The 55,151-nt window shown below is 65.0% G+C and carries 56 protein-coding genes and 2 pseudogenes (1 of these 58 running past the window's edge); 28 read left to right on the top strand and 30 right to left on the bottom strand.

Annotation, left to right across the window (positions count from 1 at the left end; translation table 11 throughout):
- Positions 1–498: 498 nt before the first annotated feature.
- The gene (locus tag RAD10_RS32095; protein ID WP_461620551.1) at positions 499–1,215 is read right to left on the bottom strand and encodes a DUF599 domain-containing protein; all 717 of its coding nucleotides are present in this window, start codon (positions 1,213–1,215) and stop codon (positions 499–501) included.
- 146 nt (positions 1,216–1,361) lie between these two features.
- On the opposite strand from RAD10_RS32095, the gene RAD10_RS32100 reads away from it, so the two are divergent.
- The 4 genes from RAD10_RS32100 to RAD10_RS32115 all read left to right on the top strand — a co-directional run bounded on the left by RAD10_RS32100 (position 1,362) and on the right by RAD10_RS32115 (position 4,160).
- Positions 1,362–2,024, top strand: a complete 663-nt coding sequence (locus RAD10_RS32100; RefSeq protein WP_461620552.1) for a glutathione S-transferase family protein — start codon at positions 1,362–1,364, stop codon at positions 2,022–2,024.
- 305 nt (positions 2,025–2,329) lie between these two features.
- Positions 2,330–2,533 carry a hypothetical protein gene (locus RAD10_RS32105; RefSeq protein ID WP_018321158.1) on the top strand — a complete coding sequence of 68 codons (204 nt, stop codon included), beginning with the start codon at positions 2,330–2,332 and terminating at the stop codon, positions 2,531–2,533.
- A gap of 157 nt (positions 2,534–2,690) precedes the next feature.
- Positions 2,691–3,677 (top strand): hypothetical protein, encoded by a 987-nt coding sequence (locus tag RAD10_RS32110; protein WP_461620553.1) that lies wholly within the window; start codon positions 2,691–2,693, stop codon positions 3,675–3,677.
- Positions 3,678–3,719: 42 nt separating this feature from the next.
- Complete coding sequence (locus RAD10_RS32115) at positions 3,720–4,160, top strand: DUF1489 family protein (protein ID WP_461620554.1); 441 nt, start codon at positions 3,720–3,722, stop codon at positions 4,158–4,160.
- On the opposite strand, the gene panC is transcribed toward RAD10_RS32115, so the two are convergent.
- Positions 4,157–5,008, bottom strand: a complete 852-nt coding sequence (panC, locus tag RAD10_RS32120; RefSeq protein ID WP_461620555.1) for a pantoate--beta-alanine ligase — start codon at positions 5,006–5,008, stop codon at positions 4,157–4,159. The genes RAD10_RS32115 and panC overlap by 4 nt on opposite strands.
- 283 nt (positions 5,009–5,291) lie before the next feature.
- On the opposite strand from panC, the gene RAD10_RS32125 reads away from it, so the two are divergent.
- The 4 genes from RAD10_RS32125 (at position 5,292) to RAD10_RS32140 (ending at position 9,106) form a co-directional block, all read left to right on the top strand.
- A complete protein-coding gene (locus RAD10_RS32125) occupies positions 5,292–6,215 on the top strand; it encodes a division plane positioning ATPase MipZ (protein WP_461620556.1) in 924 nt (307 codons plus the stop codon).
- A gap of 354 nt (positions 6,216–6,569) precedes the next feature.
- Positions 6,570–7,430: an alpha/beta fold hydrolase gene (locus RAD10_RS32130; RefSeq protein ID WP_018321153.1), complete on the top strand. Its 861-nt coding sequence runs from the start codon at positions 6,570–6,572 to the stop codon at positions 7,428–7,430.
- A 133-nt stretch (positions 7,431–7,563) separates the two neighbouring features.
- A complete protein-coding gene (locus RAD10_RS32135) occupies positions 7,564–8,313 on the top strand; it encodes a vWA domain-containing protein (RefSeq protein ID WP_461620557.1) in 750 nt (249 codons plus the stop codon).
- Positions 8,314–8,377: 64 nt separating this feature from the next.
- A complete protein-coding gene (locus tag RAD10_RS32140) occupies positions 8,378–9,106 on the top strand; it encodes a DnaJ domain-containing protein (protein WP_028143977.1) in 729 nt (242 codons plus the stop codon).
- A 218-nt stretch (positions 9,107–9,324) separates the two neighbouring features.
- On the opposite strand, the gene RAD10_RS32145 is transcribed toward RAD10_RS32140, so the two are convergent.
- Positions 9,325–11,154, bottom strand: coding sequence for a serine hydrolase (locus tag RAD10_RS32145; RefSeq protein WP_461620558.1), 1,830 nt, complete (start codon positions 11,152–11,154; stop codon positions 9,325–9,327).
- A 389-nt stretch (positions 11,155–11,543) separates the two neighbouring features.
- On the opposite strand from RAD10_RS32145, the gene RAD10_RS32150 reads away from it, so the two are divergent.
- Positions 11,544–11,882, top strand: a complete 339-nt coding sequence (locus RAD10_RS32150; protein WP_246929305.1) for a phasin family protein — start codon at positions 11,544–11,546, stop codon at positions 11,880–11,882.
- A 74-nt stretch (positions 11,883–11,956) separates the two neighbouring features.
- Here the strand turns inward: RAD10_RS32150 and RAD10_RS32155 are convergent, their stop codons facing one another.
- The gene (locus tag RAD10_RS32155; RefSeq protein WP_461620559.1) at positions 11,957–13,309 is read right to left on the bottom strand and encodes a TadE/TadG family type IV pilus assembly protein; all 1,353 of its coding nucleotides are present in this window, start codon (positions 13,307–13,309) and stop codon (positions 11,957–11,959) included.
- Positions 13,310–13,791: 482 nt separating this feature from the next.
- On the opposite strand from RAD10_RS32155, the gene clpS reads away from it, so the two are divergent.
- Together clpS and clpA are read left to right on the top strand one after the other, a co-directional pair.
- Positions 13,792–14,124: an ATP-dependent Clp protease adapter ClpS gene (gene clpS, locus RAD10_RS32160; protein WP_026202494.1), complete on the top strand. Its 333-nt coding sequence runs from the start codon at positions 13,792–13,794 to the stop codon at positions 14,122–14,124.
- 281 nt (positions 14,125–14,405) lie between these two features.
- Complete coding sequence (gene clpA, locus RAD10_RS32165; RefSeq protein WP_461620560.1) at positions 14,406–16,814, top strand: ATP-dependent Clp protease ATP-binding subunit ClpA; 2,409 nt, start codon at positions 14,406–14,408, stop codon at positions 16,812–16,814.
- Between the two features lie 71 nt (positions 16,815–16,885).
- On the opposite strand, the gene RAD10_RS32170 is transcribed toward clpA, so the two are convergent.
- From RAD10_RS32170 to RAD10_RS32190, 5 genes are all read right to left on the bottom strand, one after another.
- Complete coding sequence (locus tag RAD10_RS32170; RefSeq protein ID WP_461620561.1) at positions 16,886–17,341, bottom strand: PEGA domain-containing protein; 456 nt, start codon at positions 17,339–17,341, stop codon at positions 16,886–16,888.
- A 129-nt stretch (positions 17,342–17,470) separates the two neighbouring features.
- Complete coding sequence (locus RAD10_RS32175) at positions 17,471–18,892, bottom strand: MFS transporter (protein WP_461620562.1); 1,422 nt, start codon at positions 18,890–18,892, stop codon at positions 17,471–17,473.
- A 138-nt stretch (positions 18,893–19,030) separates the two neighbouring features.
- Positions 19,031–20,056, bottom strand: a complete 1,026-nt coding sequence (locus RAD10_RS32180; RefSeq protein ID WP_461620563.1) for an aldo/keto reductase — start codon at positions 20,054–20,056, stop codon at positions 19,031–19,033.
- A gap of 113 nt (positions 20,057–20,169) precedes the next feature.
- Positions 20,170–20,370 (bottom strand): hypothetical protein, encoded by a 201-nt coding sequence (locus RAD10_RS32185; RefSeq protein WP_461620564.1) that lies wholly within the window; start codon positions 20,368–20,370, stop codon positions 20,170–20,172.
- 135 nt (positions 20,371–20,505) lie between these two features.
- Complete coding sequence (locus RAD10_RS32190) at positions 20,506–21,462, bottom strand: AraC-like ligand-binding domain-containing protein (protein WP_461620565.1); 957 nt, start codon at positions 21,460–21,462, stop codon at positions 20,506–20,508.
- 196 nt (positions 21,463–21,658) lie between these two features.
- On the opposite strand from RAD10_RS32190, the gene RAD10_RS32195 reads away from it, so the two are divergent.
- Together RAD10_RS32195 and RAD10_RS32200 are read left to right on the top strand one after the other, a co-directional pair.
- A complete protein-coding gene (locus RAD10_RS32195; RefSeq protein ID WP_461620566.1) occupies positions 21,659–22,675 on the top strand; it encodes a carbon-nitrogen hydrolase family protein in 1,017 nt (338 codons plus the stop codon).
- A gap of 28 nt (positions 22,676–22,703) precedes the next feature.
- Positions 22,704–23,744 (top strand): phenylacetaldoxime dehydratase family protein, encoded by a 1,041-nt coding sequence (locus RAD10_RS32200; RefSeq protein ID WP_461620567.1) that lies wholly within the window; start codon positions 22,704–22,706, stop codon positions 23,742–23,744.
- Here the strand turns inward: RAD10_RS32200 and RAD10_RS32205 are convergent.
- Positions 23,741–24,379, bottom strand: coding sequence for an HAD family hydrolase (locus tag RAD10_RS32205; RefSeq protein ID WP_461620568.1), 639 nt, complete (start codon positions 24,377–24,379; stop codon positions 23,741–23,743). The genes RAD10_RS32200 and RAD10_RS32205 overlap by 4 nt on opposite strands.
- A gap of 76 nt (positions 24,380–24,455) precedes the next feature.
- Between RAD10_RS32205 and RAD10_RS32210 the strand changes: the two are divergent.
- The 4 genes and pseudogenes from RAD10_RS32210 (at position 24,456) to tsaA (ending at position 27,189) form a co-directional block, all read left to right on the top strand.
- A pseudogene (locus tag RAD10_RS32210) lies at positions 24,456–25,422 on the top strand (lytic transglycosylase domain-containing protein).
- 157 nt (positions 25,423–25,579) lie between these two features.
- Positions 25,580–26,320 carry an AzlC family ABC transporter permease gene (locus RAD10_RS32215; RefSeq protein ID WP_461620569.1) on the top strand — a complete coding sequence of 247 codons (741 nt, stop codon included), beginning with the start codon at positions 25,580–25,582 and terminating at the stop codon, positions 26,318–26,320.
- A complete protein-coding gene (locus tag RAD10_RS32220) occupies positions 26,317–26,667 on the top strand; it encodes an AzlD domain-containing protein (RefSeq protein WP_461620570.1) in 351 nt (116 codons plus the stop codon). Before RAD10_RS32215 ends, RAD10_RS32220 begins: the two co-directional genes overlap by 4 nt.
- 30 nt (positions 26,668–26,697) lie before the next feature.
- On the top strand, positions 26,698–27,189 hold the full coding sequence (tsaA, locus tag RAD10_RS32225; RefSeq protein ID WP_091957000.1) for a tRNA (N6-threonylcarbamoyladenosine(37)-N6)-methyltransferase TrmO: 492 nt from the start codon (positions 26,698–26,700) through the stop codon (positions 27,187–27,189).
- Positions 27,190–27,300: 111 nt separating this feature from the next.
- Here tsaA and RAD10_RS32230 read toward each other — a convergent pair whose 3' ends face one another.
- From RAD10_RS32230 to RAD10_RS32245, 4 genes are all read right to left on the bottom strand, one after another.
- Positions 27,301–27,726, bottom strand: a complete 426-nt coding sequence (locus RAD10_RS32230) for an HIT domain-containing protein (RefSeq protein WP_461620571.1) — start codon at positions 27,724–27,726, stop codon at positions 27,301–27,303.
- A 64-nt stretch (positions 27,727–27,790) separates the two neighbouring features.
- Positions 27,791–29,029, bottom strand: a complete 1,239-nt coding sequence (locus tag RAD10_RS32235) for a GNAT family N-acetyltransferase (RefSeq protein WP_461620572.1) — start codon at positions 29,027–29,029, stop codon at positions 27,791–27,793.
- 200 nt (positions 29,030–29,229) lie between these two features.
- Positions 29,230–29,976 carry a glycerophosphodiester phosphodiesterase gene (locus RAD10_RS32240; protein WP_461620573.1) on the bottom strand — a complete coding sequence of 249 codons (747 nt, stop codon included), beginning with the start codon at positions 29,974–29,976 and terminating at the stop codon, positions 29,230–29,232.
- A 5-nt stretch (positions 29,977–29,981) separates the two neighbouring features.
- Complete coding sequence (locus RAD10_RS32245) at positions 29,982–30,449, bottom strand: RidA family protein (protein WP_461620574.1); 468 nt, start codon at positions 30,447–30,449, stop codon at positions 29,982–29,984.
- A gap of 246 nt (positions 30,450–30,695) precedes the next feature.
- On the opposite strand from RAD10_RS32245, the gene RAD10_RS32250 reads away from it, so the two are divergent.
- Both RAD10_RS32250 and RAD10_RS32255 read left to right on the top strand, forming a co-directional pair.
- A complete protein-coding gene (locus tag RAD10_RS32250) occupies positions 30,696–31,556 on the top strand; it encodes a cell envelope integrity EipB family protein (protein ID WP_461620575.1) in 861 nt (286 codons plus the stop codon).
- Between the two features lie 221 nt (positions 31,557–31,777).
- Positions 31,778–32,179: a RidA family protein gene (locus RAD10_RS32255; RefSeq protein WP_179738631.1), complete on the top strand. Its 402-nt coding sequence runs from the start codon at positions 31,778–31,780 to the stop codon at positions 32,177–32,179.
- A 38-nt stretch (positions 32,180–32,217) separates the two neighbouring features.
- Here the strand turns inward: RAD10_RS32255 and RAD10_RS32260 are convergent, their stop codons facing one another.
- Positions 32,218–32,619 (bottom strand): ACT domain-containing protein, encoded by a 402-nt coding sequence (locus RAD10_RS32260; RefSeq protein ID WP_461620576.1) that lies wholly within the window; start codon positions 32,617–32,619, stop codon positions 32,218–32,220.
- 145 nt (positions 32,620–32,764) lie between these two features.
- Here RAD10_RS32260 and RAD10_RS32265 point away from each other — a divergent pair, with 145 nt between their 5' ends.
- Positions 32,765–32,920: a hypothetical protein gene (locus RAD10_RS32265; protein ID WP_201760246.1), complete on the top strand. Its 156-nt coding sequence runs from the start codon at positions 32,765–32,767 to the stop codon at positions 32,918–32,920.
- Between the two features lie 16 nt (positions 32,921–32,936).
- On the opposite strand, the gene RAD10_RS32270 is transcribed toward RAD10_RS32265, so the two are convergent.
- Both RAD10_RS32270 and RAD10_RS32275 read right to left on the bottom strand, forming a co-directional pair.
- Positions 32,937–34,226 carry a DNA polymerase IV gene (locus RAD10_RS32270; RefSeq protein ID WP_461620577.1) on the bottom strand — a complete coding sequence of 430 codons (1,290 nt, stop codon included), beginning with the start codon at positions 34,224–34,226 and terminating at the stop codon, positions 32,937–32,939.
- Positions 34,223–34,534 (bottom strand): DUF3572 domain-containing protein, encoded by a 312-nt coding sequence (locus tag RAD10_RS32275; protein WP_018321125.1) that lies wholly within the window; start codon positions 34,532–34,534, stop codon positions 34,223–34,225. Before RAD10_RS32275 ends, RAD10_RS32270 begins: the two co-directional genes overlap by 4 nt.
- 241 nt (positions 34,535–34,775) lie before the next feature.
- Between RAD10_RS32275 and RAD10_RS32280 the strand changes: the two genes are divergently transcribed.
- Together RAD10_RS32280 and RAD10_RS32285 are read left to right on the top strand one after the other, a co-directional pair.
- Positions 34,776–35,141 (top strand): response regulator, encoded by a 366-nt coding sequence (locus tag RAD10_RS32280; protein WP_008566616.1) that lies wholly within the window; start codon positions 34,776–34,778, stop codon positions 35,139–35,141.
- Positions 35,142–35,155: 14 nt separating this feature from the next.
- Positions 35,156–36,529, top strand: coding sequence for a PleD family two-component system response regulator (locus tag RAD10_RS32285; protein ID WP_028143954.1), 1,374 nt, complete (start codon positions 35,156–35,158; stop codon positions 36,527–36,529).
- Positions 36,530–36,617: 88 nt separating this feature from the next.
- Here the strand turns inward: RAD10_RS32285 and RAD10_RS32290 are convergent, their stop codons facing one another.
- Both RAD10_RS32290 and RAD10_RS32295 read right to left on the bottom strand, forming a co-directional pair.
- Positions 36,618–37,589, bottom strand: a complete 972-nt coding sequence (locus tag RAD10_RS32290) for an AraC family transcriptional regulator (RefSeq protein ID WP_461620578.1) — start codon at positions 37,587–37,589, stop codon at positions 36,618–36,620.
- Positions 37,590–37,827: 238 nt separating this feature from the next.
- The gene (locus RAD10_RS32295) at positions 37,828–38,436 is read right to left on the bottom strand and encodes a TetR/AcrR family transcriptional regulator (RefSeq protein WP_461620579.1); all 609 of its coding nucleotides are present in this window, start codon (positions 38,434–38,436) and stop codon (positions 37,828–37,830) included.
- Between the two features lie 129 nt (positions 38,437–38,565).
- Here RAD10_RS32295 and RAD10_RS32300 point away from each other — a divergent pair, with 129 nt between their 5' ends.
- On the top strand, positions 38,566–39,804 hold the full coding sequence (locus tag RAD10_RS32300) for an MFS transporter (RefSeq protein WP_461620580.1): 1,239 nt from the start codon (positions 38,566–38,568) through the stop codon (positions 39,802–39,804).
- Positions 39,805–40,909: 1,105 nt separating this feature from the next.
- On the opposite strand, the gene rpmG is transcribed toward RAD10_RS32300, so the two are convergent.
- From rpmG to RAD10_RS32320, 4 genes and pseudogenes are all read right to left on the bottom strand, one after another.
- Positions 40,910–41,077, bottom strand: coding sequence for a 50S ribosomal protein L33 (gene rpmG, locus RAD10_RS32305; protein ID WP_007603295.1), 168 nt, complete (start codon positions 41,075–41,077; stop codon positions 40,910–40,912).
- 124 nt (positions 41,078–41,201) lie between these two features.
- Positions 41,202–42,527 carry an LLM class flavin-dependent oxidoreductase gene (locus RAD10_RS32310; protein WP_461620581.1) on the bottom strand — a complete coding sequence of 442 codons (1,326 nt, stop codon included), beginning with the start codon at positions 42,525–42,527 and terminating at the stop codon, positions 41,202–41,204.
- Between the two features lie 205 nt (positions 42,528–42,732).
- Positions 42,733–44,073: an amidohydrolase gene (locus RAD10_RS32315; RefSeq protein ID WP_461620582.1), complete on the bottom strand. Its 1,341-nt coding sequence runs from the start codon at positions 44,071–44,073 to the stop codon at positions 42,733–42,735.
- Positions 44,074–44,090: 17 nt separating this feature from the next.
- Positions 44,091–44,275 (bottom strand): annotated as a pseudogene (locus RAD10_RS32320) (NUDIX hydrolase); the annotation flags it as partial.
- Between the two features lie 67 nt (positions 44,276–44,342).
- Between RAD10_RS32320 and RAD10_RS32325 the strand changes: the two are divergent.
- Complete coding sequence (locus RAD10_RS32325; protein WP_461620583.1) at positions 44,343–44,885, top strand: hypothetical protein; 543 nt, start codon at positions 44,343–44,345, stop codon at positions 44,883–44,885.
- Here the strand turns inward: RAD10_RS32325 and RAD10_RS32330 are convergent, their stop codons facing one another.
- The 4 genes from RAD10_RS32330 to topA are packed head-to-tail and all read right to left on the bottom strand — an operon-like array spanning position 44,886 to position 51,234.
- Positions 44,886–45,638, bottom strand: a complete 753-nt coding sequence (locus RAD10_RS32330) for an NUDIX hydrolase (protein WP_461620584.1) — start codon at positions 45,636–45,638, stop codon at positions 44,886–44,888. It lies immediately after the preceding gene.
- A 30-nt stretch (positions 45,639–45,668) separates the two neighbouring features.
- Positions 45,669–46,109, bottom strand: a complete 441-nt coding sequence (locus tag RAD10_RS32335; RefSeq protein WP_461620585.1) for a DUF983 domain-containing protein — start codon at positions 46,107–46,109, stop codon at positions 45,669–45,671.
- Positions 46,103–48,472, bottom strand: coding sequence for a ribonuclease R (gene rnr / locus RAD10_RS32340; protein ID WP_461620586.1), 2,370 nt, complete (start codon positions 48,470–48,472; stop codon positions 46,103–46,105). The genes RAD10_RS32335 and rnr overlap by 7 nt, the downstream gene beginning before the upstream one ends.
- Before the next feature lie 20 nt (positions 48,473–48,492).
- Entirely contained in the window at positions 48,493–51,234 is a 2,742-nt protein-coding gene (gene topA / locus RAD10_RS32345; protein WP_461620587.1) for a type I DNA topoisomerase, read from the bottom strand.
- A 311-nt stretch (positions 51,235–51,545) separates the two neighbouring features.
- Between topA and RAD10_RS32350 the strand changes: the two genes are divergently transcribed.
- A complete protein-coding gene (locus RAD10_RS32350; protein WP_240536454.1) occupies positions 51,546–51,701 on the top strand; it encodes a hypothetical protein in 156 nt (51 codons plus the stop codon).
- A gap of 96 nt (positions 51,702–51,797) precedes the next feature.
- Here the strand turns inward: RAD10_RS32350 and RAD10_RS32355 are convergent, their stop codons facing one another.
- Positions 51,798–52,271: a winged helix-turn-helix transcriptional regulator gene (locus RAD10_RS32355; protein ID WP_461620588.1), complete on the bottom strand. Its 474-nt coding sequence runs from the start codon at positions 52,269–52,271 to the stop codon at positions 51,798–51,800.
- Positions 52,272–52,393: 122 nt separating this feature from the next.
- Here RAD10_RS32355 and RAD10_RS32360 point away from each other — a divergent pair, with 122 nt between their 5' ends.
- Complete coding sequence (locus RAD10_RS32360) at positions 52,394–53,167, top strand: SDR family oxidoreductase (RefSeq protein ID WP_461620589.1); 774 nt, start codon at positions 52,394–52,396, stop codon at positions 53,165–53,167.
- Between the two features lie 176 nt (positions 53,168–53,343).
- On the top strand, positions 53,344–53,526 hold the full coding sequence (locus RAD10_RS32365; RefSeq protein ID WP_461620590.1) for a hypothetical protein: 183 nt from the start codon (positions 53,344–53,346) through the stop codon (positions 53,524–53,526).
- Positions 53,527–53,598: 72 nt separating this feature from the next.
- Here RAD10_RS32365 and RAD10_RS32370 read toward each other — a convergent pair whose 3' ends face one another.
- Positions 53,599–54,207 carry an FMN-dependent NADH-azoreductase gene (locus RAD10_RS32370; RefSeq protein WP_461620591.1) on the bottom strand — a complete coding sequence of 203 codons (609 nt, stop codon included), beginning with the start codon at positions 54,205–54,207 and terminating at the stop codon, positions 53,599–53,601.
- 83 nt (positions 54,208–54,290) lie between these two features.
- On the opposite strand from RAD10_RS32370, the gene RAD10_RS32375 reads away from it, so the two are divergent.
- Positions 54,291–54,701: a winged helix-turn-helix transcriptional regulator gene (locus tag RAD10_RS32375; RefSeq protein WP_461620592.1), complete on the top strand. Its 411-nt coding sequence runs from the start codon at positions 54,291–54,293 to the stop codon at positions 54,699–54,701.
- On the opposite strand, the gene dprA is transcribed toward RAD10_RS32375, so the two are convergent.
- Positions 54,698–55,151, bottom strand: partial view of a DNA-processing protein DprA gene (dprA, locus tag RAD10_RS32380; RefSeq protein WP_461620593.1) — the final stretch only. 665 nt of this gene lie beyond the right edge of the window; 454 of the gene's 1,119 nt are visible here — the last part of the coding sequence; the start codon falls outside the window, past its right edge; its stop codon occupies positions 54,698–54,700. The two genes, RAD10_RS32375 and dprA, sit on opposite strands and share 4 nt — an antisense overlap.

The following is a 55,151-nucleotide window of genomic DNA, read 5'->3' on the forward strand; positions in this document are numbered from 1 at the left end:
CGGTTCTTCCTGCGTGTGCTTTCGCGCAGCGGACCGCGGGTGCGCGCCAGCACCCGGCCTTCCCTGCGCCCTCTTGGATGAGAGGGTAGCGAGATGAAGCAAAGCTCGGGCGAAATGCGCCGCGAGGCCGAAGAGGCATGTCTGCGAGCGGAGCTGCGTGCCACAAACCAGATCTCGTAGGGTGGGCAAAGCGCAGCGTGCCCACGCCTCGTTGCTTATGGAGGGAGATCGTGGGCACGGCGCTACGCGCCTTTGCCCACCCTACGGCAGCGCCGCTGGGATCTGCACTGGAGCATCGCAATGACTGTGGAGACAGCGTGCGCCACACTCCGCTCTTGTGCCCCGGACGCAGCGCAGCGTCCCCGGCGATGCGAAGCATCGTCCGGTTCGACGGTGCGCTGCAGAGCCGGGCCATCCATCCGCATCGCGCCGTGTTGCCCTGGGTCCCGGCTCTACGCCGCAACGCTTGCGCGTTGCAGCTTGTCCGGGACAAGTGCCTCAATGACCGCGCTTCATCCTCTCCTCGCCATCACCCACCTCGGGTGCCATCGCCGCCCATGCGCTCGATGCGAATTGCCGCCGCCATGTCACGACCACCACGGCGGCCGTGGTCACGAACAGCAGCCAGGGGCTGACGAACCAGCCGAGATAGCCGAGCGCGAAGAAGAAGGCGCGCTGGCCGCGGTTGAAATGGCGGCCGGCGGATTCGAACAGACGCGTGGTGCGGATGACATGGGCTTCCGCCTCCGGCGTGTCGCGCCGCTCGGCCGGCGGCATGCCGCCGAACAGGATCGCGACATAGTTGAACAGGCGATAGGACCAGGCGAATTTGAAGAAGGCGTAGACGCAGATCAGCACGAGGCCGACGCATTTCAGCTCCCACATCGCCGGCGACGTGCTGAGGTCGATCGGCAGCTTGCTCAGAATGGTGATCGCATCGTTGGTGGCGTGCAGCAGCGCCAGCGCGCCGCCGAGCGCGATCAGGCTCGTGGAGGCGAAGAAAGCGGTTCCGTTCTGCAGCGAGGCCATGATCTGCATGTCGACCATGCGCGTCTCACGGTCGAGCAGCCGGCGCACCCAGACCTCCCGATAGCGGTTCATGCGCGCCGACAGGCTGTCGCGGCCGTAGGCCGAATGCTCCAGCGTCAGGGCATAGACCAGCCATTCGATGATGAAGAAGCCGACCGCGGTGATGTCGACCCAATGCCTGCTCATGTCTGTCTCTTGTCCGTCTCTTGTCGGTCTCTTGGCGAGGACCGCAACGATTGCCACGCATGGCGGGACGCAGCAACGATTGATTGGCGGCAGGGGATGGCGTTAAAAGCGGCTCGCTTCAAAGCGTCTCGGGAAGGACTGATGACATGGCTGCGCTGAAACTCGCGATCGGCAACAAGAACTACTCGTCATGGTCGATGCGGCCATGGCTCGCGCTTCGCGCCAACGACATCCCGTTCGTGGAGACGCTGATCCCGCTCTACACCGACAATCCCGCGGACAAGGAGCAGATCCTGTCCTTCAGCCGTGCCGGCAAGGTACCTGTGCTGGTCGACGGCGATGTCACCGTGTGGGATTCGCTCGCCATCATCGAATACATCGCCGAGCGCTATCCGGAAGTGAAGCTGTGGCCCGACGACGTCGCCGCGCGCGCGCATGCCCGATCGGTGTGCGCCGAGATGCATTCCGGCTTCGTGCCCCTGCGCAACGAATGCGGCATGAACCTGCACCGGCCGATCCGGCCCGTGGCGCTGACGGCCGACGCCAAGGCCAACGTCACGCGCATCGAGGAGATCTGGCGCGAGTGCCGGACGCGCTATGGTGCCAAGGGTCCGTTCCTGTTCGGCCGCTTCGGTGCGGCCGATGCGATGTACGCGCCGGTGGTGCATCGCCTGCGCACCTACGCGATCGACGTCGCGCCGGACACCAAGGCCTACATGGAGACGATGATGGCGCTGCCGGCGTTCCAGGAATGGACCCGCGACGGACTGGCCGAAACCCTGGTCATCGAGAAGTTCGAGGACGCCTGACCGGTCGGTCCGAACGAGGCCGCTGGCTGTGTGCCGGCCGGCGGCGCTCACGTTCCGGACATTGACCGGGGCCATATGCCAATCGGGCTGCGACCGGCCCTGCGACATGCCGCCTGAACATGCGGCCCCGGCGGTATCATCGGCCCGCCGGTTCCATCCCTATCATTCTGAAAAGACTGTAAGATTTACCCATTCGCCATGCTGGCATGGCGCTGGCCAAAATGGCTGGCCGCGTGCTATACAGCGCTGGGTTTCTGGCCGGCCGTCGCAGTGGGACCATGGGCGAGGCAGGCGTTGTTTGAGTGATGGAGAGGGTGTTGAAGCACAAATTCCCGATTGGAACGCGCGTATTGTTCACGGCCAGCAACGTCGCGCGCCCTGCTGCCAGCGGCTCGTACGAGGTCATCCGCCTGCTGCCAACCGACGGCGACGACTGCCAGTACCGGATCAAAAGCTCGACCGAAGCCTTCGAACGCGTCGCCAAGGAAAGCCAGCTCGCGCTCTCCTGAAGACCGACGCTCCCCGCGCATTCGCGCCTCTGCGGAATTGTGTCCTGTCGCCGTCAAAAGGCCCGCTTCACCTTCCCAAGGTGGGCCTGGGGGCAGTTGCCGACTCACGGTGCTCGCTTGACCATTCGCTCTCTGCTCGCGTGAGGGGACGTCGCGCATGAACTGGGCATGGGCCACTTCGCTCGACCAAATCTGGCGCTCGCCGGCCTTTCCGATGTGGATGACGCTGGCGGCTGCCGGATTCTTCGGATTGATCCTGCTGATCACGCTGCTGCGCGCCGACAGGTCGGTCGCCAACGGCGCGCTGACCGTCATCACGCTGCTGTCCATTGCGATCGCCGGAGCTGCCACCGTGCGCGTCTATGGACCGGCGGGGCAGGACGCTCCAACCGAAGCGCGCGCGCAAGGTGCCGTCATCGCGAGCCTGCCGGCGCTGTCCTGTCTCGACGATCTCGCCGGCGATGCGGTCGCCATCGGCTGCGAGAAGGCGCTGTTCGGCTCGCCGGATGCCGCGGCTGCCGCCGTCTCCTACACCGCGGCCCGAATCGACCGGCTGACCGCGCTCGGTGATGCCGCGACCGCCGAGAAGAGCCTGACGACGGACCTGAAAGTGCTGCGCAAGGCGCTGGAGCATGATCGCTACGGCCTCGTGGCGCAGGTGCTGGTCGTGCGTGACGGCTGCACGCAGTTCGACTGCGCCGCGTTCCGCTCACTGACCGACCAGCAGCGGGTTGCCGCCAACATGGACGCCCATCTCTACGACATGCTGGTCGCGCGCTATGCGCCAACCTGGAACGCGCCTGCAACGGCGTCGGCGATGCCGGCCACGGCTGCGCTTGCCGGGCTGCCGCCCGCGATGCCGACGGGCAAGCCGACCAGCGCTGAGTTCCCGAGCGCCTCGTCGACGCCGCCGGTCAGCATTATGAATCCGGAGCCCACGGCAACGACGCGTCAGGCGGCGCCCGCGGCCGCGAACGCAGCGGCACCGCGCGCGCCCGCCGCGACGTCGGCACAGGCCGCCGCACCACCGGCCGCGAAGAAGCCGCCGGCCCCGAAGGCGGCTCGTGCTCCCGCGGCAGCACCGGTTCCGCTGGCTCCGCCGCCAGCCTCAGCGGCCGCGCCCGCGGCTGCGGATAACGAGTAGATCGGCATTCCAAATGCGGTGCTGCCCGGCTAATGCTTGGGCATGCCGCTACATCTGATCAAGCTCGCCGTCGGTTGCGACTCCGTCAAGGAATTGAAGGAGTGGATCGCCGAACGGATGCAGACCGCCAAGAAGAAGGGTCTGCCGCAACATCACATCCACATCACCCGCATGGTCCCCAAGCGCGATGCCGAGATCCTCTCGGGCGGGTCGCTCTATTGGGTGATCAAGGGCGAGATCGCCGCGCGGGAAAAGATCATCGGCATCGAGCCGTTCCGCGACAAGGACGGTATCGGGCGCTGCCGGATCGTGATGCAGCCGAAAGTGGTCTCGGTGTCGCCGCGGCCGATGCGCCCGTTCCAGGGCTGGCGCTATCTCGCCGACGAATCCGTGCCGCCCGATCTCGGCAAGTCCGCCGCCGGCTCGATCGCGGCGATGCCGGAGCCGATGCGGCGCGAATTGCGCGATCTCGGGCTGCTCTAAACCGCGATATTGTCGATCAGCCGGGTGTTGCCGAGCTTGGCGGCGACCAGGATCCGCAACGGGCCGTCCTTGCGCGAGGTGAGGGGCGCCAGCGTCTCGGCATGGCGCGCCTCGTAATAGTCGAGCGCAAAGCCGGCCGCCTCGATCGTCGCGGCGCCACGCTTCATGGCCGACGCGATGGCTTCGCCGGCACGGATGCGGCCGGCGCTCTCCTTCATGGCACGGTAGAGGATGGGGGCGGTCTGCCGCTCCTCGGGCGACAGATAGACGTTGCGCGAGGACATCGCGAGCCCGTCGCGCTCGCGCACGGTGCGGGAGCCGACGACCTTCACGCCGAGGTCGAGGTCGCGCGCCATCTGCGTCACCACCCGCAACTGCTGAAAATCCTTTTCGCCGAAGATCGCGAAGTCCGGCCGGCACTGCGTGAACAGCTTGCCGACGACGGTGGCGACGCCGCCGAAGAAATGCGGGCGGAAGCGGTCCTCGAGGCCGGCGATCGCCGGTCCCTCCGGCACGATGCGGGTGGCAAAGCCGTCCGGATACATGGCCTCGACGCCGGGATGCCAGACGATATCGACATCCTCGGCCGCGAGCTTTGCGATGTCGGCCTTCCAGGTGCGCGGATAGGCGCCGAAATCCTCGGTGGGGGCGAACTGGGTCGGGTTGACGAAGATCGAGACCATGACGCGGCTGGCGCGCCGCTTGGCGAGGCGGACGAGAGACACATGGCCGTCATGGAGGGCCCCCATGGTCGGGACCAGCGCGATCGTGGCCTTTCGCTTGCGGAGATTGTCGACGGCGCGGCGCAAGGTTGGGACCGTGCGGGCGATCAAGGGGCTTGCTGACATCAGGACTCGACGGTGTTGGGAATCGGCGCGGCATGACCTGGCGCCAGGGGCGACTAACCTTAACAAGCGGCGATCGTGGACGCCATGCATCCGGATGCGGCACAGCATCCCGCGCAAGGTCGCGCAGGATGTCGCGACATTGTGGGCTGGACTACAGACGAAAGACGGCGCCGCGATTCATGAGAAGTAGGGCGCGCTGCGATTTGCATTACCTGTCACGCATTTCACTTGACCGCAGACGCGGTCAACTCGAAGATATTCATCAGGGGTGTTGAGGATCGCCATGCTTGTGCAGGCTAGCCAAGGCCAATCCGGCTCGGCGCATGTAGTCGTGCTCGGCAACGAGAAGGGCGGTTCCGGCAAGTCGACCACCGCCTTGCACATCGCGGTTGCGCTCCTGAAGGCCGGCCAGCGCGTCGCCACCATCGACCTCGACTGTCGTCAGCAGAGCTTCACCCGCTACATCGGCAACCGCGCTGCCTGGGCACGCCGTACCAAGCTCGACCTCGAACTGCCGGTGCATCGCTGCATCAAGCTCGGCGAAACCATGCAGATCGCGGAGAACGAGAGTTCCGAGTTCCAGCAGTTCATGGAGGCGGTCTCGGCGGTCGAGAGCAGCTTCGACTTCATCGTCATCGATACGCCGGGCACCGACAGTTATCTGATGCGGCTGGCGCACTCGATGGCCGACACCCTGGTCACGCCGATCAACGACAGCTTCCTCGATTTCGACGTGCTCGGCACCGTCGATCCCGCCAACTACGCGGTGACGGGCGAGAGCCATTACGCCGAGATGGTGCGCGACGTCAGGCGCAAGCGCCGCCAGCTCGACGGCTCGACCACCGACTGGATCGTGGTGCGCAATCGCCTGTCGATGCTCGGTTCGCGCAACAAGCAGCTCGTCGCCGAGGGGTTGAAGGATCTGTCGCTGCGGCTCGGCTTCCGCTACGTCGACGGCTTCGCCGAACGCGTCGTCTATCGCGAATTTTTCCCGCGCGGCCTGACGGCCCTCGACGAGATCGACGAGGCCACGCTCGGCATGCGGCCCAATCTCGGCCATCTGACCGCACGGGAGGAGGTGACGAGCCTGCTCCGCCAGCTCAAGCTGCCGCTGGACGAGCGCGGCCGCCGCCGCGCCGCCAACCGTGCCGAATGGTTCAACCAGGTCGACAAGCCGCTCGATGTCCACGACATCCTCGGCGCCTGAGGCGGCGGTATATCACTACTTCCGATCGATCTGATTGATCTGAGGGGGCCGGTTTCCGCGGGAACTGTGGCCGCGTTCCGCCGTTTTCACCTTACGTTGACCGTGAAATTGAACCCAATTGAGGCCGGTTGCGTCGGATGGTGAAGTGCACCCTGACGTAGCTTGGCGAGGACGGGATGCCCATAAAACGTGTGCGGCGCACAATGAAAGGGCTGCCGGTTCACAATATTTGGCCTTCCTGTCACGCGCCTGTGACATATATTAGCGAATAGGCGACAAGGGGCCGAAGAGCCCCGGAAGAACACGATTTTCAACAGGGATTCAGGCCGCAAGAGCCTGAGGCTGAGGACGAAAATGAAGCGTGGAATTGCCGTTCTGGTTTCGGTCAGTGCTCTCTGCGGCATCGCCTATTTCACGGCGAGCAAGTGGGCGATCAAGCACGAGACCATTACCTTCTACGACGCCTCGCGCGACAATCGCCCGGTGCCCGTCGACATCGCGGTGCGTCGCGACAAGGAAATGCAGGCCAATGCCGGCATGATCACGCTGCCGGTCGCAGTGATCAATCACGGCAACACCGTCAAGAACACCGAGTACGGCTTCCTCGCCAACATCTTCGCTGCGCGCGGCTACATGGTCCTGAGCCCGCAGCATGACTTGCCGACCGATCCTCCGATGGTGACCAAGCCCGGCGAGCTCTATGTCGGCCGCCTGCCGCAGATCCTGCGCGGTGTCGCCAACATCCATCTCGCCGTGCAGGAAATGAGGAAGCTTCAGCCCAACGCCGACTACGACAAGGTCACCATGGTCGGCCATTCCATGGGCGGCGACATCACGATGTATTTCGCCAAACAGTATCCGGATGAGGTCAAGAAGGTCGTCACGCTCGACAATTTGCGCGTGCCCTTCGTCACCGCCGGCAAGTTCAAGATCCTGTCGTTCCGCTCCACCGATCCGCAGTTCAAGGCCGATGCGGGCGTGATCCCGACGGACGAGGAATGCGAGAAGGCCGGCATCCAGGTCGTGAAGACCGAATTCCAGCACAACGACATGCGCGACACCGGTCCGGATGTCGCCAAGAACTCGATCCAGGGCATGCTCGACAAATTCCTGAGCGCCACCGACAGCGAGATCGCGCCGGTCGACACGCAATCCTCGCCGCCCAATATCCTCGAGCCCGGTCCGGTCGCCTTGATGGGACCTGCCAAGAGCTGACGTCTTCCCCCTGACGGCGCCCACATCGTCAGTCACGATCTGCAAAGCCCCGCCAGCCTCTGCCGGCGGGGGCTTTGCACATTGACCGGACTGCTTGCGCTAACCACATTAGCCGCCCACGCAGGGTCAAGGCATGTCGGGCGAACCCATCAAACCGCGCAGCGGCGATGCCGTCTCGGCGCAAGCAGGCCGCGGGGTGCCGCAGGCCGGAACGTCGACTGCGGAAGACATCGCCGCCTTCGTCGCCAAGGCGCAGGCGATGTCACCGCATGCGCCGGGCGCGAAGGGGCGGCTGATCTTCGCGCTGGATGCGACGATGAGCCGGCAGCCGACCTGGGACATGGCTTGCGCGCTGCAGGCCGACATGTTTCGCGAGACCGCCGCGCTCGGCAGTCTCGACATCCGGCTGGTCTATTATCGCGGCTTCAACGAGTGCCGCGCCACGGGGTGGATCTCCGACAGCAACAGGCTTGCGGCGTTGATGAGCAAGATCGATTGCCGCGGCGGCGACACCCAGATCGGCAAGGTGCTGACCGAGGCGCGGCGCGAAGCGGTCGCATCGGGCGTGCGCGCCGTCGTCTTCGTCGGCGATGCCATGGAGGAGAAGGTCGACGAGCTCTGCGCCAAGGCCGGCGAGCTCGGCATGCTCAAAGTGCCCGTGTTCGTGTTTCAGGAAGGTCATGACGCCGTCGCCGAGCAGGCCTTTCGCGAGATCGCGCGCCTGACGGGTGGCGCCTGGTGCCGGTTCGATCCGGGTGCGGCGGCGCAGTTGCGCGAGCTGCTGCGGGCCGCTGCGGCCTATGCCGCCGGCGGTCGCGAGGCCCTGTTGAAACTGGCGAAGACTGCGAGCGGCGCGGCCCGGCTGATCGGCCAAATGAAGTAGCGCTCAGGCGTCGCGGCGAGGCGTATGCCATGCATTTTGCCGCGAGGGCGACTATATTCCGCTCATGACCCTGATCGCCGGCGCTGTCGCAATTATCACGCTTTATCTGCTGCTCCAGATGTTTCGCGCTGCCAATCCGGCGGTGCTGGCGAGGGCCATCAGATTCGGTGGCGGCGTGGTGGCGCTGGCGGTCGCAGCGTTCACGGGCTTGCGGGGCGAGCTGGTGGTGGCGATCCCGCTCGGGATTTTCGGCGCCGGGCTGCTGGGCTGGACACCGCTGGCAAACGCCGGCTTCGGCAATGTCGGCGGGCTGTTCGGTGGCGGTGGTGCTGCGCCCGCGTCGGGGCAGTCCTCACGCGTGCGTTCGCAATTCCTGGATATGCGGCTCGACCACGGCTCTGGCCAGCTCGGCGGGCAGATCGTCGCCGGGCCTCACGCCGGGCGCGATCTCGGCGAGTTCGATCTCGCTAGCCTGCTGGCCATGGTCCCGACATTCGACGCCGAGAGCGTGGCCTTACTTGAAAGCTATCTGGACCGCCGGTTTCCCGCCTGGCGTCAGAACGCGCAGAGCGATGCGGCAGGGGGGCAGCGCCGCACGGCGGCGAGCGGCAAAATGACGGCGGAGGAGGCCTATCAGATCCTTGGCTTGCAGCCGGGGGCGGGGCGTGACGACATCAGCCGGGCCCACAAGACCCTGATGAAGAAACTCCATCCCGACCAAGGGGGGTCGAACTATCTCGCTGCCCGTGTAAACGAGGCCAAGGATACTCTGCTTCGTACGCATAACGGCTAACTCCGGCACCACGCTACAAACGCCCGTACCGCGTGAGCTCCGCTTGCTCTGTCTGCCGTCGCCCTGACACCCGCCATTGTCGGCGTGATTGATCTCTTGAGTAAAGTTTTAACCGTAAATCCTTGACGAGAAGTTGTCGCGGAACTGGCATCGGGACCCGCCAAAAACAAAAATGCCCGCGCAAGGCGCGGGCATTTTGATCGGAAGGTCGCGAAAGATCAGTTGCGGACGGTGATGCAGGAGATATCGGCGCGCTTCAGGGTACGGCAGACGGCTTCGGCCTGGTCGCGCTCGAGCCCGGCGAAGCGGGCGCGATAGAGCTTGCGATTGTCCTTGGCGACGACCTCGGTGAACGGATCGGCCTTGCTGAGCAGGCCGCGGGCGGAGCTGCGCGCGGCGTCGATGCGCTGCTGAGCCTCGTTCTCGCTCTCGAGCGCGCCGACCTGGACGATCCAGCCGCTGTGGGTGACCACCGGCTTGGTGGTGGCGCTCATCTGGATCGGCATCGGATCGGCGGAGGCTAGCTTCGGAGCGGCTGGGGCGGGCGCTGCAGCCGGCAGCACCCCGAGGATGCCGTTGCCGGTGCCGAAGCCCGCCGGCTGCCGCGGCAGCTCGGTGCGGGTGATCTCGGCCTTCGGCGCTTCCGGCTGGCTGACGATTTCGGGCTTGTTGATGAGATCGGCCCGGGCGACGACGGCGGTGGAGGTTTCCGCGACGTCGGAACGGGACGAAATGGCGTTGGTAACCGGCGGTGCGACCTGAGCAGGGGCGGCGGAGGCGACCTTCACGGCGCCGGCCTTGACCTGAACGGTCTTGACCCGGACCGGCTTCATCGGCTCGGACGAGCCGGGGATGATGGAGAGCGGCTGGCTCGAGATCACGCCATTGGTAAGCGGCGCCGGCTCGATCTTGGATTCCGTCGGCCGAACTTCAGGCTTGGCTTCGGATCTGGGCTGGGCCGGCGGCACCGCGGCAGTCGCAGCCGCGAGCGTCGACAGGCGTGCGGCCAGACGCGACGGAGCGGCTTCGGGAGCAGGGGCAGAAGCGGCCTGAACCTGCGGAACGGCGCGGGCCGGGGTAGGCGAGGCGTCGGCGACCTCGGTGCTGGCGTCAGCGCCGTTGCGCTCCGTGACCGCGGCGACGGTGTGGGTGGTCGCACCCTTGTCGAGATTCTCCGCGAGCAGGTTGCGCATGATGGCATCGCGCGAGCCGCCGCTGCGGCCGCCGAGCACGACACCGATCAGATGACGGTTGCCGCGGCGCATCGAGGTCACGAGATTGAAGCCGGAGGCGCGGGTGTAGCCGGTCTTGATGCCGTCCACGCCCTCGACATTGCCGAGCAGGTGATTGTGGTTGCGGATCGACTGTCCGCGCCAGTTGAACGTCGCGGTCGCGAAATAGCGATAGTAGCGCGGGAAGCGCTCCTGGATGGCGCGGCCGAGCGTGGCCTGGTCGCGCGCGGTCGTGACCTGCTCGTCGTTGGGAAGGCCGTTGGCGTTGCGGTACACCGTCTTGGACATGCCGAGCGAGCGCGCCTTGCGCGTCATCATCTGGGCGAAGTCGTCCTCGTCGCCGGCGATCGCTTCGGCGATCACAACGGCTGCGTCGTTGGCGGAGCGGGTGACGAGACCCTTGATCGCGTCCTCGACGCGAATGGTCTGGCCGGCGCGCAAATTCAGCTTGGTCGGATCCTGATCGGCGGCGTGCTGGGACACCGGCATCTCGGTGTCGAGCTTCATCTTGCCGGACTCGAGACGCTCGAACAGCAGATAGAGCGTCATGATCTTGGTGAGCGAGGCGGGGTGGCGGATGCCGTCCGGGGCGTTCGACTGAAGCACCGCGCCGGAATTGCCGTCGACGATGATGGACGCGAATTTCGGGCTGGAGCTCTCGGACACGTCGCGCTGCACCCGGTGGTGCGCGTAATGGCGGCGATGACGCCGCGCCTCGGCGGCATCGGTGGTGAAGATGACCGCGGTGGTGACCGTAAGAAGCCCGAAAACGCCAACCCGCGCCAAGCGCGAGGAAGACAAGTTTTTACGAAGCATGGAACCCCGTCCCCGTTTCTCAACTGATCACCGGCTCGTGAGGCGAAATTGTGCCCAATGGACCCGGGATCATTACCTGCTCAGGCTGTCCCTCCGCTGGTGTTCGCCGCGGGGGACGTTGGGCCTGAACCGCTATTCTGGCTAAGGTGATGGTCTCAAACGGCTTTTGACCGTCTGCGGAAGTTGAACACGTCCAGGGAATCAGGGTAGGGGTCCGCGGTTTCCAAATGCTTAAAGAACCCTTGCGGGAAACCCCGGGAATCTCCGCGAATTGCGTCCAGTTTTGTGCGTCGCACAAAGATTCTTGACTTTTTTGTGCGTTGCACTAATTGTGGGCAGAGTCAGGGAGCCGGGGCTTCCCGACGAGAGCCAGGGAAAAGGATTCCGAAATGTTCAAGGTTGAAGACTTTCAGAACTACGGGAAAGAGCACTTCGAGCAGTACGTCGCCTCCGCGACCTCGGTGCAGCACGGCCTCCAGGCGATCGCCAGCGCCTATGGCGACTATACGAAGAAGTCGTTCGAAGACACCAAGAGCTTCGTCGAGAAGCTTTCCGGCGTGAAGTCGCTGGACAAGGCCATGGAAGCGCAGACCGATTTCGCCCGTTCCGCCTACGAGACCTTCGTTGCGGAATCGCAGAAGATCGCCGGCCTCTACGGCGACCTCGCCAAGCAGGCGTTCAAGCCGGTCGAGACCATCGTGTCGAAGTTCACCCCGGCTGCTCAGTAAATTTTTCAGGACGTCCTGGAATCGAAAAGCCCGGCTGAACCAGCCGGGCTTTTTGTTTGGACACGGTCGATCCGTCAGCGCGCCACGCGCAGCTTCGACAGCGAGGTGCCGATGTCCTTGAACACCGAAGCGGTCTGGTTGGCCGACGTGACGAGATAGAACTTGTCGGAGCTGCTGGCGCAATATTGCAGCACGCTCGAGGTCGGATCGCTGCCGGTGTTCACCTGCACGGTGTAGATCGTGATGTTGTTGGGCTGGGCCTTGGCGTTGTCGCACAGCTTCTTCTGCCTTGCGTCGATCTGCGAGGCGTCGCTGTACCAGCGGTTCTGCGTGTTGAGACCGTCGGAAAGAAGCACGATCGCATCCTTGTAGGTGTAGTTGGTGTCCTTCGCCGGCGCGTCCATGGGATCCCCGCCCGATAGCGTCATCCAACCCCAGGCCAGGCCGATGCCCTGGTTGGTGTTACCGGTGGGCTTCATGGCGTCGATCCGGTCCTTGAGCGAGCTCCAGTCGTAGCTCAGCGGCATGATCGGCTGCAGATAGGATGAGCTACCCGTGTTGCAGTAGGAGTATTGCTCGGCCGGGAAGAGCGTCCCCACATTGCCGCTGGTCGGCGTCGTGTTCTTGGTGTCGAAATCCTGGTCGCGGTCGGTGACGCAACCGGTCCAGGTGTTCTGGTTGGCCGGCGTCCATTTCCAGTTATTGCAGTTCCAGTTGTTGCCGGAGGTGCAGCTCCAGCTGCCGTTCGCGGCTTCCCAATCGCTGAAATCGACCCAGTACTTGTTGTAGTTGCTGGCGCCGACATTGACGTCCTTCGCGAAGGGAACGATCGAGATGTAGACGTCGCCGGTATTCTTGGCGAGCGTGCTGAGCTGATCGACCAGGTTCTTCGCGGCCGTCTGCATCGCCGCCATCTTGCCGTCGCTGGCCATCGACCCGGTGTTGTCGAGCACAAGGGCCACGCGCATGCGCGTCAAGCCCCAGGCGCTGGTGGAGGAGGTGTCGATGCCGAGTGTCGGGAAGCCGGCGATCTTCATGAAGTTGGTCGTGTAGGTGCCGGTTCCGGTGAGCTGGATTGTCGAGCCAAGGCTGGTGCTCGCGTTGTAGGTGGCCCCGACGGTGACCGATGGCAGGGTCGTGGTGTCGGTGAACAGGGCATTGAAATAGGTTTGCGCCTTGCTGCTGATCTGCGACGTCGTGATCGTGCCGGATGACAGGTCCCTGGAGAGCATCAGCGCGGTGGAGTCGAGGGCCGACTGCATGGAGGTGCGGGCCTGGGCGGCGCGGCTATAATCGATCGCGGCACCGACGAAGCTCAGCACCGGGACCAGCGCGATGGCGAAGATCACGGCGATATTGCCTTGCTCGGCCACTACAAAGCGGGCGAATTGCCGACCAAGGCGGCTGACGAGCGGCAGGCGAGACATGACGATCCCCGAAATCGGTGTTTTGCCCGATTTCGCGCCACGCCATTGAACGGCAGGTAAATTGGACCGTAGAAAACCGGAGCCACCGCGTGAAACGGTCGCAGCCGGGTTAACAGCCGGGGTTCCTGGTCAACATGTTCTAAACGCGCGGGGGCGAAATTTTTGTCAAATCGGTCCGGATTGTTTAACCTTGCTCCTGATCGCCCGGACCGGGAATCGGGACTGCCGTGGCCGCATCGGCCGGACCTTTGCCCGCTTGCGGCGGGCCGGGGGCAGGCCCATATTGCTGGCGAACGATCCGGCTTGGACCGGATTGTCGGGAGCGGCGATCCAACAAGGCGGCGCGCCTGCGCCAGGCTCCGAAGGGCGGGGTCGCGCGGCGACCGCCATTCGCTTCCATGGGGAATTTGAACGCCTGAGCCATGCCGCAATTGACTTCCAGACTCGACCTGTCCGCGCCAGCCGCTGCCTACGCTCCTCGCATGAGCAATGACGAGAACCGTTCGGGCAACCCCTCGGGTCCGAACACTTCGGTCATCACCAAGGTCAAGCCCAAGACCAAACGGCCGAACCTCTACCGCGTGCTGATCCTGAACGACGACTACACGCCGATGGAGTTCGTCGTCCACGTGCTGGAGAAGTTCTTCAACAAGGACATCGAGGCCGCGACTAAGATCATGCTGCACGTCCATCATCATGGCATCGGGGAGTGCGGCGTGTTCACTTACGAGATCGCCGAGACCAAGGTGACGCAGGTGATGGATTTCGCCCGCAAGCACCAGCATCCGCTGCAATGCGTGATGGAAAAGAAGTAGTCGCCGGTCCCATCTTTAGAGTGGTTCTGCTCGTGCGGTGTGTGATGGCAGCGCATCCTGCTGCATGATCCGGTGAACTTCGGCGCTGGCGTCAACCCTGCCCAAATGGGTAGTCTGCCCAAATCGGAACGGGTTTTGCATCGAAAATACCGCGGGTGTGTCGCCGCCAGAGTCGCGGAACCGGTCTTTCGCCGCGGTCTTGTATAACTATATGTGACAAAGGTTGTTGTTGCCTGACCGGGCGATCACGACCATGATGGTGGGGGCCATAGAGGACGCGAATGCCGACTTTTTCCCAAAGCCTTGAACAATCCCTGCATCGTGCACTGGCGATCGCAAACGAGCGTCATCACCAATACGCGACGCTCGAGCATCTGTTGCTCTCCCTGATCGACGACTCCGATGCAGCCGCCGTGATGCGCGCGTGTAGTGTCGATCTCGACAAGCTCCGCACGAGCCTGGTTAATTATCTTGAGACCGAGTTCGAGAATCTGGTCACCGATGGCGCCGACGACGCCAAGCCGACCGCCGGCTTCCAACGCGTGATCCAGCGCGCCGTGATTCACGTGCAATCCTCCGGCCGTGAAGAGGTGACCGGTGCCAACGTGCTGATCGCGATCTTCGCCGAGCGCGAGAGCCACGCCGCGTATTTCCTGCAGGAGCAGGACATGACGCGCTATGACGCGGTCAACTACATCAGTCACGGCATTGCCAAGCGGCCTGGCGTCTCCGAGGCGCGGCCGGTGCGTGGCGTCGACGAGGAGACCGAGACCAAGGGCGCCGAGGACGCCAAGAAGAAGGGCGAGGCGCTCGAGACCTATTGCGTCAACCTCAACAAAAAGGCGCGCGACGGCAAGATCGATCCGGTGATCGGACGCAATTCCGAAATCAACCGTGCGATCCAGGTGCTGTGCCGCCGGCAGAAGAACAACCCGTTGTTCGTCGGCGAAGCCGGCGTCGGCAAGACCGCGATCGCGGAGGGCCTCGCCAAGCGCATCGTCGACAGCGAGGTGCCGGAAGTTCTGGCGGCTGCCACGGTGTTCTCGCTCGACATGGGCACACTGCTCGCAGGCACGCGCTATCGCGGCGACTTCGAAGAGCGCCTGAAGCAAGTGCTGAAGGAGCTCGAGGCGCATCCCAACGCCATCCTGTTCATCGACGAGATCCACACCGTGATCGGTGCGGGCGCGACGTCGGGCGGGGCGATGGATGCCTCGAACCTGCTCAAGCCCGCGCTGGCCTCGGGCACCATCCGCTGCATGGGCTCGACTACCTACAAGGAATACCGTCAGCATTTCGAGAAGGACCGCGCGCTGGTGCGGCGCTTCCAGAAGATCGACATCAACGAGCCGACGGTCGAGGACGCCATTGCGATCCTCAAGGGTCTCAAGCCGTACTTCGAGGACTACCACCGGCTGAAGTACACCAACGAGGCGATCGAGGCCGCGGTTCAGCTCTCCTCGCGCTACATCCACGACCGCAAGCTGCCGGACAAGGCGATCGACGTGATCGACGAGTCGGGCGCGGCGCAGATGCTGGTCGCCGAGAACAAGCGCAAGAAGACCATCGGCATCAAGGAGATCGAGACCACGATCGCCTCGATGGCGCGGATCCCGCCGAAGAGCGTGTCGAAGGACGATGCCGAGGTGCTGAAGCATCTCGAGCAGACGCTGAAGCGCACCGTGTTCGGCCAGGACAAGGCGATCGAGTCGCTCGCGGCATCGATCAAGCTGGCGCGCGCCGGCTTGCGCGAGCCGGAGAAGCCGATCGGCTGCTACCTGTTCTCGGGTCCGACCGGCGTCGGCAAGACCGAGGTTGCAAAGCAACTCGCGGCAAGCCTCGGCGTCGAGCTTTTGCGGTTCGACATGTCCGAGTACATGGAGCGGCACACCGTATCGCGCCTGATTGGTGCGCCTCCCGGCTATGTCGGCTTCGACCAGGGCGGCCTGCTCACCGACGGCGTCGACCAGCATCCGCATTGCGTGGTGCTGCTCGACGAAATCGAGAAGGCGCATCCTGATCTCTACAATGTGCTGCTGCAGATCATGGATCACGGCCGGCTCACCGACCACAACGGCAAGCAGGTCAATTTCCGCAACGTGATCCTGATCATGACCACGAATGCGGGTGCTTCCGATCTCGCCAAGCAGGCGTTCGGCTTCACGCGCTCCAAGCGGGAAGGCGACGACCACGAGGCGATCAACCGGCAGTTCGCGCCGGAATTCCGCAACCGTCTCGATGCCGTCGTCTCGTTCGGCCATCTCAGCGTCGAGGTGATCGGCACCGTGGTCGAGAAGTTCGTGCTTCAGCTCGAAGCGCAGCTAGGCGACCGCGACGTCACCATCGAGCTGTCCGAACCGGCCAAGGCCTGGCTGGTCCAGCACGGTTACGACGAGCAGATGGGCGCACGTCCCATGGCCCGCGTGATCCAGGAGCACATCAAGAAGCCGTTGGCTGACGAGGTGTTGTTCGGCAAGCTGAAGGGCGGCGGCCACGTCCGCGTCATCCTGGTCAAGGACGAGGCTGACGAGACCAAGGACAAGATCGGCTTCGAATTCGTCGAGGGGCCGGTCACGCCGAAGCAGGAGAAGCTCCCGGGCACCCGCAAGCGCCCGCCGGGCAAGTCCAAGCCGGGCGGCCCCGGCGGCTCGAAGGGACCGACCTCCAAGGGCCCGCTGGTCAAGGCTTGATCGGCACGCCATGAATTGAAAAGGCCGGCTGAAAAGCCGGCCTTTTTGTTTGTGAGGTTGTGCGTGACCCGTTACGTCCCTGCTTCAGGCGCGGGCGCCGCCGCAGGAGGCCGTGGCTTCTTCGGCGCGGCCGGCCGCGCGCGGACCGACGGCTGCATCGTCACGATGACCGGATTGGGCTTGTGATCGGTGGCCGCCCCCGTTGCGGCATCGACGCCCATGCCGACCACGCCGCCGAGCAGGAGATTGCCGGCGAAGCCCGCGGCCCCTGATGTCTGTACGTCCCGGCTGAGCGGCACGATCTGCGGCTCGTAGCCTTCCTTCTGGAAGGTGATCGAAATGTCGGCATTCCGCTTGACGACCACGGAGCAGGGCGTCGTGCAGGTGGTCGGAACTTCCATTCCGCTGACGACGGCTTCCACGCCTGACGGTGTCGATGAGATGCTGATGTTTTCGGTTGTGCCGCGCGTCACAGACGCGCAGCCGCCCAGCATGACGCTGAGCGCCACAATTCCCACTAAACGCATGAAATGCCCCTTATTCCCCACGGCAATGAAGCGCAACCGGAGCGCGAGGGCAATAGGTCATTGGTCCGGATAGTTAAGCCACGCAGGGGTTGTACACGGGAATGGCCGGTACCTGCACGTGGGGCTCTGTCAGTCGCCCCGCAGGCGCTGATCGTCCTGCACGCGGACATGCTCGGCGCCGCGCGCACCAACCGGAGACAGCCGCAACATGCTCAGCACCGCGCCGCAGAGCGCAAATCCGACGCCCGCGAGCAGCGCCAGCCTGGTCCCCTCAACGGGATACCGTCCGAGCAACAGCGCCACCAGCGCAGCGCCGGTGGTCTGGCCGAGCAGGCGCGCCGTGCCCAGCATGCCGCTGGCGCCGCCGGCGCGCTCGCGCGGGGCGGCTGCGATCATGGTGCGGTTGTTGGGGGTCTGGAACAGACCGAACCCGGCGCCGGCCAGCGCCATGCGCCAGATAACGTCGAGCGCCGTAGGCGCTGCCGGCAGGAAGGCGAGCGCGGCGAGGCCGCAGGCGAACAGCGTGAGGCCGATGCCGCCGAGCAGGCCGGCCGGATAACGTTCGACCAGGCGGCCGGCGAGGGGCGCTGCGAACGCCACGGCGATCGGCCATGGCGTGATCAGGAGGCCCATATGCACCGCCGAATAGCCGAAGCGGCTCTGGAGGTAGAAGGGGATCGCGACGAAGGCCAGCATCTGCCCGCAGAACGAGGCGATCGAGGTCGCGATCGACAGCGCGAACACGGGGATGCGCAACAGGTCGACCGGCAGCAGCGGCGAAGTCATGTGGGTTTCGCGCCAGATCAGCAGTGCGCCTGCGACGATGGCGATGGCGAACTGCACGAGGCAGGTGATGGCGGCCTCGCCATGACCGACGCTGTCGACGGCCGCGATCCCGACGCCGAAGGTGATCGCCGAAAGCCCCGCGCTCTGCCAGTCGAACGAATGGCCGGCGGGCTTTGTGTGCGGCAGGCTGCGCAGGCCCAGCACCAGCGTCACCGCGCCGAGCGGCACGTTGATGGCGAACAGCCACGGCCAGCTTCCGACCGCGAGGATGCCTGCTGCCAGCGTCGGGCCGATGGCGGCCGAGAAGGCGACGACGAGCGCATTGAGCCCGATGCCGCGGCCGAGCTGGCTGCGCGGGTAGGTGAAGCGTACCAGCGCTGCGTTGACGCTCATGATGCCGGCCGCGCCAAAGCCCTGGATGATGCGCGCGACCGTCAGCAGCGGCAGCGTATGCGCCAGCGCGCAGAAGGCGGACGCCAGCGTGAACAGCACCAGCCCGACCAGATAGACGCGGCGATAGCCGACGATCTCCCCGAGCGAAGCCAGCGGCAGCAGCGAGATCGTGATCGCAAGCTGGTAGCCGTTGACGATCCAGATCGAGAAGGCTGGACTTGCGTCGAGGTCGGCCGCGATCGTCGGCAGCGCGACATTGGCGATGGCGCTGTCGACCACCGCCATGATGATGCCCAGCGCAATGGTCAGCACCGCCTGGTTGCGCTGCGGCTGCGGCAGGCCGTCGGCATGCTCGATGGGGGCGGACGACATGATGGAGGCGCGCTTGATTCGAGCCGTGTTTCATCTCCCGAACAGGAAATTGCCGGATTGACGGCAACCCGTCAGGCCAGCCGCAGTTCCCGCAACGGAAGCACTCGTGGCGGCTCGGCAAACACAAAGATTCTCGCGCTAGACCGCCGGCGGATTGCGGTCGGTAAAGGTCGTGCGCTGGTGCCAGTAGGGATAGGGCAGCGTCACCTTGCTCGCCGCGTCGAGCTTGGCGATCTGGTCCTTGGTCAGCGACCAGCTGACGGCGCCGAGATTTTCGCGCAGCTGCGTCTCGTTGCGCGCGCCGATGATCAGCGTCGCCACGGTCGGGCGCTGCAGCAGCCAGTTCAGCGCGATCTGCGACACGCTCTTGCCGGTTTCCTTCGCGACCTCGTCGATGGCATCGACGACACGATAGACATGCTCGTCCGGCACCGGCGGTCCGAACTCGGCGGTCTTGGGCAGGCGGCTCACCTCGGGCTTCGGCTGACCTCGGCGAAGCTTGCCGGTGAGGCGTCCCCATCCGAGCGGCGACCAGACCACGGCACCTAGCCCCTGGTCGAGGCCGAGCGGCATCAACTCCCATTCGTAATCGCGCCCAATCAGCGAATAATAGGTCTGGTTGGCCACGTAGCGCGGAAAACCGTGCTTGTCGGCGACGGCGAGCGACTTCATCAGGTGCCAGCCGGAAAAATTCGAAACGCCGACATAGCGGATCTTGCCGGCGCGCACGAGCGTATCGAGGGTCGCGAGCACCTCCTCGGGCGGGGTGAAGGCGTCGAAGCCGTGGAGCTGGAACAGGTCGATGTAGTCGGTGCCGAGCCGGCTCAGTGAACCGTCGATGGCTGCGAGCAGATGCTGCCGTGACGAGCCGATGTCGTTGGGGCCGTCGCCGAAGCGAAACGTGGCCTTGGTCGAGACCAGCACCTTGTCGCGGCGGCCCTTGATGGCCTCGCCGAGAACGCGTTCGGACTCGCCGAGCGAATAGACGTCCGCGGTGTCGAACATCGACACGCCGGCCTCGAGGCAGATATCCAGCAGGCGCCGCGCCTCGGTCGCGTCGGTCGTGCCCCACGCGGCAAGGCGGCCGACGCCGCCGAAGGTGCCGGTGCCAAGGCTCAAAGCGGGCACCATGAGGCCTGACCGGCCCAAGCGTCGGTATTCCATCGATATGCTCCTCGGCTGGCCGCTGATTGATCATTGCCGCCTTGGCACTGAGGTTAGCGCAAGCGGGTGCCGTGTCCTATCACGCGCTCACATACCGGCCTTGCTTGGACGCCCTAATCGTGCCGAAGCATGTCGTCGAACGCGGCATCAACGATGCGCGGGCCGACAATCTTCGCCGAAAATTTCGCCTCGTCCTTTGCCACAGATGGGGGAGCGCAGCCGAGCTCACGATTGCGCGTCTGCTGCGGCAGGAGAGCCAAACCCCATCCCACCACGACCAGCACTGCGAGACGGATCGCGATGACGCTCAGCAACAGCTCCGTTCCGCTTATCGTGGCCTGAGTCCTCATGCGCGCCAGCCTGATGCAGGCGGCAGGGCAAGACAATCTGGAATTCACGAGCATTGCCTTCGCCGCAAGCGAAGGCTCCGGCCAATGGCTGTCCCGATCTCAGTGCCGCAGCTGGCTCTGCCTGAAATCGCGCGGCGACATCCCAAAATGCTCGCGGAAGACCCGGCCGAAATGCGAGAGGTCGTTAAAACCCCAGGCGAAGGCGATCTCGCTGATGTGGCGATGGACGAGCATGGGCGAGACGAGGTCGCGCCGGCACTGCGCAAGGCGTTCGGCGAGGACGTAACGTTGGAACGAGGTCTCCTCGTCGGCGAGAAGGTCGTTCACGTAGCGCGGCGAAATGCCGAGCGCAGCCGCGGTCTCCGACAATGAAAGGTCGGGGTCGGCGAGGTGGGCGCGGACATGCGCCTTGAGCCGGTAGATCAGCGCGGAGCGGTGGGTCGAGGATGGCAGCGACGTCTTGCCGAGCCGCTCGCTCAGCGCCATCGCGAGCAGATCGACGGCCTGTTCGGACAGAACGGCGGCGTTGCCAGGGGCGAGCCGGTCGGCACTCTGGCAGAGCCGGAAGATGAAATCATAGGCGAGCCGCTCGAGCGGTGCCTCAGGGCCGAACGACATCGCGGTCAGCGTCTCCGTGCCGCCGAGCCGGCGCTGCAACATCTCGCGCGGCACCTTGAAGATGGTCTGCGTGAAAGCGTCGTTGAACTTCAGCTCATAGGGGCGCGTGGTGTCGTAGAGCGCGAACTCGCCGGGATGAACCACGGTCTCGCGGCCGTCCTGCACCACGCCGCCGTCGCCGCGATGGCCGAGCGCCACCAGGACGAAATCCTGATCCGAGCGCGCGATGCGGGAGGGCGTGCGGAACACATGCTGGCGGTCGGAACAGACCTCGGAGCACACCGCCTTGCCGAGCGCGGCTTGCGTCACCGAGCCGCGAAAGGCGCTGCCGAGATCGGACTTGCAGTCGAGCCCGACGAAGACGTCGCAGACGATGTCCTGCCAGAGGGCGAGCCGCCGGTAGCCCGGGCTGCCGTCCGTCGTGAACTGGATTGGCATCGGCGGGCCTCCCTTTCACATCCAGCGAAATCGCATGTTGGCGCAGATCCAGCCCGATCCGAGGCAAATCCCGTACCGGTCCGAAATCCCGGCCGGTCGAGTTTTTGTTCCGCCGCGGTCGAGCGGCCGGTTGCCCGCTTTGGCCCAATAGACTGCATCGGAGATGGCTTCCGATCAACCGGCAATGGAGGCGGCAATGGGCATCGAACATCCGAAATACAAGGTGGCGGTGGTGCAGGCGGCGCCGGCCTGGCTCGATCTCGACGCCTCCATCGACAAGTCGATCGCGCTGATCAGGGAGGCCGCGGAAAAGGGCGCCAGGCTGATCGCCTTTCCCGAGGCCTTCATCCCCGGTTACCCCTGGCACATCTGGATGGACTCGCCGGCCTGGGCAATCGGCCGCGGCTTCGTGCAGCGCTATTTCGACAACTCGCTGTCCTATGACAGCCCGCAGGCCGAGTGCTTGCGCGATGCCGTACGCAAGGCCAGGCTCACCGCCGTGATCGGCCTGTCCGAACGCGACGGCGGCAGCCTCTATCTGGCGCAATGGCTGATCGGGCCCGATGGCGAAACCATCGCCAAGCGCCGCAAGCTGCGGCCGACCCATGCCGAGCGTACCGTCTACGGCGAGGGCGACGGCAGCGATCTCGCCGTGCATGCGAGGGCCGACATCGGCCGTCTCGGCGCGCTGTGCTGCTGGGAGCATCTCCAGCCGCTGTCGAAATACGCGATGTACGCCCAGAACGAGCAGGTGCATGTCGCGGCCTGGCCGAGCTTCTCGCTCTATGATCCCTTCGCGCCGGCGCTCGGCGCCGAGGTCAACAACGCCGCCTCGCGCGTCTACGCGGTGGAGGGCTCCTGCTTCGTGCTCGCGCCTTGCGCGACGGTCTCGCAAGCGATGATCGACGAGCTCTGCGACCGGCCGGACAAGCATGCGCTGCTGCATGCCGGCGGCGGCTTTGCCGCGATCTACGGTCCCGACGGCAGCCAGATCGGCGACAAGCTGGCGCCGGATCAGGAGGGGTTATTGATCGCCGAGATCGACCTCGGCGCCATCGGTGTTGCCAAGAACGCGGCAGATCCGGCCGGGCATTATTCGCGGCCCGACGTGACGCGGCTGCTGCTGAACAAGAAGCGGTACCAACGCGTCGAGCAATTTGCGTTGCCGGTGGATGCCGTCGAGCCCACGGACATTGCCGCGGCGGCGAGCTGATCACCGAGATCGAGAGGAGGGTGCGATCATGGAATCTGCAATTCCTCAGCATCTCGAGACTCAGCGCACGCGCCACAAGCGCGTGCCTGATGATTACCAGCCGCCTTACCCGTCGTTCGTTGCGCGCTACAAGCCGACCGTGAGCCGCGTCGTGATGGCCTATTTCGGTGTGCAGTATCGTGGCAAGGCGCCGGCTGCCGCAACGGAGGCGCTCCTTGAGATCGCGGAGCGCTTTTCGGCCGAAAGCGGGCCTTTGCATTGGGATCGCGCGCGCTATGTCGACCAGACCGGCTATGAGACCATCGTCTCGGTCGCCTATTGGGACACCATTGCGCGCTTTGACGCCTGGCTCGAACCGGCACGCGCGGCATGGACCGGGAGGCAGCGCGACGGCGTCGGCACCTTCATCGAGGTGCTGCGTCCCATTGTGGCGCGGCACGAGACGCTGTTCTCTTCGCCCGACCGGACCGAAGGTGTCGCGGCCATCGCCGGCGGCATGAGCGGCGAGGTGCAGGAGCACGCTTATTGGGGCGGCATGCGCGACCGTATCCCGCTGTCGCAAACCGATCCGATGACGCCCGGCGGCGCGCCGGAACTGATCCGGGACGGCGGGCGGCTACGCGTGAGGCCGCACGACAATCTCTGCCTGATCCGTTCCGGGCAGGACTGGAGCGATACCGAGGCATCGGAGCGAAAGCTCTATCTCGACGACGTCGAGCCGGTGCTGCGCGAAGGCATGGATTTCCTGCGCGACGAGGGTCTTGCTATCGGCTGCTATGCCAACCGCTACATGCAGGTGCTCCACGCTGATGGCAGCGTGAGCGAAAAGTCCTACGGCCAGAGCTGGTGGAAGAGTCTGGCGGCGCTCGAACGCTGGGCGGAGTCGCATCCGACCCATGTCAGGATTTTTGGTGCGGCGATGAAATATCTGTCGACGCTCGGCCCGTCAGCCAAGCTGCGGCTCTACCACGAGGTCACGGTGGCGGCCGCCGACGAGCAGTTCTTCGAATATCTGAACTGCCATCCCAAGACGGGGATGCTTGCGGCGGTCGAGATGGTTAGCGCCTAGGCCACGCAGTGGCCGAGCAGCTCGGGATGCGCGGCGCAGATGTGATGCGCGCCGGCGTCCCTGAGCTCGGTCTCGCTGCCATAGCCATAGAGCACGCCGATCGCGGTCATGCCGTTGGTGCGGGCGCCGATCACATCGTGGCTGCGGTCGCCGATCATGATGGCGCTGCTCGCGTCGACCTTGGTCTCGTCGAGCGCGTAGCGCAGCAGGTCGCGCTTGTCGACGCGGGTGCCGTCGAGCTCGGAGCCGAACACGCGCTCGAAGTACGGCTTCAGGCCGAAATGATCGACGATGCGGGTGGCGTAGACCGCGGGCTTGCTGGTCGCCACGAACATGCGCGGCGTCGTTGCGGCCACCGCGGCGAGCGTGTCGTGGATGCCCTGATAGAGCGCATTCTCGAACAGGCCGACCTCGGAAAACCGCTCGCGGTAGAGTAGCAGCGCCCGGTCAGCAAGTTCGTCGGTTCCGACGAGCCTCTTCAGGCTGGCATGCAGCGGCGGCCCAATGCACCAGGTCAGCTCGTCCTGGCTCGGGACCGGCTGGTCGAGTTTTTTCAGGGCATACTGGATCGAACCGGTGATCCCGGGCTTTGGATCGGTGAGTGTGCCGTCGAGATCAAAATAGATTGTCCGCATTTTGGCCGAGCTCAGCGTTGATTGTTCCGGCCGTTGCTAGTTGCCTTGGGGCCCGAGTTCAAGGGCTTGGAGCGAAATGCAGCTTGGTGGGGTCCAGAAGCTGATCTGGCAGTTGCTCGTGGCAGCGTTCGTCTGCACGCCGGCGCTGGCCGAGGACGCACCGGTTCCTCCCACGCAGCTCGGCCCCGAAGCCCCCGCAAAGCCGTCGCCATCGCCCGATTCGGCACGCGAGAGCGACACGCGGGAGTCGATCTGCCTGATCATCGAGGCCGCCGCGCGCGATGCCAATCTCCCGCTGGAATTCTTACGCCCGGGTGATCTGGCAGGAAAGCCGCTTCCAGGCCGACGCGGTAGGCCCGACGACACGCAGCGGCGAGCACGCACAGGGGATCGCGCAGTTCATGCCGGGCACCGCGAGCGAGCGCGGGCTGCTCAATCCGTTCAATCCGGTGCAGGCATTGCCGAAGTCGGCAGAGTTCTTGAACGAGCTACGCAACCAGTTCGGCAATCTCGGCCTTGCGGCCGCCGCCTACAACGCAGGTCCGCGGCGCGTGCAGGAATGGCTCGCCGGCACCGGCGGCATGCCGGAGCAGACCCGCAACTATGTCTTGGCCATCACCGGCACGAGCGTCGATGCCTGGGCCAAGGCAGGAGCGACCGGCAAGGGCCCGCCGAGCGCGCCGCCGACGAGCTGTCGCGACCTGATGGCGCTGCTCAAGCGCGCGCCGAATGCTTTCGTCGCCGAGCTCGAGCAGCATGTCGAGCTTGCGGCCGCAAAGGTCTGGGGCGTGCAGCTCGCCGCCGGCTTCGATCGCAACAGGGCACTGGCGATGTATTCCCGCGCCGTCACGCGGCTCGGTGCCGCGATCGGCGAGCGTGATCCGAGCCTGCTGAGTTCAGTGATGCGCAGCCGCGGCACGCGCGCCTTCTACCAGGTGCGCATCGGCGCCGACACGCGCAGCGAGGCGGATGATCTCTGTAACCGGATCAGGAAGGCCGGCGGCGCGTGCTTCGTGCTGAAGAACCGAGGTGTGAGCGGATAGCGCCTCTCGTCATTCCGGGGCGCGCCTTTTGGGCGCGAGCCCGGAATGACAACGGTGGGTGTGTCGCGCATGCCAGCCCCGCCACGTGTTTCCTTGACGCGAGCCGCCGTCTCACCCGTTATGCGGGCACGATTCCGCAACCCGGCCAAAAAACTCCGTGGCGCTTCCTCCGCTCGATTCACCGCAATGGAATAGTCCCTGGCGTGCCTTCGGCTGGGGGCTGCGCTCGATCACGCAGACGATCCTCACCATCGTGCTGTTCGTGACCTATCTCGGCATCGGCGCGCTGGCCCATGACACCCATTTCAGCCTGGTCTGGGCGCTCGCCTCGACGCTGTTCGTGTGGGCAGGGCCGGCACAGATCATCCTGATCACCACACTCGGCTCCGGCGCCACCGTCATCCAGTCGGCGATTGCAGTCACCGTCAGCGCCATCAGGCTGTTCCCGATGGTGGTCTCGGTGCTGCCGCTGATGCGCACGCCGACAACGAAACGGCGCGAGCTGGTCTTTGCCGCGCATCTCACCGCGGTGACGCTGTGGGTCGAATGCCACCGCTTCCTGCCGCAGGTGCCGCGTGAGCGGCGCATCGCCTTCGTTCACGGGCTCGGCTGCGGCCTCGTCTCGGTGTGCCTGGTCGCCAACACCGTCGGCTATTTCCTCGCCGCTAATCTAACGCAGACTCTTGGCGCGGCGATCCTGCTGCTGACGCCGCTGTCCTTCCTGTTCTCGACTGCGCGCAACAGCCGCGAGGTCGCCGATGTCGTCGCGCTGGTGCTGGGCATCTTGCTGTATCCGCTGGCCGCGAAGATGAACTCCGGCGTCGATATCCTGGTCAGCGGGGTGGTGGCCGGCACGATCGCCTATGGCGTGCATTGGTGGCGGGAGGTCCGCGCATGAGTTTTGCGCAGGCGATCGGCGACTGGCACGCGCTGGTGGTGCTGTTCGTCGCCGGCGTCGTTCCCAACCAGATCTGGCGCATGCTGGGCCTGTGGTTCGGCGGCGGCATCGACGAAGGCTCCGAGCTGCTGGTCTGGGTGCGGGCGGTCGCAACCGCCATCCTCGCCGGCGTCATCGCCCAGATCGTGGTCGAGCCGCCGGGCGCGCTCGCCAGCGTGCCTGATACCTTGCGCTACGGCGCGGTGGCCGCCGGCCTCGTCGTGTTCCTGCTGACCCGCCGCTCGATCTTTGCGGGCGTGGTGACCGGCGAAGTCTTCATGCTGGCCGGCAAGTGGTGGTTGGGCTAAAACGCTGCCCAACAGCGAGGAATTGGAAATATGGTTCGTAAAAACGAGCTCCGCGAGGGCGAGGTCGCCATCGATTTGCCGCCCGCGCAGGATGCCGGTCTGGTCTTCATTGGCCGCATTCGCACGCCCTGGACTTCGCGGATGGAGACGCCGCGGCAGGGGCGTCAGGACGGCCCGATCTGCCGGCTCGAGATCTTCGAGCCGTTCGTGCCGGCCATCAAGGGCGTCGATTTCTACAGCAATCTCGAAGTGCTTTACTGGCTCGACCAATCGCGCCGCGACATCATCCTGCAAAGCCCGAAGAACAACGAGAAGACCCGCGGCACCTTCTCGCTGCGCTCGCCGGTGCGTCCCAATCCGATCGGCACGTCGATCGTGAAGCTGGTCGGCATCGAGGGCAACGCGATCCTGGTGCGCGGGCTCGACTGTCTCGACAACACGCCGCTGATCGACATCAAGCCCGACCGCTGCGAGTTCACGCCATTGGCGGCGCCCCAGCCGGGGGATTTCGAGACGGAGTAATCTGTCATTCCGGAGCGCGCCGAGGGCGCGAGCCCGGAATTCATCATGCGTCAGAGTCGGTGGTGAAATGGATTCCGGGCTCGCGCCAAGGGGGCGCGCCCCGGAATGACATCAACCCCTCAACGCCGCGATCAGCCTCGCCGCGTGCTCTTCCAATACCTTGGCGTCTTCCTTGCGGCTGGCCGGCGGGAGCATCGCCACGCCGTCATGGCGCGGCATCACGTGCATGTGCAGGTGAAACACCACTTGTCCGCCGGCGGGCTCGTTGAACTGCTGGATGGTGATGCCGTCGGCCTTGAATGCCTTCATTGCGGCTGCGGCGATCTTGTGCGCGCCGCGGGCGACATGGGCATAGTCGTCCGGCTTGATGTCGAGGATGTTGCGGGCGGGGGCCTTCGGGACCACCAGCGTGTGGCCAGGCACGCGCGGCATGATGTCGAGGAACGCGAAGACGTGCTCGTCCTCGTAGACCTTGGAGCAGGGCAGCTCGCCGCGCAGGATCTTCGCGAAGATGTTGTTGGTGTCGTAGGCGGTCATGGCGGCTCCCCGAGAAACTTGCGCTTGGAATTTTGCGCTTACTGTCACCAGCGACGGCAAACCGTCAAGGCGCCTCGTCGGCGCCTTTCCGGAACGGGCCGAGCTCGGCAAGCTCCCGTCCGGCCTCGGCGACATAGGCGCGCTCGCGCTTGAGGTAATCGTCGATGGCGCGGCGCAGGCCGGGATCGGCGATGAAGTGCGCGGAATGGGTGGTGCGCGGCAGGTAGCCGCGCGCGATCTTGTGCTCGCCTTGCGCGCCGGCCTCGACATGGGTGAGGCCGCGTTTGATCGCGAAATCGATCGCCTGATAATAGCAGACTTCGAAATGCAGGAACGGATGATGTTCGACCGCGCCCCAGTTGCGGCCGAACAGCGTGTCCGAGCCGATGAAGTTGATCGCGCCCGCGATCCAGCGATCGTTGCGGCGGACCATCACCAGCAGCACGTCCTCGCTCATGGTCTCGCCGATCAGCGAGAAGAACTCGCGTGTCAGATAGGGCCGGCCCCATTTGCGCGAGCCGGTCTCCATGTAGAATGCGAAGAAGGCGTCCCAGGCGTCCTCGGTGATGTCTTTTCCCGTCAGCCAGTGGATGGTGATTCCGGCGGGCAGCGCATCCCGCCGCTCGCGCTTGATCGACTTGCGGTGGCGCGAGTTCAGCGTCGCCAGGAATTCGTCGAAGCTCGCAAAGCCCTCATTGTGCCAGTGGAACTGCTGGTCGGTACGCTGCAGGAAGCCGTGCTCGGCGAGCAACTTCCACTCGGCCTCCTGTGCGAAGGTGACGTGGACGGAGGAGGCCTTGCTGACGCCGCAGAGCGCTACCAGCCCGCTCGCCAGCGCGTCCATGATGGGCTCGCGATCGACGCCGTCGCGGACCAGCAGCCGCGGGCCTGTGGCAGGGGTGAAGGGAACCGAGACCTGGAGCTTCGGATAGTAGCGCCCGCCAGCGCGCTCATAGGCGTCCGCCCAGCCGCGGTCGAAGACGTATTCGCCTTGGGAGTGCGATTTCAGATAGCAGGGCACGACACCAGCGACGCGGCCGTCGACCTTGGCCACGAGATGCCGCGGTCCCCAGCCGGTGCGGATTGTCGCCGAACGCGATTTCTCAACGGCCGAGAGAAAGGCGTGTGAGACGAATGGGTTAAAGGCAGGTTTTGAGAGGCCGAGGGAATCGCCTGGAAGTCCGGATGAGGTTCCCGTGCCAAGCCCGCTGCATTTGCCGGGGTTGGCACAGGCGTCCCAGTCCTCCGGGGATACCTCGCCAATCGAAGGTACGGCCTCGAGCGTGATTTCGGATGATGCCATCGTTGCCCAAGATCGTGCATTGCAGCAGTGACTTCAAGGGGGCGGGAACACAGCTCTCGTGCCCCGGACGCAGCGCAGCGCCCTTGAGCGACGCGCTGCCGAGCCGCGGCCCAACTCGCTGCGTCACGTGCCGCCTTCTGCGTCCCGGCTCAGCGCAGCAACGCTTGCGCGTTGCAGCGCGTCCGGGACACGGGCGAGGCCTACGGCACGAACCCCTCAAAGATCATCTGGTCGGCATATTGCCCGACCCGCGTCCGCTGCTCCGGGGTGCGGACGGTCCAGCCGAGCAGGGCGCAGCCGAAGAGGTTGCGGGCGATCCAGGGGGCGGGGGCCGGGAGGTCGTCGACCCTGAAGGCGACGAAGTGGGGCTGGGTCTGAAAGCCGTGGCGCAGGTACAGCATGCTGTCGCGCTGCGCCTGGGTCAGCTTCGCCCAATAGTCGTCCTCATAGGTCCGCTGCGCGACGATGCCGCGCGGGCGGGAGGGCAGCAGCTCGCGCAGTGCCAGCACCTGGTCGGGGTCGAAGGACATGCCGACGGCGGGGCCGTCATAGGACGCCAGCACCTCGGCCATCCGCTTCACCAGCTTGCGGTCGCCGCCAAAATGGCTCTTGACCTCGATCACCAGGGGCACGCGGCCGGCGACCAAGGAGCAGAGGTCGGACAGCGACATCATCCGCTCGTCGGTGTCCTTGAATTTGACGGCCTTCAGCTCCGCGGCGGTCTTCGACACGACCTCGCCGGTGGCCTCGGTGAGGCGGCCCAGCGCATGGTCGTGATGCACCATGGCCTCGCCGTCGGCCGAGAGCTGGATGTCGACCTCGATCGAGAAATTGCCCGCGATCGCAGCCTGCACCGCGCCCGGCATGTTCTCGACAATGCCGCGGGAAATGTCGTGCAGGCCGCGATGGGCGAGCGGCCGGGCTGTCAGCCAATCAGGAGCGCGCATTCGCGTCAGGCGACCTCGAACACGCCTTCGACCTCGACCGCCGCGTCTGCCGGCAACGAGGCGACGCCGACGGTGGTGCGGGCATGGCGGCCCTTGTCACCGAAGGCGGCGACCATCAGGTCGGAGGCGCCGTTGAGCACCTTCGGCCCATCCAGGAAATCGGGGGCCGAGTTGATGAAGCCGCCGAGGCGCACCACGCGAACGACCTTGTCGAGGTCGCCGAGCGCCGCCTTGACCTGGGCCAGCAAATTGACCGCGCAGCCGCGGGCCGCCGCCGCGCCGTCCTCGATCGAGACGCCGGCGCCCAGCTTGCCCTTGGCGATCAGCTTGCCGGCGGGGTCGAAGCAGACTTGGCCGGAGACGAACAGCAAATTACCAGTGCGCACGAACGGCACGTAATTGGCCACGGGGGTGGGGGCCTCGTGCAGCTTGATGCCCTGTTCCGCCAGCTTTTGCTCGACCGTGCCCACCATGTTCGACCTCGTTGTCCAGAAATTCCATTCGCCCGGCGCATCCGTGGGAGGCCGGCCGCGCCCTGTTTCGCCCATCGTGCCGCCACATGCAAGCAACCCGCAGGAGGCGCCTTTTGCCGAGGCGAGGCCGCAGGTTCAACGGCAGGGCCGCAACTTTACGTGAAACGGCCTCAGTTGCGACGCAATGGAACGGTCATTAAAATGTCGAATCTGCGCATCCCAAGGACGCGTCCCCAAGGAACAGACATGGTGCACCTTTTCCGGACTTCGCTCGGTGTAATGGCGCTCGCGGCGGCCGGTTTAGGCCTTGGCGATTTAGGCCTTGGCGACGCCGCGCAGGCCGCCAACGGTCCGTTCCTCGCGCACCAGGCGCTTTATGACCTCAGCCTCGTCAAATCGCGCTCCAATTCGGTCAACAGCGCGCGCGGGCGCATCCTCTACAACTTCACCGGAAGCTCGTGCGAGGGCTACACCTCTGAATTCCGCCAGGTGTCCGAGCTCGACAGCGGCGAGGGCAAGGTCACGCTGAGCGACCTCCGTTCCAATTCCTGGGAAGACGCCGCGGGCAAAAGCTATCGCTTCAAGATCGAGACCCGCATGAACGAGGCGGATGCCGGCCGCGTCGACGGTTCGGCCGAGCGCGACGGCGACCACATCAACGTCAAGCTGAAGCTGCCGGCGCCGAAGAGCTTCACGCTCGACGGCAAGATCGTATTCCCGACCGAGCAGATCCAGCGCATCATCGCCGCTGCCAAGGACGGCAAGCCGCTGCTCGAGCTCTCCGTCTATGACGGCTCCGACGACGGCCAGAAGGTCTACAACACGCTGACCGTGATCGGCCAGCCGATCCCCGCCGACCGCGCCGCCGCGCCGGATCCGTCGACCTCCGACGAGCACATGAAATCGCTTAAGCGCTGGCCCGTCACGGTCAGCTATTTCGACCGCGAGGCCCAGCAGAAAGAGGGCGAGCAGACGCCGGTCTATGCGATGGCGTTCGAGCTCTACGAAAACGGCGTCTCGCGCCAGCTCGTGCTCGATTACAACGACTTTGTCATTTCCGGCGCGATGGGCAAGTTCGACGTCAAGGACAGCAAGCCCTGTAATTGAGGGGCAGAACTCTCCGCGCGAGCAGCGCCGTAGGGTGGGCAAAGCGTAGCGTGCCCACCACCTCTCGAGCGAACTGCAAAATGGTGGGCACGGCGCTATGCGCCTTAGCCCACCCTACGAGATCTCCCTTCGTAGCTTTCTCCTCGCAATGACGGGGCTGGCTCTCCGATCCCTCTCCAGCTACGCTCTCTCCCAATCAAAAACCCCAGGGAGGCTAACCCATGCCCAAACTCGATCATCTCCGTCCCAGCGGCCTGCATCACAATCCCGCTTATTCCCACGTCGTCACCGCCACCGGCGCGCGCACCATCTACATTTCGGGACAGGTCTCGACCGATGAGGAGGGGCGGATCGTCGGCGAGGGCGATATCGCCGCGCAGACCACGCAGGTGATGCAAAATCTCGGACACGCGCTGAAAGCAGCCGGCGCGAGCTATTCCAACATCGTGAAGATCACGACCTTCGTCGTGAACTACAAGCCGGAGCTGCGCCCCATCATCGGCAAGGCCCGCTCGGCTTTCTTCGAAGGCATGGAGCCGCCGGCCTCGACCCTGGTCGGCGTCTCCGCGCTCGCCGCGCCGGAATGGCTGATCGAGATCGAGGCGGTGGCGGTCGCGGATTGAGGTTGCGTAGGATGGGTAGAGCGCAAGCGAAACTCATCCTACTTTGCTGCCGACATAGCTTGAAGAACGGCCATCGCCTCGTCGGCCCTGTCGGCGGGCACGAAGAGATGGTCGTGATGGAAGGCGGAGACCGCGTTCACGCTGATGCCGGCTTCGGCGAGACGCGCCGCTATTGCTGCCAAAAAGCCCACCGCATCGAGCGCCGAGTGAACTGTCAGCGTGATCAGGCGCGAGGCATACGCGTAGCGCAATCCCGCCGCCTCGGCTTCTTCTCGCAGAAGCACCAGCGTCGTTCCTTCCTGCTCGCGAAACGTCAGCAGCGGATTGAGTGCCGTGGAAATGGGTTCGTTGAGCGGAACCTCGCAGAACACGAAGGTGCCGTTCAGCATCTCCGGCTTCATGTTGCTCAGCAACGCGTCGAGATCGCGTTCTCCTGTCACGGGCCACCCCCTGAAGCCTTGGCCAACATACCTTTGTATATCTCCTCTAAGCCTTCTCATACGCCGACCTTACGCTGGTACAATTGAGCGACGGCGGGAGATTCTTACAATTTGAGTCCACTCGGGTCACTGCGAGGAAGCTCAAATGAACGTCGTCATTCGAAAGCTCAACGGCTTGTGGCACCTCATCATCGGGTCTTGTCAGATCCGAACCCCGTTCCTGGAGACTCAGGATCGGCAGCTGGTCGTTCAGTATGCCCGCCGCGTCTATCCGGGTGCACGGATCTTCGAACGCGACTGAGTTGAGCAGGACTCGGTCACTCCTGCGCCTTCTCCGGGCCGTCATAGGCGATGCCGCGGATCACGGCGGCGCTGCCGAACTTCTTGCGCAGGCTGTCCACCGCGCGCTCGGCGTGGGCGGCGCGGCGGTCGAGCATGTCGGTGTCGTCGGCGGGCGAGCCCTCGCGCAGCGCGCTGACGCCGGCGCCCATCAGGCGGAAGGCGGTGCCGTCGATCTCCTTGGCCAGCATCTCGCGGCAGATCGAGAAGATCTTTGCGGCGAGCTGGGTCGGGGCCGCGATCGACTGCGAGCGGGTGCGTTGGCGGAAATCTGCGGTTTTCAGCTTCAGCGTGACGGTCGAGCCGCCAAGTTCGCTGCTCTTCAGGCGCGAGGACGTTTTCTCGCACAGCCGCCACAGGATCTTCTCCAGCGTCGCGAAATCGCGGATGTCGGTCTCGAAGGTGGTTTCGCTCGATATCGTCTTGGCGCCCCGGTCAGGCTCCACGCGACGGTCGTCGATGCCGCGCGCGAGCCGCCACAACCGGCGGCCATCGCTCGGAAACTGCCGCATCATCTCGATCTCGTCGGCCTTTTGCAGATCGGCGATGATGCGGAAACCGCGCTGCACCAGTCGCTCTTGCGTGGCAGGTCCGACGCCGAAGATGAAGCCGACGGGTTTCTCGGCCAGCATCACGCGCGCTTCCTCCTGGTCGAGCGCGGCGAAGCCCCGGGGCTTGTCGAGGTCGGAGGCGATCTTGGCCAAAAACTTGTTGCAGGACAGGCCGACCGAGACGGAGATGCCGATGTCGCGCTCGACGTCGCGGGCAAAGCGCGCCAGCACCTTTGCCGGGATCATGCCGTGCACCCGCTCGGTGCCGGAGAGATCGAGGAAGGCCTCGTCGATCGAGAGCGGTTCGACCAGCGGCGTCAGCGCCTGCATGGCCTGGCGCACCTCGCGGCCGACGCGGACATATTTGGCCATGTCCGGCGGGATCACGGTCGCGTGCGGGCAGGCCTCGAGCGCCTTGAACATCGGCATGGCCGAGCGCACGCCGTAGGTGCGGGCGATGTAGCAGGCGGCCGACACCACGCCGCGTTTTCCTCCGCCAATGATGACCGGCTTGTCGGCAATGTCAGGATTGTCGCGCTTCTCGACCGTCGCATAGAAGGCGTCGCAGTCGATATGGGCGATGGTCAGGCCCGCGAGCGCGCGGTGGCGGACGAGGCGAGGGGAACCGCAGGCGGAACAGCGCCGCACGCCCATGTCCAGATCGGCCGAACAATCCCGGCAGAAGCAACGAGGCCCGGCCGGGTCGGGAACGGTCACGGCACGTCGCGCTCCCAGGAGGGGTCGCCGAGCGCGTCGCCGAGGACCTGCCGCGCCGCTGCGACGTTGGTCGGATGCAGTTCCGCGGTCGAGGCAAAGGCCTTCACAGTGGCGTCATCGCGCAGCACGAAATCGAGCACGCTGAGCAGGAAATTGGGGTCCGCGGCGGCATTGCGCAGGGTCTCCGGACCGACCCCTGTCTCGGCCAGAAACAGGCCCAGCCGCTCGGGATCGCTCGCAACGAAAGAGAGCGCCTGAATCGCAACGATTTCAGCGACTTCGCGGGGGTTGTGAACAGGCTTTTTCAAGGGGACGGTTTGCCTTTCCGTTAACTTTCGGTCTCTAATTTGGAATCATCATGCCCGAGTCTCGGCCCTGAGTCTTCCGACCCCAGGCAAGCAACTGGAAACCACATCGTAGAAAGTCGACCCTCGGGTTTAACGAAACTCAAGCGAATCTGAGGCTAGTTTGAATCCAGTTTTCGAAGCGCCGGCGAGCGGCGCCTGAGGCGTTACATGTATGGGTCTGCGGACCAATCAGGAGGGCGGGATGGCTAAGACCGTCCTGATCGTGGAAGACAACGAGCTCAACATGAAGCTCTTCCGCGACCTGTTGGAGGCGCACGGCTACCAGACCTCCGGCACCAGCAACGGCTACGAGGCGCTCGACCTCGTTCGCAAGATGCGGCCCGACCTCGTGCTGATGGATATCCAATTGCCGCAGGTCTCCGGGCTCGAGGTGACGCGCTGGATCAAGGACGATCCGGAGCTGCGCGCCATTCCCGTCGTCGCGGTCACGGCGTTCGCGATGAAGGGCGACGAAGAGCGCATCCGCGAGGGCGGCTGCGAGGCCTATTTGTCCAAGCCGATCTCGGTCGGCAAATTCATTGAGACGGTCCGGCGTTTTATCGGATAGGAAGTGAGTTCACAGTGTCCGCGCGTATCCTGGTCGTCGATGACGTCCCTGCCAACGTCAAGCTGCTCGAGGCCCGCCTCTCTGCCGAATATTTCGACGTGATGACCGCCTCGAACGGCACCGAGGCGCTGGCGATCTGTCAACGCGCCGAATGCGACATCATCCTGCTCGACGTGATGATGCCCGACATCGACGGCTTTGAAGTTTGCCGCCGCCTCAAGACCGATCCGGCCACGCACCACATTCCTGTCGTCATGGTGACGGCGCTCGACAGTCCGTCCGACCGCAACCGGGGGCTGGAAGCGGGCGCCGATGACTTCCTGACCAAACCCGTCTCCGACGTCGTGCTGATCGCGCGGGTGCGCTCGCTGACGCGGCTGAAGATGATGACCGATGAGCTGCGCATGCGCGCCATCACCTCGCTCGAGATCGGCATGCAGGCGCCCGAGCGCAGCGCCGTGGCCGACACCGGCAAGGGCGGCCGCATCCTGCTGGTGGACGACCGTCCGTCCTCCTACGAGCGGCTGGCGACGATCCTCGCCGCCGAGCACACCATCGACGTCGAGCCGAACCCGACGGAGGCGCTGTTCCACGCCGCCGAGGGCAATTACGATTTGCTGATCGTCTCGCTCGACCTCAACAATTTCGACGGCCTCCGCCTGTGCAGCCAGGCGCGCTCGCTGGAGCGCACGCGCCATGTGCCGATCCTTGCGATCGCCGACCCCGAGAACTCGACGCGGCTGCTCCGCGGCCTCGAGATCGGCGTCAACGACTATCTGCTGCGTCCCATCGACAAGATCGAGCTTCTGGCGCGGGCCCGCACCCAGATCCGCCGCCGCCGCTACACCGATCATCTGCGCGACAACGTGCAGAACTCGATCGAGATGGCGATCACGGACGCGCTCACCGGCCTGCACAATCGCCGCTACATGGAGAGCCATCTGGCGACGCTCGCCGAGCAGGCCGCGACCCGCGGCAAGCCGCTGGCGCTGATGATCCTGGACATCGACTTCTTCAAGTCCATCAACGACAATTACGGCCACGACGCCGGCGACGACGTGCTGCGCGAATTCGCCGTGCGCGTGCGCAAGTCGATCCGCGGCATTGATCTGGCCTGCCGCTACGGCGGCGAGGAGTTCGTCATCGTCATGCCGGAGACCGATCTCCACGTCGCCGGCATGGTCGCCGAGCGCCTGCGCCGTTCGATCGCGGGCGAGCCGTTCGCGATCCACAAAGGCGCCAAGCGCATCGAGGTCACGATCTCGATCGGCCTGACCACGCTGGAGCAGAAGGGCGAGGCGGTCGCCGACGTCCTCAAGCGCGCCGACACCGCGCTGTATCGCGCCAAGCACGACGGGCGCAATCGGGTGGTGTCGCAGGCGGCGTGAGGGCCGGCTGCGCAAAATTGCGAAAACAACCCCATGCACAGTAGCCGGCGTGAGCCAAATCAATGGCTTGCGCGACGGCTTCCGCCGATCATGCCGATCCGCGGAACTGGGTCGGCGAGGCGCCGAAGCGGCGACGGAAGGCCTGGTTGAAATACGAGATATCGTTGAAGCCGCAGGCGTAGGCGATCTCGCTCACCTTGAGCCGGCCGTGCTGACGCGAGGTGAGCGCCGCCCTTGCGCTTTGGAGCCGCAACTCCAGCACGCGCTCGGTGAAGCTCTCGCCGGTCTCCTGCAGGAGAACCTGGATGTAGCGGGGCGACAATCCGATCTTTTGCGCAAGGCTGCGCGGCGAGAACGTCGGATTGGTGAAATTCGCTCTGATCTCCGCAAGAATCTCGCGCAGCCGCGCTGAGCGCAAGCCTCGCAGGGTGGCAACCTCGCCGGCATCGCGGCTGGCGCCCAGCGTGAGCGCGAGAAGATCCAGCACGGTGGTGCCGATGTGCCGGTCCAAATCCGGATCGCTGCCGGCGTCGTCTGGATCGAGCACGCTCTCCAGATAGCGCTTGAGATGACGCAGCGCCGGTTGGCCGGGATCGAGTGGCCTTGCCATCAGATCGTCCGCGCGAGGAACGAGCTGCAGCAGACGGTCGCGGGCGATCGTCACCGTCGCCCATTCCCCTGGTGCCTCGACCACCATCTCGGCGGTCGCGCCGTTGGTCCCGAGGAACGCGCCACCGGCTCCGGCCGCCGCATCCCGGCCGAACTGCGACAGTTGCAGCTGTGACGTCCCGCGATTGAGCAACAGGCAAAAATCGTCGTCAGGGCCGCGCGCGATGGCGCTTTTGGACCGGGCAAATCGTTTGAGCGTTCCGTCGAACAACGCAACGCGCACATCGGAAAACTGCGCGAATTGAAATTGAGCGCGAAACACGCAGTCCTCGAAGCGCGAATAGTCGACGCAGCAGGTGAGCGCCTCGAATTGCTCATGCCAATGCCCGAACCGCGCGGCGTCGCCGAGGCCCGCCGGAAGCTGATCCGAGCTGAAAGTGATCCGGTTCATCCTGACATCGCTCGGTTTCGACGGTCTAGGTTGCGGGGCGGCAGGCACGACGAAAATCGCCTTGCCTGTTTAGCGCGGCAACTCCGGTTTGAGGACAAGAAATTCCGGGTCCGGCAGACCAGTGCGCTCCAGCCCAATTTTTGATGCGCTGGAGCGAACTTCTGGCAGCAGAGGCTGCGCCGCAGCGAAACGGCGGCGCCCGCGAACAAGTGATGGCGCCGTGGTCCGGCGCCCGCTGCTATCGCGGCGCGCGTTTGCGTCCCTGCACCGGCTTCCGCGCGCCGCCGCCCACATCCACGCCAGCATTCCGCAGCAGCACCTTCGCCGCCTCCTTCGCCGCACGCGCTATCGCCGGATCGTCCCGCACGAGGTCCTGCGCGATCGAGCCGTCGACCAGCAGCACCAGCTGCGTTGCGAGCGCATCCGCCTCGGTCACACCGAGCTCGTTGAGGCGGTCGCGAAACCAGAGGCGGCGGCTTTCCTTGAAGGCGACCGCGATCTTTTTCACGGCGCGGTCGGCAGGGCCCAGCTCGGCAACCGCGTTCACGAACGGGCAGCCGCGAAAGTCCTTGGCCGCAAACCGGCGCTCCAGCGAATCGAAGGTGCCGAGGATCTGCTCGGCCGGCGGCTTGTCGGAGGGGCGCGCGTGCACGAAGCGGCGCTCGAGGTAGGCCGCGATCAGCGCGTCCTTGGACGGGAAGTGGTTGTAGAGCGTGCGCTTGGAGATGCCGATCTCGGCCGCGATGGTGTCGACGCCGATGGCGCGAATGCCCTGCAGATAGAACAGCTTGTCGGCGGTCTCGAGTATCCGCTCTTTCATCGTCTGTGGGGCGGGCGGGGGAGCCATGCGGGGACGCGCATCCTCTTGGCTTGACAGCTGGCGCCCAACATAGCCTAAGTACACAGGTCTGTGTAACCAAAATCAACCGATATTTCAGACGACGGCATTTGCGCCGTGCCCAAAAGGGAGACGAAAATGCCCCTGCTGCAGGTCCTGCGTCCGACATTGCCCATCCTGATCGGCGCATCGATCATGCTGACGCTGAGCATGGGGCTGCGGCAGAGCCTCGGCATCTTCATGCAGCCGCTGACTCACGACATCCACATTTCGATCTCGGATTTCACGCTGGCGCTGGCGGTGCAGAACCTCGCCTGGGGCTTTCTCCAGCCGCTCGCCGGCGCGATGACGGTGCGCTACGGCTTTCGCCCGATCATGATCGTCGGCGCGCTGATGTACATCGCAGGCCTCATTCTGACGGCGACCGCGAACGGGCTTCCCAGCATCATGATCGGCGCGGGCGTGCTGATCGGCACATCGCTGGCCTGCACCGCGGCCGCGATCGCGATGTCGGTGGCGGCACGCGCTGTTCCTGCGACGGTGCGCTCGACCGTGCTCGGCATCGTCTCCGGCGCGGGTTCGCTCGGCGCGCTGCTGTCGGCGCCGATCGGGCAGATGCTCAATGAGGGGTTTGGCTGGCGCGTCGGGCTTGCCGGCTTCGTCGTCATGTCAGTGCTGATGATTCCGGCCGCGTGGTATGCGGGACGCGTCGACCAGGTCCCGCTGCCTAAGCCGGCCGCCGACGAGATCGACGATGCCACGGCTGCGACCGCGGCGAGGACCGCGTTCGGCAATGCCTCCTTCGTGGTGATGACCTGCGCCTATCTCGTCTGCGGCATGCAGCTGGTCTTCCTCACCACGCATCTGCCGTCATACCTCGCGATCTGCGGCCTCGATCCGATGCTGAGCGCGCAGACGCTCGGCATGATCGGCGGCTTCAACGTGCTCGGCTCGCTGTTCTTCGGCTGGGCCGGCCAGCGCTGGAACAAGCTGGCGCTGCTGGGGGCGATCTACATCCTGCGCTCGCTAGCGCTCGCCTGGTACTTCATGCTGCCGGCAACGCCGTTCTCGACGCTGCTGTTCGGCGCGATCATGGGCTTCTTGTGGATGGGCGTCGGCCCGCTGGTCGCGGGCGCGGTCGCCGAGATGTTCGGCCTGCGCTGGCAGGCGATGATCCAGGGCCTCGCCTTCATGAGCCACCAGATCGGCAGCTTCCTCGGCGCCTATGGCGGTGGGGTGCTCTACGACGCGCTCGGCTCCTACACCATGGCCTGGCGCATCGGCGTCGCGCTGGGTTTAGCCGGCGGCATCGTGCAGGTCGCGTTCGCGCTGCTCCGGCCGTCGCAACCTCCGTCGCCGGTGTTGAAGGCGGCGTAGGCTTCTGGGCTTACACCGTCACCCTGAGGTGCTCGCCTTTCGGCGAGCCTCGAAGGGCGACGGCGCGGCTGCATCTCGACCGTTCATCCTTCGAGGCTTCCCGGCGCGATGCTCTTGCATCGCGCCACTCGCACCTCAGGATGACGGATCGGGATACGTGCTTGCAGCAATCGGCGAGCGGTATGGACTAGCGATGTCCTGGGCGCTTGAGATCGGCGACCTTGAACCTGTTGCCGGCCTGCAGGCTGCTGCAAAACCAGTGGGCTCGGTTTCGAAACTCGCCCAGGAACACCTTCGTCTCGACGCAATTCTCGTAGGATGAATGGGTGATGGTATCTCGGCACGTTGGCGAGAAGGGTCCATAGTTCACATTGCCGCCCGACTCGCTGCATCCGATCCAGGGCTCCTTGCCGTGCCGGAAGCTTGATGCACAGCCACCGTTGCAGCTGCTGGCGACTCTCTCCAGGCTGGCTATCCTCCCCATCACAGAACCCGGTGCATAGGAAGGCGTGCGCGCGGTTGCCGTTCGCGGGGGTGACACAGTCCGACGCGGCGCCGCTGTATTTGCTCCCCGCTCCGACACGTGCGGCCTTGCCACCTGTTTCGGCGCATCGACCGTGACAGGGGGTAGCGTGGCGGCGGGGCCTGTCGGGATTTGCGATGCGGCCGGGGCGCACAGCAGGGCGGTTGACAAGACAGCGATGGTTGAAGGCACGACAAGGCTCGATGACAATCTCATGACCATGTCCTTCCCAAATCCGGACGGAAATTCCGTGCCGGTAAGTGCACGGTAACAGACATTTGAGATTGGGCAACCGAGGGTTGAGGTGATGACCTCTGCCCAAAGATTGGCCGAGTGGTCAAGAGAAAGTGGAGAACGTCAATTCGTTCTCGTGCCACGGACGCAGCGCATCGCTCCCGGCGATGCGAAGCATCGTCCGGTGCAGTGCGCTGCAGAGCCGGGGCCCGCAGCGTCGCGTATCGCGTTCTGCGTCCCGGCTCTGCGCAGCAGCGTTGCACGCTGCAGCGCGTCCGGGACACGCAGTCCAAAATAAAACGGGGCCCGAAAGGGCCCCGCAAAACTCTTCAACGCTTGTCCGCGATCTTACTTGATCTTGGCTTCGCGGAATTCGACGTGCTTGCGCGCGACCGGGTCGTACTTCTTCTTGACCAGCTTGTCGGTCATGGTGCGCGAATTCTTCTTGGCGACGTAGTAGAAGCCGGTGTCGGCCGAGGACACGAGCTTGACCTTGATGGTGACCGCTTTGGCCATGTTCAGAACCTCAGGAATGAAGGGAATCTGGAGCCGGCCAAACGGCCCGCGTTGGCCGGCAACCTAGCCAGAAACCGCCTGATGTCAAGGTTTCAGGCGGCAAAAGCCCCCCAAAACGGCCCGATTACCCCTCGAAGAACCGGTTTTTCGGCCGCGGCAGGCCCAGATTCTCCCTCAAAGTGGGCCCTTCATACTCTTTCCGGAAAATCCCGCGCCGCTGCAGCTCCGGGACGACCTTGTCGACGAAATCGTCGAGGCCGGCGGGCAGGAACGGGAACATGATGTTGAAGCCGTCGGAGCCGCGCCCGACCAGCCATTCCTCCATCTGGTCGGCGATGGTTTTGGCCGTGCCGACGAAGGACAGCCCGCCATAGCCGCCGACGCGCTGGGCGAGCTGGCGCACGGTGAGCTTGTCGCGCCTGGCGAGGTCGACCATGCGCTGCCGGCCGCTCTTGCTGGCGTTGGTCTCGGGGATGTCAGGCAGTTGGCCGTCCGGATCGAAGCCCGAGGCATCGGTGCCGAGGATGACCGAGAGCGAGGCGATGGCGCTGTCGTAATGCACGCGGCTGTCGAGCAGCGTGCGCTTCTCTTTGGCCTCATCGACGCTGTCGCCGACCACCACGAAGGCACCGGGAAGGATCTTCAGATGCTCGGGATCGCGGCCGATCCTCTCCATGCGGCCCTTGATGTCGGCATAGAGCTTTTGTCCGTCGGCGAGGCTGCCGCCGCCGGTGAACACGGCTTCCGCCGTCTCTGCCGCGAGCTGCTTGCCGTCTTCGGAGGCGCCGGCCTGCACGATCACCGGCCAGCCCTGCACGGGGCGGGCGATGTTGAGGGGGCCGCGCACCTTCAGATATTTGCCGTTGTGATCGAGCGTGTGCATTTTCGCGGGATCGAAAAATAGCCCGCTCTCGACATCGCGCACGAAGGCGTCGTCGGCGAACGAGTCCCAGAGGCCCGTGACGACATCGTAGAACTCGCGGGCGCGCTTGTAGCGCTCGGCATGCTCCATGTGGTCGTCGAGCCCGAAATTCAGCGCCGCGTCCGGGTTCGATGTCGTGACGATATTCCAGCCGGCGCGGCCGCCGCTGAGATGGTCGAGCGAGGCGAAGCGCCGCGCGACGTGATAGGGCTCGTCGAAGGTAGTCGAGCCCGTGGCGATCAGGCCGATCCGGTCGGTGACCGCCGAGAGCGCCGACAGCAGCGTGAACGGCTCGAACGAGGTCACGGTGTGGCTGCGCTTGAGCGCATTGACCGGCATGTTCAGCACGGCGAGGTGATCGGCCATGAAGAAGGCGTCGAACCTGCCGGCCTCGAGCTTCTGGATCAGCTGCTTGATGTGCGAGAAGTTGAAATTGGCATCAGGCCAGGCCCCGGGATAGCGCCAGGCGCCGGTGTGGATGCTGATCGGGCGCATGAACGCGCCAAGCTTGAGTTGCCGTTGTGCCATCGCCCGGTGTCCGTTCTTGGTGACGCTCGGGAAGACATAGGCATGCGGCGGAACTCCGCCATTGGGGGAAACGGGAAGATTTTTTCGTTTTTCGATCAAACCTCAGCACGTTCGCGTCATTCCGGGGCGCACCCCATCGCGCGAGCTACGATGCGCAATTGCGCATCTGAGAATCCATCAAGCCGCAGATACCGAGGCGAGAGGGCTACTGCCCCCGGGCGGCCCTTTGATCGAAGGCGCTCAGCACGGCGAGCGTCATCGCGGTGACGCCGGTCTGGATGGTCGGTTTCGGCACCGGGGCGAATTGCGGCGAGTGATTGCCGGGAAGCGGCGGGCCGCTGCCATTGCGCGCGGCGGCGACGCGGTCGGGCTCATAAACGCCGATGTTGAAGAACATCGACGGCACGCCGGCGTTGACATATTCCGAATAGTCTTCGCTGGTCGTGTTCGCCGGGCTGACGTTGAACTTGTCGCCGAAGGCCGCTTTCAGCACCCGCTCGGCCTGGCCGACCACAGCGGCATCGTTTACCACCGCCTTGGTCCCTTCGTCGATGTGGATTTCAGGCGCCGGTGCATCCGCCATCGCCGCCACCGCTTTCGCCGTCCGCTCGATCCCGGCCAGCATCCTCGCGCGCACCTGCGGCTTGAAGCTGCGGATCGTGCCGATCACCCTGGCCTCGTCGGGGATGATGTTGCCGGCGGTGCCGGCGTGGATCGCGCCGATGGTGACAAGGCCGAATTCGGTCGGGTCCTTCTCGCGGCTGATCACGCTCTGGACGTCGACGACGAAGCGCGATGCCATCATCACGGGATCGATCGTCGCCTGCGGGATCGCGCCATGGCCGCCGCGGCCGACGAATCTGATGAACAGACCGTCGACATTCGACGATCCGACCCCGACCCTGTAGGTCACGGAGCCGTAGGCTCCACTGCCGTCGTGCAGGGCAAATCCCGCATCGGGTTTCGGAAAGCGGGTGAACAGGCCATCGGCGATCATCGCCCTCGCGCCCGCGACCTCTTCCTCGGCGGGCTGCGCGATGAACATCAGCGTACCGTGCCACTGGTCCTTGATGCCGACCAGGGTCTTCGCCGTGCCGACCCAGCTCGCCATGTGGATGTCATGGCCGCAGCTATGGGCGACGAATGTCTCGCGGCCCTGCCAGATCTGCTTGTCGCGGCTGGCATAGGGCAGGCCGGTCTTCTCCTCCATGGGCAGCGCATCGAGCTCGGTGCGAACCATGATGGTGGGACCGTCACCGTTCCTGTAGATGGCAACAAGGCCCGTCTTGCCGACGTGCTCGGTGACTTCAAAACCAATCGCACGCATCTCGCCGGCGAGTTTCGCCGCGGTCTTCTCCTCCTGGAAGGCAATCTCGGGATGGGCGTGGATGTCCTTATAGAGCGCGTCGAGCTTCGGGTATTCGCTCTCGAAGGCGGTCTCGATGGTTTGCTTCAATCTGGCGACGTCGAGCTCCGCATGGGCGGGCGGCGAGAGCAGGCTGTACAACGCCACGGAAGCGAGCAGAGGCCTTACGAAGCGCATCATCCGATCCTCCGGTTGTTTTAAGCGCTCTTTCCTTCACCTAGCACATCTCGTCGCATCTTTCCGCCATAGAAATGGAAGAACGGCACCGGCGCATCGCGGCGGAGCGGGCTGTCGCGTTGAGCAGGTTGCGCGTCATCGGATGCAGATCGGCGAGCGCTTTTGAGCCGAGCTCGACCCAGAGCGGCTTGTCCAGCCCCGCATCGAGGCGTCTCTTCGAACCAATCCGCTGCTCGCGCCGACCAAGCCATGACCCCGCGAGGAGACCCTTCATGGCCGGCGCAATGACCGTGGACGGCGGCATCGTCTGCATCGACCGGCCCATGCCATGGGTCGGCCGGCTGTTGTCGCTGCCGCTGCTGGCGGCGAGTGGCTATCTGCTGTGGAACGTTGCGCTCGGACTGCGCCAGGACTTTTTCGGTTTTGGAAGGCTCGCCGACGATCTCGTGCCGGTGCTGGTGTTCACGGGGTTCGGGCTGCTCGTCGGCATCCCCGGCATCATCCTGCTGACGTTCCGCTACTTCGTCGTGCTCAACGAGACGCTGCGCCAGATCGAGATCACCAGGCAGTTCGGCCCGCTGAACATTCGCTCGTCGCGCAATCTCGCCGACTATCACTTCATCAGCGTCATCGACGACTACGACACGGATCTGACGACGTACGACGTCAATCTCTGCGGCAACAAGGGCATCGAGCCGATCACGCTTCAGAGCTTCACGCGTCGTGAGGAGGCGGATCAGCTCGCAAGCGAGATCGGCCGCGTCCTCAAGCTGCCGGCGCGCGATTATGTCGGCACCGAGCCGGACGCGGACTGACTAGCCCAAAATATCCTTCTGCATCTTGCCGCCGTAAAAATGGAAGAACGGCACTGGCGCATCGTGGCGCAGCGGGCCGGTGGCAAGGCGGGTATGGAGCTCGTTGAGCACGTTGCGCGTCATCGGATGCAAATCGGCCAGCGGCTTGGAGCCGAGCTCGACCCAGACCAGCTCGACCAGTTCGGCATCGGCATGGATCACGCCGTCGACGCGGTGGGCGATCGCGGAGGCGTCCGCCGTGAAGAAGCGCGTGTCGAACCGCTTGACGCGGCCGGGCGGTGTGATCGCGCGCGCGATCAGGAACAGGCTGGAGGGATCGGGCAGCAGGCCCGCATCGGCGAACGGCTTCCAGGGGCCGTCGAGCTTTGTCACTTTGCCCTCGGCCGTGCGCCCGAGGCAGAGGCCGGTTTCTTCGCAGGCCTCGCGGATCGCGGCGATGGCGAGCGACTTCGCGCGCGAGGCCGGCGTCTTCGGGCTGCCCTTGGCGAGATTGGCCTCCAACTCGGCCGTGATGGGCGCGGCACAGGGCACGCGATAGTCGGCCTTGTCGACGCGCCCGCCGGGGAAGACGAACTTGCCGGGCATGAACACCACCTTGTCGTGGCGCTTGCCGACCAGCACTTTCGGAATGGCGCCGCTGCGGTCGACCAGGATCAGCGTCGCCGCGTCCCTCGGGCGGAAATAGGGATGGTGATCGGCTTCCTTCTCCTCGTGGACCTTGGCCTTCTCCGCGACTTGCGCAATATCCGTCATGTCCTCACCCAAACGCTTTTTGCTTCTTGCTTACACAGGCGGAATACCATCCGGAGGGTTGTCGTCAAACCCGTGCATGCGCAGAGCCCATTGCAAGCCGACCACAGCTCCCTTGACCGGCTGCAGCAGCGCGAGCGAGGCGACGAAGGTGAAGGGCAGATAGGCCGCGAAGCTGAGCCAGACCGGCGTCGTGTAATTGGTCTCGATCCAGAGGATCGTGGGCACCACGATGTGACCGACGATGACGATGACGAGATAGGCGGGCAGATCGTCGGCGCGGTGCGGCGTGAAATCGAGGCCGCATTCGACGCAATCGTCTGCGGTCTTCAGGAAGGCGCGGAACAGCTTGCCCTCGCCACAGCGCGGGCAGCGGCCGCGAAAGCCGCGCTTCATCGCCGTCCAGAGATCGCGCTTCTCGACGAGACCCGTCTCGCGCGTCCAGATTTTTGGGGCCGTGCTCATCGTCACCATGCTTTGCCCTTTTTACCGCCGCCTTTGCCCTTGTTCTTTCCCTTATTCTTTCCCTGGCCCTTCTTCGGCTTGCCGGATTTTGGCTTCGGCGGCTTGCGTTTTCTATCCGGGCTGCGTCCGGGATGTGCCTTGAAGGAGGGGCGGCGCTGCGGACCGGATGGTCTGCGTTCGCGCGGCGCGGTCTCACTGGAGGACGACAGCAGCTCGAAGCGCAGCGCGCCCGCGATCGGCGCTGCCTCGATCAGGCGGACGTCGACCACGTCCCCCAGCTGATACATGGTGCGGCTGCGCGTGCCAACGAGGGCGTGTCGGCCCTCGTCATAGTTGAAATATTCCGTGCCGAGGGATCGGATCGGGATCAGGCCGTCGGCGCCAGTTTCAGCCAGTTTGACAAAGAGCCCGGCGCGGGTGACGCCGGAGACGCGGCCCTGGAAGCTGGCGCCGATGCGATCAGCCAGGTGATGAGCAATGAGCCGGTCGACGGTCTCGCGCTCCGCCTTCATCGCGCGCCGCTCGGTCACCGATATGTGGGCCGCGACCTCGCTTAAGGTTTCCGGCGTCTCGCTGTCGGGCAGCGCGCCTTCGCCGAGACCGAGCGCGCGGACCAGCGCGCGATGTACCACGAGATCGGCATAGCGGCGGATCGGCGAGGTGAAATGCGCGTAGCGGCGCAAATTCAGGCCGAAGTGCCCGTAGTTCTCGGAAGAGTATTCGGCCTGCGCCTGGGCACGCAGCACGACCTCGCTGACCAGCGGATAGTAATCATGGCCTTCGAGCTGGGCCAGCACGCGGTTGAACGTGGTGGGACGCAGCGCGCCTGATTTGGCGAAGGGAACGTCGAGCGTCTCCAGGAATTCCGCGAGCGCGTGGACCTTCTCCAAGGTCGGCTCGTCATGCACGCGGTAGATCAGCGGGAGCGACTTCTTCTCCAGCATCTCGGCCGCCGCGACGTTGGCGAGGATCATGAACTCTTCGATCAGCTTGTGCGCGTCGAGACGTTCCGGCACCACGACGCGGTCGACCGTGCCGTCGCTCTTCAGGAGGATCTTGCGCTCGGGCAGGTCGAGATTGAGCGGATCGCGCTCGTCGCGCGCGCGCTTGGCGCAGGCATAGGCGGCGTAGAGCGGTTTCAAGATCGGATCGAGCAGGGGACCGGTGGTGTCATCCGGCCGTCCGTCGATCGCGGCTTGCGCCTGCGCGTAGCTCAGCTTGGCGGCCGAGCGCATCAGGATGCGGTGGAAGCTGTGCGAGCGCTTGCGGCCGTCTGGGCCGAGCACCATGCGCACCGCGAGCGCGCCGCGCGGCTCGCCCGGCACCAGCGAGCAGAGATCGTTGGAGATGCGCTCGGGCAGCATCGGCACGACGCGGTCGGGGAAATAGACCGAGTTGCCGCGATCGAGCGCGTCGCGGTCGAGCGCGCTGCCCGGGCGTACGTAGAAGCTGACGTCGGCGATGGCGACGTTGACGATGAAGCCGCCCTTGTTGTTGGGATCGGGATCGGCCTCAGCATGCACCGCGTCGTCATGATCCTTGGCGTCGGGGGGATCGATGGTGAGAAGCGGCACGTCGCGCCAATCCTCGCGGCCCTTCAAATTGGCCGGCTCCGCCGCTTCCGCATCGCGCATCGCGGCGGGAGAGAATTGCAGCGGGATGTCGTGGGCGTATATCGCGATCAGGCTGATCGCCTTCTCCGACTTGACCGAGCCGAGCTTCTCTTTCACGCGGCCGGACGCCAGTCCAAAGCTGCGCGTGCGGACGATGTCGACGCTGACGAGATCGCCGTCCTGCGCGCCGTGTGTGTCGGCCGGGGCGATGTTCAGCTCGCGGTCGGCGGCCTTCTTGTCGACGGGGACGAGCCGTCCGCCGCCTTCGGGAAGCGCGCGGAACACGCCGAGGATGCGGCTCTTGGCCTTGTCGAAGACCTTGATGATATGGCCGCGATAGGCCGGGCCTTCGGTCTCGTCCGTGCGCTCGACGCGCAGCAGCACGCGGTCGCGGACACCGGCGACGGTGCCCGGCTTTGGCCGGCGCGGCATCTGGATGCGGATTTTGGGGGGCTCGCCGCTTTCGACCTCGTCCCATTCGGTGGGGGAGGCGATCAATTCGCCGTCCTGGTCGCGGCCGGTAATATCGGCGACCAGCGTCGGCGGCAGCGCGTCCGGCTCGGACACCTTGTGGCGCTTCTTCTTGATGGTTCCGTCGTCGGCGAGCTCGCGCAATATGCGCTTGAGCTCAACGCGATCGGCGTTCTTCAGGCCGAACTCGCGCGCAATTTCGCGGGTGCCGACGTTTCCTTGATTTGCCTTGATGAAGGCGACGATGGCTTGCCTGTCGGGAAAGCCACGGTCATTCTTGCGTTTCACTTAACCTCTAATTCTTGATCTCAAGTCTTGCCGGCACTCTTCTTGGCCGGGGCCTTGGGGGCGGCGGCCTTGGTCGGCGACGTTTTTGCGGTCGACGACACGGCTGCGCGCGCCTTGCTGGTGGATTCAGTTTTCGATTTGGCCGCCTTCTTCGCGGCCGGTTTCTTCTTCGGCGCGGCGTCATCGCCGTCCGCAGTCTTCTCTGCAGTCTTCTTGGCCTTGGCCGGCTTCGCTGCCTTCTTCGGCTTCTTGCCGCCGCCCTTGGCCGCGCGCTCGTCGATCAGCGCGATCGCCTGTGCAAGCGTGACGGTGTCCTTTTCGAACTCGGCGGGGATCGTCGCATTGACGCCGCCCGCGGTGACATAGGCGCCGTAGCGGCCGCTCTTCACGGTGACCGTGCCGAGCGAGGGATGATCGCCGATCGCCTTGCCGGGATCGGCGCCGAAGCGGCGGCTCGGGCCCTTGGCGACCTTTTCCGCGATCAGCGTCACCGCGCGGTTGAGGCCGATGTCGAACACCTCGTCGCCGGCTTCCAGGCTGGCATAGGTCTTCTCATGCTTGACGAACGGCCCGAAGCGGCCGAGGCCGGCGGTGATCGGCTGACCGGTCTCCGGATGCTTGCCGATCTCGCGCGGCAGCGACAGCAGCTTCAGCGCAAGCTCGAGCTCGACATCGCCGGGCGAGGTGCCCTTCGGAATGCCGGCGCGCTTCGGCTTCTCGCCTTCCGCATAATCCTTCTGCTCGCCGAGCTGGATATAAGGACCAAACCGGCCCGCCTTGACCCAGACATCGAAGCCGGTGTCGGGATCCTGGCCGAGCGAACGGTCGGCGCTGGCCTCGCCATCGGCGGCAAGCTGGCGGGTGTAGCGGCACTCCGGATAGTTCGAGCAGCCGACGAAGGCGCCGAACTTGCCGGCCTTCAGATTGAGCCGGCCGGTGCCGCAGTTCGGGCACTGCCTGACGTCGCCGCCGTCGGCACGGGGCGGGTAGATGTGCGGCCCGAGCATCTCGTCGAGCACGTCGAGCACCTGGGCGACGCGCAGATCCTTGATGTCGTCGACGGCGCCGATGAAGCCGGTCCAGAAATCCTTCAGCACCTGCTGCCAGGAGATCTCGTTGTTGGAGATGCGGTCGAGCTGCTCCTCGAGGCCGGCCGTAAAATCATATTCGACGTAGCGAGCGAAGAAGCTCTCGAGGAACGCGATCACGACGCGGCCCTTGTCCTCGCCGTGCAGGCGCTTCTTCTCCAGCTTGACGTAGCCGCGGTCCTTCAGGACCTGGAGGATCGAGGCGTAGGTCGAGGGCCGGCCGATGCCGAGTTCTTCCATGCGCTTGACCAGGGAAGCCTCGGAGAAGCGTGGTGGCGGCTCGGTGAAATGCTGGGTGACGGACAGGCTCTGCCGTTTGAGCGCGTCGTTCGGGCTCATCGCGGGCAGGCGGCGGGAGTCCTCGTCCTCCTCGTCGTCGCGGCCTTCCTGGTAGAGCGCGAGGAAGCCGTCGAACTTGACCACCTGGCCGGTGGCCCGGAGCTCCAGCGTGCGGGAGCCTGCCTTCGCCGTGATGTCGACGGTGGTGCGCTCGAGCTCGGCCGATTCCATCTGGCTCGCAATGGTGCGCTTCCAGATCAGCTCATAAAGTCGCGCCTGATCGGCATCGAGCTTGCGGCTCATGCTGTCGGGGCGGCGGGACATGTCGGTCGGGCGGATCGCTTCGTGCGCTTCCTGGGCGTTCTTGGCCTTGGCCTGGTACTGGCGCGGCGCGTCCGGCACATAGGCGTTGCCGTAATCCTCGCCGATCACCTTGCGCGCCTGGGTGATCGCCTCGGGGGCGATCTGCACGCCGTCGGTACGCATATAAGTAATGAGTCCGGTGGTTTCGCCGCCGATGTCGATGCCTTCATAGAGGCGCTGGGCGATGCGCATCGTGTGCGCCGGCGCAAAGCCGTATTTGCGGCTGGCTTCCTGCTGCAGCGTCGAGGTGGTGAAGGGCGCCTGCGGATTGCGCCGGGCGGGCTTCGCATCGACCGAGGTCACGGCGTAGGCGGCCGTTTCCAGCGCCTTCTTGAAGTCTTCGGCTTCCGCGCCGGTTCCGATGTCGAGGCGCTGGATCTTCTTGCCGTCGGCGCCGACGAGGCGGGCCTCGAAGGCATCGCCGCGCGGGGTGAGCAGGGTCGCGATCAGCGACCAATATTCACGCGCGACGAACTTCTCGATCTCGAGCTCGCGGTCGCAGACGAGGCGCAGCGCCACCGACTGCACGCGGCCGGCGGAGCGGGCGCCGGGCAGCTTGCGCCACAGCACCGGGGAGAGGGTGAAGCCGACCAGATAGTCCAGCGCGCGGCGCGCCATATAGGCGTCGACCAGCGCGCCGTCGATCTGGCGCGGATGCTTCATGGCGTCCGAGACCGCCTGCTTGGTGATGGCGTTGAACACCACCCGCTCGATCTTCTGGTCCTTCAGCGCGCGCTTTTCCTTCAGCACCTCCAGCACGTGCCAGGAGATGGCCTCGCCCTCGCGATCAGGGTCGGTGGCGAGAATCAGGCGGTCGGCGTTCTTCAGGGACTTGGCGATGTCGTTGAGCCGGCCGGCCGCCTTGGGGTCGACCTCCCAGATCATCTTGAAATTGGCGTCGGGATCGACGGAGCCGTTCTTCGCGGGCAGGTCGCGGACATGGCCGAACGAGGCCAGAACCTCATAGGACGAGCCCAAATATTTGTTGATCGTCTTGGCTTTCGCCGGCGACTCCACAATGACGATATTCATGTAGTTCCAGTAACTTACGGGAAAATCTGAGGCCGAAAACGAAAGGACTCGGGTCGGCCGTTTCGCCCCGAACATGGGTGGTGAGGCCCTCGCTGTCAAATCGAAGGCTGTTGAAAGCCGCCCGGATGAGAAAAGTTTCATATCGAGAAAGTTGCAAAATACCACCTTGGAGTTGCGATCGATGTCGGCGTAGTGTTTCGGCGGGGCATGGATTCGGGTGGGGGCTGGTGACTAGGCCGGGAAAGAAACGGGCGCGCGCCGCATCAGGCGCGCCGGGAGGCTCGCGTCACGAGGAACCGGGGGAGGGCGGCGTGGACGAGGCTGTCGCCTTCATTGCCGAGCAGGTCGGGGCCTTGCGCAAGCTCGCCGAGCGCCACAAGCTTGACGTGCTGCATTATCTCCTGGGCATGACCAAGCTCGAGGCCGACGAGCATGTGAGGCTGCGGAGCAAGCGCAAGCTGTCGTAGCGTCGCTTTTGAGGCCGTTGCCCGGATGGAGCGAAGCGTAATCCGGGGACTGGTCGTGCGGGTACAGATCCCGGATTGCGCTTCGCTCCATCCGGGCTACGAAGCGGCCAACCGGCGCCGTCGCGCAGGTCGCGGCTTCAGTGTCGTATCCGCCGGGCCGAGCAACCGGCCATCCTCCGCGCGTAATTCCAGCTTCTTCACCGGGCGGCCTTTGGCGCGATCCACCAAAATGGTCGCGATCTCCTCAGGCGCGTCGTCGAACTCCTCGCTCCATTGCCTGAGCGCCACCAGGATCGGGAAGGTGCCGCGGCCCTTCGCGGTCAGCACATACTCTTGATAAGCGCTGCCGTCGGAGGCGGGGGCGGTTGCCAGGATGCCGTGGTCGACCAGCGAGCGCAGCCGGACCGACAAAATATTCTTGGCCATGCCTAGCTTGCTCTGGAATTCGCCGAAGCGGCGCAGGCCGAACAGCGCCTCTCGGATGATCAGCAGCGACCACCAATCGCCGAGCGCGTCCAGCGACCTCGCGATCGGGCAGGCATCGCCCTCGAAGCTGGTTCGTTTCACCATCGTTCCGGTTCCTGTCGCGTTCGCACGATCGCCGTGCCGATCACGCGCTTGTGTGGTTGCATGATAAAACCATACGCCCTAGATGGCAACATGGTTTTATGATGCAACCACTGGAGGCGAACGTGAGACTGAAGAACAAGACGGCCCTGATCACCGGCGGCAATAGCGGCATTGGCCTTGCGACCGCAAAATTGTTCGTGGCCGAAGGCGCGAAGGTGGTGATCACCGGACGCAACAAGCAGACGCTGGAGGCGGCGGCCAAGGAGCTCGGGCCGAACGCGCTCGCGCTCGCCGCGGACGCCACCGACATCGCGGCGACGGAAGCTGCGATCAAGCATGGCGCCGAAACGTTCGGCAAGTTCGACATCGTGTTCGCCAACGCCGGCATCGCCGGCGGCACGCCGCTCGGCTCGGCCACGCTCGAGGTCTTCGAGAAGGTCGTCAGTACGAACCTGACAAGTGTATTCTTCACGGTGCAGGCGGCGCTGCCTTATCTCAGCGACAATGCCTCGATCATCCTCAACGGCTCGGTGATCTCAGTCCTCGGCATTCCCGGCTACTCGGCTTACGGCGCCGCGAAGGCCGGCGTGCGCGCGATGGCGCGGATCATGGCCTCGGAGCTGTCGCCGCGCGGCATCCGCGTCAACGTGGTCGCGCCCGGCGCGACCCGCACGCCGATCTGGGGACCTGCAACGGCAACACCGGAAGCCGAGAAGGCGTTCGAGAAGCGGATCGCGCTGTCGACGCCTCTGGGGCGCATCGGTGAAACCGATCACGTTGCGAAGACGGTGCTATTCCTTGCCTCCGATGATTCCGCGCATGTGCAGGGCCAGGAGATCTTCGTCGACGGCGGCGCGGTGGCCTCGCCGAGCGGCGCGCCGATCTATCGTGGTTGATCAAGTGAAGTGAAAATTGAATCAGTCGGCGCGATCATTGCGATTGCGCCGGCAGATTCATGCACCTGGCGAGCCGTATATTCCTGAACCTTGTGTGAGGCGTTGAACCTTCGTGCAAGCTGCCAAGACATTTTTACGGGCAGGGGGTCACAAGACTCATTTCAAGGGAGCCCGATATGCCAAAAGCAGCCCGCATTCTTTCATCGATTTCAGCACCGCGCATTTACACCGAAAATTCCGCCGTTCCGGCCAAGCGCTCCGATACGTCCGAACTCATCGGGGTGGTTCTGTTCGCCGGCATTGGCCTGTTCATTTCGCTCGTCGCCGTGATCCTGGGCATACAGGGCGCCTGGTTTTAGCTTTGCAGATCGTGCCGCCGTCCATCAGCCGCCGCAGGCAAGGCCCCGGCGACTGATGATGTCGGTATGGTCTCAGGCCGCGCGAAGGCTTGTTGCTGCCTGGAGGGCGCCGGCCAGCGACTTCTCGCGGTGATCCGGGCCGACCTGGACGCCGTCGGCCGGAATGAATTCGACGCCCGTGATGCCCATGAAGCCGAACACCCAGCGCAGATAGCTTTCGAGATGTTCGCCGGCTGCGTACGGCGTCTCGACGCCGTAATAGCCGCCGCGCGAGATCGCCACGATCACGCGCTTGCCGCCGGCGAGCCCCTCGGGCCCGGCCGCACCGTATTTGAAAGTCTTCCCCACCACCAGGATGCGATCAATCCAGGCCTTGAGCTGGCTCGGAATCGTGAAGTTGTACATGTGCGCGCCGATCACGACGATGTCGGCGGCCAGGAACTCATCCAGCGCGGCCGCGCTCGCGGCAAGGTCGGGTCCGAGTTCCGCCGGTGCGGGCGCGCCTTGCGCGGCGGCGAGGTGCGAGCCGGAGAGGTGGGCCAGCGGGGTCTGGGTCAGGTCGCGATAAGTGATGTCCAGTGAGGGCGTCGCCTGCCGGAGCCGGTCGACGATGGCGGCGGAAACCTGCCTGGAGACGGAGTGGGGGCCGAGCACGCTGGAGTCGATATGGAGCAGTTTCATTTGGGGTCACCCTGGTATAAGTTTGTAACCAGAGCTACATGAGTGACTATCGAAAACCCCGCAAGAACGCACTTTTTTGAGCCATGGGCACATCTTTGAAACTTGAGAACACCGGTTTTCCTGCGACGCCGAGGCCGGACCCCGACCATGCCGACTGCCGCGGCGTGGCGTCCGTGCTGTCTCGCGTCGGTGACAAATGGAGCGTTTTCGTCATCATGATGCTGAGCGACGGGCCGAAGCGCTTCAACGAGCTGAAGCGCATGATCAACGGCATCTCGCAGCGCATGCTGACCTTGACGCTGCGAGGGCTGGAGCGCGACGGCCTCGTCACGCGCACGATCTTTCCCACCATTCCGCCGCGCGTGGATTATGAGCTGACCGATCTTGGCCGCGGGCTGCAACGGCCGGTGAAAGCGCTGGGACAGTGGGCGATCGACCATCTGAGGCAGATCGAGGCGGCGCGCACGAAGTTCGATCAGCGCAACGACAGTTAAAGCAGCGACACCAGCGCGCCGCCGTGACGCTCCAGCTTGCCGGCAAGCTCGAGCTCCAGCAGCACGGTGCGGACGATCGCGGGCGAGGCGCCGGACATCCGCACGAGATCGTCGATCGAGATGGGCGTGGGGCCGAGCAGGCCGGTGATCTGGTCGCGGTCGTGGCCTTGCGGATCGCTCTCGAACGGCTCGCTGTCAGGCTCGCTGACGGGGTGCATCAGCGGCCGCTCCATGATCGGTGTGACCGCGTTGACGATGTCGGCAGCTTCCGTGACGAGGGTCGCGCCCTGCTTGATCAGATCATTGGCGCCGGCGGCCCGCGGATCGAGCGGCGAGCCCGGCACCGCGAACACCTCGCGGCCCTGTTCGGCCGCCATCCGCGCGGTGATCAGCGAGCCCGAGCGGTGCGCCGCTTCCACCACGACGACGCCGAGCGAGGCGCCCGAGATC

It is taken from the genome of Bradyrhizobium sp. 23AC (assembly GCF_054863025.1).

Bases quoted from the DNA above. Each gene is read 5' to 3' on its own strand.
- RAD10_RS32095 (WP_461620551.1), bottom strand. From the start codon at position 1,215: ATGAGCAGGCATTGGGTCGACATCACCGCGGTCGGCTTCTTCATCATC.
- RAD10_RS32100 (WP_461620552.1), top strand. From the start codon at position 1,362: ATGGCTGCGCTGAAACTCGCGATCGGCAACAAGAACTACTCGTCATGG.
- RAD10_RS32105 (WP_018321158.1), top strand. From the start codon at position 2,330: ATGGAGAGGGTGTTGAAGCACAAATTCCCGATTGGAACGCGCGTATTG.
- RAD10_RS32110 (WP_461620553.1), top strand. From the start codon at position 2,691: ATGAACTGGGCATGGGCCACTTCGCTCGACCAAATCTGGCGCTCGCCG.
- RAD10_RS32115 (WP_461620554.1), top strand. From the start codon at position 3,720: ATGCCGCTACATCTGATCAAGCTCGCCGTCGGTTGCGACTCCGTCAAG.
- panC (WP_461620555.1), bottom strand. From the start codon at position 5,008: ATGTCAGCAAGCCCCTTGATCGCCCGCACGGTCCCAACCTTGCGCCGC.
- RAD10_RS32125 (WP_461620556.1), top strand. From the start codon at position 5,292: ATGCTTGTGCAGGCTAGCCAAGGCCAATCCGGCTCGGCGCATGTAGTC.
- RAD10_RS32130 (WP_018321153.1), top strand. From the start codon at position 6,570: ATGAAGCGTGGAATTGCCGTTCTGGTTTCGGTCAGTGCTCTCTGCGGC.
- RAD10_RS32135 (WP_461620557.1), top strand. From the start codon at position 7,564: ATGTCGGGCGAACCCATCAAACCGCGCAGCGGCGATGCCGTCTCGGCG.
- RAD10_RS32140 (WP_028143977.1), top strand. From the start codon at position 8,378: ATGACCCTGATCGCCGGCGCTGTCGCAATTATCACGCTTTATCTGCTG.
- RAD10_RS32145 (WP_461620558.1), bottom strand. From the start codon at position 11,154: ATGCTTCGTAAAAACTTGTCTTCCTCGCGCTTGGCGCGGGTTGGCGTT.
- RAD10_RS32150 (WP_246929305.1), top strand. From the start codon at position 11,544: ATGTTCAAGGTTGAAGACTTTCAGAACTACGGGAAAGAGCACTTCGAG.
- RAD10_RS32155 (WP_461620559.1), bottom strand. From the start codon at position 13,309: ATGTCTCGCCTGCCGCTCGTCAGCCGCCTTGGTCGGCAATTCGCCCGC.
- clpS (WP_026202494.1), top strand. From the start codon at position 13,792: ATGAGCAATGACGAGAACCGTTCGGGCAACCCCTCGGGTCCGAACACT.
- clpA (WP_461620560.1), top strand. From the start codon at position 14,406: ATGCCGACTTTTTCCCAAAGCCTTGAACAATCCCTGCATCGTGCACTG.
- RAD10_RS32170 (WP_461620561.1), bottom strand. From the start codon at position 17,341: ATGCGTTTAGTGGGAATTGTGGCGCTCAGCGTCATGCTGGGCGGCTGC.
- RAD10_RS32175 (WP_461620562.1), bottom strand. From the start codon at position 18,892: ATGTCGTCCGCCCCCATCGAGCATGCCGACGGCCTGCCGCAGCCGCAG.
- RAD10_RS32180 (WP_461620563.1), bottom strand. From the start codon at position 20,056: ATGGAATACCGACGCTTGGGCCGGTCAGGCCTCATGGTGCCCGCTTTG.
- RAD10_RS32190 (WP_461620565.1), bottom strand. From the start codon at position 21,462: ATGCCAATCCAGTTCACGACGGACGGCAGCCCGGGCTACCGGCGGCTC.
- RAD10_RS32195 (WP_461620566.1), top strand. From the start codon at position 21,659: ATGGGCATCGAACATCCGAAATACAAGGTGGCGGTGGTGCAGGCGGCG.
- RAD10_RS32200 (WP_461620567.1), top strand. From the start codon at position 22,704: ATGGAATCTGCAATTCCTCAGCATCTCGAGACTCAGCGCACGCGCCAC.
- RAD10_RS32205 (WP_461620568.1), bottom strand. From the start codon at position 24,379: ATGCGGACAATCTATTTTGATCTCGACGGCACACTCACCGATCCAAAG.
- RAD10_RS32220 (WP_461620570.1), top strand. From the start codon at position 26,317: ATGAGTTTTGCGCAGGCGATCGGCGACTGGCACGCGCTGGTGGTGCTG.
- tsaA (WP_091957000.1), top strand. From the start codon at position 26,698: ATGGTTCGTAAAAACGAGCTCCGCGAGGGCGAGGTCGCCATCGATTTG.
- RAD10_RS32230 (WP_461620571.1), bottom strand. From the start codon at position 27,726: ATGACCGCCTACGACACCAACAACATCTTCGCGAAGATCCTGCGCGGC.
- RAD10_RS32235 (WP_461620572.1), bottom strand. From the start codon at position 29,029: ATGGCATCATCCGAAATCACGCTCGAGGCCGTACCTTCGATTGGCGAG.
- RAD10_RS32240 (WP_461620573.1), bottom strand. From the start codon at position 29,976: ATGCGCGCTCCTGATTGGCTGACAGCCCGGCCGCTCGCCCATCGCGGC.
- RAD10_RS32245 (WP_461620574.1), bottom strand. From the start codon at position 30,449: ATGGTGGGCACGGTCGAGCAAAAGCTGGCGGAACAGGGCATCAAGCTG.
- RAD10_RS32250 (WP_461620575.1), top strand. From the start codon at position 30,696: ATGGTGCACCTTTTCCGGACTTCGCTCGGTGTAATGGCGCTCGCGGCG.
- RAD10_RS32255 (WP_179738631.1), top strand. From the start codon at position 31,778: ATGCCCAAACTCGATCATCTCCGTCCCAGCGGCCTGCATCACAATCCC.
- RAD10_RS32265 (WP_201760246.1), top strand. From the start codon at position 32,765: ATGAACGTCGTCATTCGAAAGCTCAACGGCTTGTGGCACCTCATCATC.
- RAD10_RS32280 (WP_008566616.1), top strand. From the start codon at position 34,776: ATGGCTAAGACCGTCCTGATCGTGGAAGACAACGAGCTCAACATGAAG.
- RAD10_RS32290 (WP_461620578.1), bottom strand. From the start codon at position 37,589: ATGAACCGGATCACTTTCAGCTCGGATCAGCTTCCGGCGGGCCTCGGC.
- RAD10_RS32295 (WP_461620579.1), bottom strand. From the start codon at position 38,436: ATGGCTCCCCCGCCCGCCCCACAGACGATGAAAGAGCGGATACTCGAG.
- RAD10_RS32300 (WP_461620580.1), top strand. From the start codon at position 38,566: ATGCCCCTGCTGCAGGTCCTGCGTCCGACATTGCCCATCCTGATCGGC.
- rpmG (WP_007603295.1), bottom strand. From the start codon at position 41,077: ATGGCCAAAGCGGTCACCATCAAGGTCAAGCTCGTGTCCTCGGCCGAC.
- RAD10_RS32310 (WP_461620581.1), bottom strand. From the start codon at position 42,527: ATGGCACAACGGCAACTCAAGCTTGGCGCGTTCATGCGCCCGATCAGC.
- RAD10_RS32315 (WP_461620582.1), bottom strand. From the start codon at position 44,073: ATGATGCGCTTCGTAAGGCCTCTGCTCGCTTCCGTGGCGTTGTACAGC.
- RAD10_RS32325 (WP_461620583.1), top strand. From the start codon at position 44,343: ATGGCCGGCGCAATGACCGTGGACGGCGGCATCGTCTGCATCGACCGG.
- RAD10_RS32330 (WP_461620584.1), bottom strand. From the start codon at position 45,638: ATGACGGATATTGCGCAAGTCGCGGAGAAGGCCAAGGTCCACGAGGAG.
- RAD10_RS32335 (WP_461620585.1), bottom strand. From the start codon at position 46,109: ATGGTGACGATGAGCACGGCCCCAAAAATCTGGACGCGCGAGACGGGT.
- topA (WP_461620587.1), bottom strand. From the start codon at position 51,234: ATGAATATCGTCATTGTGGAGTCGCCGGCGAAAGCCAAGACGATCAAC.
- RAD10_RS32355 (WP_461620588.1), bottom strand. From the start codon at position 52,271: ATGGTGAAACGAACCAGCTTCGAGGGCGATGCCTGCCCGATCGCGAGG.
- RAD10_RS32365 (WP_461620590.1), top strand. From the start codon at position 53,344: ATGCCAAAAGCAGCCCGCATTCTTTCATCGATTTCAGCACCGCGCATT.
- RAD10_RS32370 (WP_461620591.1), bottom strand. From the start codon at position 54,207: ATGAAACTGCTCCATATCGACTCCAGCGTGCTCGGCCCCCACTCCGTC.
- RAD10_RS32375 (WP_461620592.1), top strand. From the start codon at position 54,291: ATGGGCACATCTTTGAAACTTGAGAACACCGGTTTTCCTGCGACGCCG.